Here is a 57,671-nt window from a genome sequence, read left to right on the forward strand (position 1 = left end):
AGCACCGGTAGCACCTTGCGGTCCTTGATCACCCTGAGGTCCTTGAGCACCCGTAGCACCTTGCGGTCCTTGATCACCCTGAGGTCCTTGAGCGCCAGTAGCACCTTGCGGTCCTTGGTCGCCTTGAGGTCCTTGAGCACCCGTAGCACCTTGCGGCCCTTGATCGCCTTGAGGTCCTTGAGCGCCAGTAGCCCCTTGCGGTCCTTGGTCTCCTTGAGGTCCTTGAGCGCCAGTAGCCCCTTGCGGTCCTTGGTCGCCTTGAGGTCCTTGAGCGCCAGTAGCCCCTTGCGGCCCTTGATCGCCTTGAGGTCCTTGAGCACCGGTAACACCTTGCGGTCCTTGATCACCCTGAGGCCCTTGAGCACCGGTAGCACCTTGCGGTCCTTGATCACCCTGAGGTCCTTGAGCGCCAGTAGCACCTTGCGGTCCTTGATCGCCCTGAGGTCCTTGAGCGCCAGTTACACCTTGCGGTCCTTGGTCGCCTTGAGGTCCTTGAGCACCGGTAGCCCCTTGCGGTCCTTGATCACCAGTAGCCCCTTGCGGTCCTTGATCACCCTGAGGTCCTTGAGCACCGGTAGCCCCTTGCGGTCCTTGATCACCAGTAGCACCTTGCGGCCCTTGGTCGCCTTGAGGTCCTTGAGCGCCAGTAGCCCCTTGAGGTCCTTGATCACCCTGAGGTCCTTGAGCGCCAGTAGCCCCTTGCGGTCCTTGATCGCCTTGAGGTCCTTGAGCACCAGTAGCCCCTTGCGGCCCTTGGTCACCCTGAGGCCCTTGATCGCCGGTAGCCCCTTGCGGTCCTTGATCGCCTTGAGGTCCTTGATCGCCAGTAGCACCTTGAGGTCCTTGTTCGCCCTGAGGTCCTTGATCGCCAGTAGCCCCTTGCGGCCCTTGGTCGCCTTGAGGTCCTTGAGCACCGGTATCACCTTGAGGTCCTTGGTCACCCTGAGGTCCTTGGTCACCTTGAGGTCCTTGGTCTCCTTGAGGTCCTTGAGGTCCTTGAGGCCCTTGATCGCCTTGAGGTCCTTGAGGCCCTTGATCGCCTTGAGGTCCTTGAGGTCCTTGTTCGCCCTGAGGTCCTTGAGGTCCTTGGTCTCCTTGAGGTCCTTGGTCTCCTTGAGGTCCTTGATCGCCTTGAGGTCCTTGAGGTCCTTGTTCGCCCTGAGGTCCTTGAGGTCCTTGGTCGCCTTGAGGTCCTTGGTCACCCTGAGGTCCTTGGATGCCCTGAGGCCCTTGAGGTCCTTGATCGCCTTGAGGTCCTTGGATACCCTGAGGCCCTTGAGATCCTTGTTCGCCCTGAGATCCTTGAACGCCTTGAGGTCCTTGAGGCCCTTGAACGCCTTGAGGTCCTTGAACGCCTTGAGGCCCTTGGAAGCCTTGAACGCCGCGAGGTCCTTGAGCGCCTTGAGCACCTTGAGGTCCTTGAGGCCCTTGGAAGCCTTGAACGCCGCGAGGTCCTTGAGCACCTTGAGCACCTTGAGGCCCTTGAGTGCCTTGAGGTCCTTGGAAGCCTTGAACGCCACGAGGTCCTTGAGGCCCTTGAGGTCCTTGAGCACCTTGAGCGCCGCGAGGTCCTTGAGTGCCTTGAGGTCCTTGGAAGCCTTGAGGTCCGCGCTGTCCTTGAGGCCCTTGAGGTCCTTGAGCACCTTGAGTGCCGCGAGGTCCTTGAGTGCCTTGAGGTCCTTGAACACCTTGAAGCCCGCGCTGTCCTTGAGGCCCTTGAGGTCCCTGAGGTCCTTGAGTTCCCTGCGTACCACGAGGTCCTTGAGGTCCTTGAGGTCCTCCTCCCTGAGGTCCTTGAGGCCCTTGAGGTCCTGTTGGCCCAACTGCTCCATCTGTCCGTGCAGCCTCCAAATGAGTAAAGTTGGACTCGGCTATCACAGTAACCGTTCCGGCGTTGGGTTGAAGAAATACCCCCAAGCTGTCACCCGGAGCGAAATTCATTTGAGCGGTGAAGTTTACTGTGAAAGGCAGGTCCGGATGATCCGTATCTCGGATGAATATCATTCCGGATTGGTTAGGTCCTGCCAATGCGAGTGCAACGTATTCCACGGAAGGGTCCGGCAAGAGCAGAAGGCTGACGCTAATAGTATACACGCCGCCCTGGCTGGAGACGAAGGTTGAAGTCGCTGGGTTATACTCACCGTTCAAATCATACTCAACGGTTGGAAAGGCTACGTTAAAAGGTCCGGATATTGTAATAATTTGGTTCGCCAATGCTCGAGCTCTAAATGCGGATTCGGCCAACTGGATATCACCTCCATATACTAATGTAGCTCCACTCTCAAAAAAACTTAAGATCGCGAAGCCTTTAATATAGTATGTGATAATTCGCAGCGAGCCTCGGCTCTTGCAGAGGTGAAATCGTATATTTTGAAATAGCCGTAAAAGCCTCTTTTGCCGCATAACCTATTTTTAACAAGAAAAATACGCTGGCGTGAGTGCTGCACGAAACTTACCGCGTTCTCAGGGATTCGTCGCCGACGGCCCGGTAATCACCGTATGTTTTTCGGCGCGAAGGGATCAGCCTCGGGGAAGCGCTCGGTCGCGATGTCGGGCGAAACATCTGCGCCAAAGAAGCCCGGGGAGGAGATCGTGCTGTTCCTCGACGGGGACATGGTCGTTTCGGCGGAGTTGATTTCGCAAGCTTCGCAGATGGTCTGAGGGAAGAGGTGAAGCAGGCTCTGAGGCTTCGATGTCGGCTACGGGAAGGGGCTATTGCCGCAATCCCTTGGCTTCCTGGAAGTAAGCGGCAAGGCATTCGATCGATGCTTTCGCCAAGTTTCGTGTTGATCACGACTTCGCCCGTTCACCGCAAAAAAGCCGTCTGCCAAGCGGCAGCCGGCTCTTCTAATCGTAATTGGGGGACAGTCGATTCATTGTTCGGGAACAGTCTGCTTGGTCCCGATATACAGCGTATCTTTCTCGGACAAACCGTACAGGTTTACTTCCTCCACACCGTATTTTTCCGCCAAATTAAATAAAACGACATGAAACCCGGCCGCTTCCAATCGTTCAACGAATCCTTTGCGATTATAAATGCGTACATGATCGTCTTGGCCGAAGTGTTCTTTTCTTGCTTGAGGCGAGGTCACCGCCGGGTCTTCCAGAATTTCCTCGAAGTTTGAAGCGATCGGCACTTGCAGAATGCTCCAGCCGTCCGGTTTCAATACGCGGTAGATTTCTGCCATCGCTTTGTGATCTTCGGTGATATGTTCTAATACATGGCTACAAATAACGGCATCGAATGTTCCGTCAGCGTAAGGCATGGCCGTTAAATCTACCCGCTCCATTTCCGCATCCTGAGGCATTAAATCGCCGCATATATAGGAAATGTTCGGATGCCTTTTTAACCATTTTCTTAAATTTTTCTCGGGTGCAATGTGCAGTAATTTTTGCGGCCTCACGAGCAGATCCGTTTCCCGTTCAATATAGAATTTATACAATCTTTCCCTGTCGAAAGAGGAGCACACGGGACACATGGCGGTCTGCTTGTTCCACATTTCATACTGGCACTTGGGAAAATCGTAAATATCCGGCCACGGGCGAAAGCGTACAATCGTATTATTGCAATAAGGACAATAGTAAGGACCTTGGTGTTTGAGATGGTCAACCAAATGATTTTTCTCCCTTCCTATTTCTTATCAAGCCGTTTTTTGATGACGGCCGGCACCCCCGCAGCCATAGTAAAGTCGGGGATATCGCCTTTGACAAAGGCTCCGCCGCCAATCATAGACCAGCAGCCGATGCGGCATTTCTCCCGAACCGAGGAGCCGATGCCGATGTAGGCTCCTTCGCCTACGGCCACGTTGCCCGCCAGATTCACACCCGGGGCGATGGTGACATAATCGTCAATGACCGTATCATGACTGATGTTGGCGCTTCGATTGATGATCACATGGCATCCGATCTGGATATTATCGGTAAGGATGGCCCCTTCGCAAATCATGCTGCCTTGCCCGACGATATTTCTCGTCGACAAACGGACACGCGGATGGACCAGCGGGTCTGCGATGAGGAATCCCGACCGGATGGTATCGTAAGCGAACCGCTTCTTTAACGCCGGGTCCCCGACCCCGGCACATAAGATCTCGACCTCATGCCGCATCGCTTCGATATCGTCAAGCGTTCCCAATACGGAAACTCCATTCACCAGTTGGCCCTTCATTTCTGGCCGTTCGTCCAGAAACCCCAGCACCTGCACACCCAGCTCGTCGCAAAGCCAGTTGACCTCGCGGGCGTGTCCGCCCGATCCCCAGATGACGATCTTTCTCATATGGCACCATTCTCCTCGGTAATGCTTCCAAGCACGTTCGCAATTCGCCCAACGGTGGCCTCATTCATTTCCTCCCAGAGCGGCAGACTGACAATATGTTCTGCAATCCGTTCCGTCACCCGAAGATCGGAGTGGGGGCAGCTTTGAAACTGCTTCTGCTGATGGCATGCCGGGGAGAAGTAAGTTCGGGCTTCAATCGAATGGGAGGCTAACCGCCGGATGACTTCCCGGTTGCCGAGAGAGTCCGGGCTCAGCAGAGAGAAAAATTGCAGGGGCACCTGGCCTTGCATCTTTTGGGCTAACCATCCGCGCTGCAATAAATCCTTCTGCTGCAGTTTACGGCGATAATAGTCAATGATCGTTTTTCTTCGCTCCTGTACTGCCTGGAACCCTTCGAGAGTAGCCAAGGCGATAGCGGCCGTATATTCGGATATTTTGCTGTTTAAGCCTAACATCACAGATTCCCTTGAGCTGGAGAAACCGAAGTTTCCGGCCCGGCGGATTCGCTGAATGAGATTCTGGTCCGCGCTATACACTAGCCCGCCTTCTCCGACGCCAAACGTTTTGGTCGCGTGAAAGCTGAACACCACGGCTCCACCGAAGCCTTTGCCGAATTGTGCAGCATCTTCCGCAACAGTCGTTCCAAAGCTGGCAGCCGCATCGATGACGACCGGAATTCCTTCCTGCAGCAGTTTATCGTATATGGATAAATCGATAGCCGAACCGAAAGTGGCGTAAGGAACGACGACCGCGATCTGCTCGCCCAGCCGCTCGACCGTCTCCTCCAATTGCGCTCTGTTCATTTGCCAATCGTCCGGTTCAATATCCAGAAAATATGGCTCAAGCCCGCACCACTCGGCGGCTAGAGGGGTCGCTGCAAAAGTAAAGCTGGGCATCACCGCATATTTGCCCCGGGGCCGCTTGCTTTGCGAAATCGCCAGCATCAGCCCGATTGTAGCGTTATGCACCGTCACGGCTGCGCCGATGCCACCGAACATTTGGGCAATCACACGCGTTTCAAACAGATGATTTAAGGGTCCGTAATTGGAGTAAATCCGGCTTGCTTCTATGTTTTCAAAATAAGAAAGCAACCGCTCCTTTTTGACTAAGTTCGGTCGCAAGAACGGAATTTCATACATGAGGCAACCTCTTCTCACTGGAATCCATTTTCCAATCCATGTGTACACCTTATAGTATGAACCCCACGAATGGGTGGAACGGCGAATAACTGGCTCTCCGATTTTCGCAGTGCTTCATTCTATCGTATTCAAGATCGTATCGATCCGCTGAATGTCCGCTGCAAATTGCGGGTATCCCTGCACGCGTTTGCGGTAAGCGAGAAGGGCGGTTTTGTACAACTCCTCCGTTTCGAGAAAACCCTCTTCTCTGGAGGCGATCGTGATATCGAGCCATTCACTGAACGCTTTAAAGCCAAGCGTGCTGTTGTTTTGGTTAGCATGTAACCGAAAGTAGCTGAGCGCTTCCGGAATATAAACCGCTTTTCCTTTGGACAACAGTGATAACCAGGCAGCCATATCGTTGATCAGCGAATATTGCTTCCCGCGGTATACTCCGAACGGTTCGGGAAGGTCCGCCTTTTTAAATAAAACGGTCGTCGGCTCGCCGATCACATTTAAGCAGCGGGTTAACGCGATGTTCCCCAGCATTTTTCCATCCATCACTCTCGTCTCTTCGTAGAGTCTGACCGTTGCGGCGATGGGCGCAAGAAAGCTCCCCGATTCATTGATGGTTTGCCGGTAGGAGGTGACCAGCGTGATGTTTTCGAATTCGTGAAAAAAACGGAGCATTTTGGCGATCTTCTCTTTATGAAATACGTCGTCATCCATCAGGTAATTGATATATTCCCCCGAGGCCAGATCGAAGCATTTGTGCCAGTTTTCAAGAAAAAGGTTTTTCTCGTTTTTGTGATATTTGATTTGGGGATAAGACGGCAGATAAGCGGCTTCCAGCATTTGTTGCACTTCGTTATTAGAGCTGTCGTCACAGATGACGATTTCGATATTCGGGTAGGTTTGTTCGAGTACGCTGTCAATGGCGATTTTTAGCGTATGGGGCCGGTTATAAGCGGGAATGACGACACTAACCAACGCATGCTCCAAGATAACTCCACCTTTCTAAAAAAAGAGTTCTGTCCCGCAATGGACGATAGAATCGTTACCTCCCAGAGTATGCGTTCTTAAGCGAAATGTGCGTTCATACAAGGCTTTTAGGCGGACAAATATTAGAACGGCGGAATACACTGCGTATGTGTAAAAAGAGAATAGATCGGCACTTGGCTCTAGCTTGTGTTCGACATCTGGGAAAGGGGAATCAACTTGTCGTCGGACTTCACTCCTTTATTGACGGTTCATCTGTTTGTGACAGACAAGATTTCGAAGAATAAATTGAAAGAACCGATCTTGAGGTTGGCAGAAAACCACATCACCGTGAAAATGTATGGGCCTGATGCTCCATTAGTCGATGCCGGCCCCCGGAAGCCACGCGTCTATGTTTCCATAGGAGATGAATGGAATGCTTTTACAACTCTAAAATCGCTGCCTGTTCAGGAAAAAAAACGTTGGCTGCACTTCCATTCGCCTGACGAACTCGAATCGTATAAATTGTTCTATTGCTGGCTCAGTGGGACGGATCCTCTCCCTGAAAACAAAGCCGTTCCTCCTAACCGTTTTTCTTCCGATACGCCTCTGATATCCGTATTCACGGCCAGCTACAGGTCAAAAGAAAGAATTCAACGTCCTTATCGATCGCTATTAAATCAGACTTACCCGAACTGGGAATGGGTCATTGTGGACGATTCCGGAGATAACGAGGAAACTTACAAGAATGACTTGCTTCCTTTGAAAGATCCTCGCGTGCGCAGATATCGCCAGGATTCCCGCAATGGCTATATTGGAGCGCTCAAAAGGTATGCCGCAGGTCTTTGTACAGGGGAAATCTTAGTCGAGGTGGATCATGATGATGAGCTGATGCCCGATTGCCTGGAGAAGATTGTTCGGGCATTTCAGCAAAATCCCGAATGCGGCTTGGTTTACGGGGATTGCACCGAGGTGTACGCAGAGAACCTTCATGCGCATTGGTACGGCTGGGATTGCGGTTTTGGATACAGTGTATTTTATCGGGTCTGGCTGCATGCAATGAACCGCTGGCAAAATGCGCACAGACATACGACAATCAACGGCAATACGGTCCGTCATTTAGTCGGGTTGCCGAATCATCCTCGCGCATGGTCCCGGGATTGTTATCATCTGGTCGGGGGCCATCGCGATGAGTTGCTGGTGGCCGACGATTACGACATGCTGATTCGGACGTTTCTTTGTACCAAGTTTGCGGCCGTTCCCGATTTACTCTATATCCAATATCGGAACGAAAGGGGAAACAACACCACTTTTCTAAGAAATAAGCAGATCCAGATTTTGGTTAGAGAACTGGAACGAGTTTACCACGATAGAATTCATTCGAGGCTGACCGAGCTGGAACTGCCGGAGCGTCTGCCGTACAGCCGTATATGGGAGACCTCCGTACACGATCCCGCCCGCAAAACGGCTCACGTCATTCATGAAGACACTACCCGAGTTTCGATATTGTTCCCGATTCCATACTCTCATCCGGAAACGGAGCATACTCAATTAAGGAAGACCCTCCAAATGGGTATGGGGTCGGGCTTTAAGAACACCCAGGTTATCGTTGTGGGCCGTATCCCCAAGGAAGTGGAGTTTTTCGCTTCCCAAGCGCCTGCGGGGGCGATCCGCTGGTGGCCGATGGAACCGGACGATTCATTGGAGACTTGCATCCAGTATGCGAAGTACTGTGCATCCTGTAAAGAGAAAGTGGTTGTGATGCCTTAAAAGACCGGGCAGCATAAAGCGGGGAAGGAGCAGTTTGCAGAATAGAAGAGGTGATATCATGACCAAAATATCCGTGCTGATGCCCGTCTTTAATGCGCACTTTTTGGACGAACATCAGGATGTCGCCGTTTGCTTTTCGTTATAAAAAACGGGAGCGGTGGGTGCAGCAACCACCGCTTTATTATTGTCAAGCCCTCGGCTCGCTCCAACGCCAGAGCATTCCCGTGTGGACAAGCCGTACATCAGCAGGTCCCGTACAGCACAACGGTTTTTGCTACTTTATTTGACACTCTCGTTATTCGATCATTGTATTCAGTTTCATTCAAAACTTATTGATCCGTGAGTAGGGAGAAAAATCAGTATGAGTTTGTCCAAACTGGAATGTTTATAGTTTACATAATAAATATTATGTATACTTTATTGTGGCAAGCAAGCTGCCGATCAAATATGGTATAATAGCAGGAAACCCAAACCGCGGGAGGGCGGAGGCCATGTTTGTCGTCACGGCGGAAGAAATGAGAAGGATCGATCTGCATACGATTCAAACGGTCGGCATCCCGGCGCTTGTGCTGATGGAGAATGCAGGCCGGGCCGTGGCGGAAGAAGGCATGGAGCTGTTCGACGGCCGCAGTGGGGCTTTGGCCGTTCTCGCAGGGAAGGGCAATAACGGCGGGGATGGGCTTGTAGCCGCCAGACATTTGATCGAAGCGGGTTACGACGTTAAAATCATATATGCCGAATCCCCGGAATCGTTCCGTGGGGAAGCGGCGATTCAGCGGGACATCGCGTCCCGGTTAGGAATACCTTACGAAGTATACGATTCGTCGCCAATCGATTGGAGAGGCTATAGCGGCATCATTGATGCGCTGCTCGGGACCGGCAGCCGCGGGGCGCCGAGAGAGGCGTATGCCGCTTTGATCGGATCAGCGAATCTTTCCGGACTGCCTATCCTCTCCGTTGACTTGCCGAGTGGCTTGGACGCGGATACCGGGCAAGTCTCCGATCCTTGCATCCGGGCGACCCGTACCGTTGCGCTGGCTTTTACGAAGTGCGGCTTGGAGCAGTATCCGGGCGCAGAGCTTGCCGGCGAGGTGAAGGTGCGTTATATCGGCATCCCTCAGAAGGCGGCTGCTGAAGCGAATGTCTGCACGTTCCGGATCGAAGAGCCGTTCCTGTCACGGCAGCTCCGGTTTGAGGATTACCGGCTGCGGCGGGCCGATTCGCATAAAGGCACCTACGGCCACGTGCTCGTTGCCGCAGGCAGCCGATCCATGAGCGGGGCAGGACTGCTGTCCGCCAGAGCCGCGCTTCGCGGCGGAAGCGGCTTGGTTACGTGGGCCCTGCCGGATCGGCTGGCCGAGCCGATGTTCGGCCAGATGCCAGAGGCCATGCTTGCGGGGCTGGCGGATGAGCAGAGAGGAGACTGGAGCGCCGTCCGGGCGGAAGCTCTGGCACAGCTCGCTGTCGGAAAAGACGCGCTGCTCTTCGGTCCGGGCGTCGGACGATGGGCACAGGACACGGCCTTCTTGCGTACGCTATGGGAGGGAACCGATTGTCCCCTCGTACTTGATGCGGATGCGCTTAATATACTGGCCGCTGCGGGAGATGCCGTAGCTTGGCCGAAGCGCGGCGCACCGGTTGTGCTGACGCCGCACCCGGGGGAAATGGCGCGCTTGATCGGCTCCACCGTACCGGCTGTCCAGCGGGATCGCATTGAGACGGCCCGCCGTTATGCGGCGCGCACCGGCGTAACGCTTGTCCTGAAGGGGGCGCGGACGGTGATTGCCGATCCCGAAGGGAACGTTTATGTCAACCCAACCGGCAATGCAGGAATGGCCACCGGAGGAGCCGGGGATGTGCTGGCGGGAATCATCGCTAGCTTGTTGGCCCAAGGCTGGCGCGGTTCCGAGGCGGCAGCGCTAGGGTCATATCTTCATGGCGCCGCCGGAGACCGGGCGGCCGCCAGCCGCGAGCTTCCCGCATCGCTGACAGCCGGGGATATTATTGACCATTTGTGACAATTATGAACGTTTACAATTCATTCGATTGATTATATGTGTCATTAATATTTAATGACGTTTATTATAAATTTCGACACGTTTATGTTCTTTTGTCATAACACGCCTCACAAAAATCATTCGGCTGCCGAATACTATAATTATGACGTTTGAAGGAGGTTTCCATGGAGAAATCCATCAATCAACGTTACGTGCTAACCGAGCCGATTCTTCCGATGTTAAGCGGAATGCTATACAGTGGGAAAGATTTGCCTTTGCGAAGAGACGTCGTTTTTTTCGTCGTGGAAAGCACGGACGAAGCCGCCAAAGAGGCGTATATCCGCAAGCTGCGCGAGGTTGCGCCGCTTAGCGACAATCGTTTTTTACATATCCTCGATGTTGGGATGGAGCCGAATTATATTTTTGCCGTGCTGAAGACGTTCGACGGCAAGCCGTTTATCCAAGAGCTGAAGGGGCATCGTTTTACCCCGGAGGAAGCGGTCTCCAAAGTGCTTGAGCTTGGAAAAGGCCTGATGGATGCGCTTGAGGAAGGGATATCCGGCTGTTCCGTACATGCGGCGAACCTGTGGCTCAACGATGACGGCCAGCTCAAGATCATTAATTATTGGGAAAAAGGGACACACACGCAACGCGGCGCTCAAGGTCTCGGCTGCCTGCTGTACCAGATCCTGACCCATTCCGAATCGATCCCGGTTTCGTTCGATACGATAGAGCACAGTCTTCGCGAGGCGCTTACGGCGATTCCGCGCGTAGAACAGGAGCTGCTGATTTCCACGCTGCGCCGGGTGTGGAACGATCAGGAAACGCTAGCTTCGTTTATGCTCGTGCTGCAGAGCTTGCGGCAGGACACGGCCATCAGGCAGGAGGTGTCCATGCCGGTATCGGATAGACAGGTCCGGGAAAAGACAGAACCGGAGAGAGCGTACGAAGAGGAAGATCCGGTTGAAGAGGAGGAGGCTCCGCCCCGGAGAAGCTTGGGACGGGCAGGCCGTAAGCTTCTGGTCGGAACGGCAATTGCCTGCTTGGGAGGGGCCGCAGCTTTCGTATGGCTGGGGAAGGATCAAGAGGAGCCTTCGGGCAAAGGAGCCTCGCCGGCCCAAACCGAGCATCACGCTCCCTTGCAGCCGTCGCATCAGACGTACGACATACCAGCCGGGCCTGAAGTTGCAAATGACCCAAATCAGAAAAAAGCGGAAGACGAAATCGTGATCGTGCCTAATTTGATCGGACTACAGAACGATACGGCCGGCAAGCAGGCCATCGCGGCCGGACTGCATTTCAAATTTGACATCGTGGCCAACGAACGCGAGGAAGGCACGGTGTTCAAGCAGGAGCCGGCCGCCCATACTCAAGTCCCCAAAGGCACCGAGATCAAATATTGGGTAAGCAAAGGAAAGCAGCAATAAACAAGCCGGCCCCGAGCGATACGGGGACCGGCTTACAGGCGTTATTCCGAAGGCTTGTCGATCGCTTCGGCCATCGTTTTATCGGTCAGGTGGGCATAGATCTGTGTTGTTTCCGGCGACGCGTGCCCCAATTGCTCCTGCGTTTTGTACAAGTCGTTGCGCAGGTAATAGTCGGTCGCGAACGAGTGGCGCAGCTTATGCACGGACAAGTAAGGCTTGCCGAACCGTTTGGCGTATTTGATCACCATCTCCTGTATGGCGCGCTTGGTCATGCGCTCGCCTTCTTTTTTGCCGTTGGCGACGGCAAGGAAGAGGGCTTTTTCCCGTTTGGGCGCTTTGTATGCCAGCTGGCGCTGCTCCAAATACGCGGACAAGCAGTCCACGGCTTCCTGCCGGAAATAAACCGGCGTCTTGAACGTATCGTCGTTTTTACCTTTGCGGTATACATATGTCAGCTTTTTCTTCAAGTCGATGTCTTCGACATTGAGATTAAAAACCTCGGATACGCGGAGGCCCGAATTCAGGATCAGGCTGATGATGCAGACGTCGCGGACCTTGTTGAGCTCGTAGGAGTAGAGCGCCTGCTTGTTTTTGGCGACATCAACCGGATAGCCGGTTTGTACGTACTCGATAAATTCCGCAATTTCCGATTCCTGCAGCAGCTTCCCTTCCAGCTTGGCCGCGGTATCCTTCGGCTTATGCGTGCGCTTGATTTCGACTTTGGCCATCACGTTGCGCTTTAACAGCGGATAGAAGTTCTCGTCCTCGGCAATTTGGCTTAAATAATGGAATAGCGAACGCAGCGAAGACAGCTTGCGGGCGATTGTCGTCTTGCCGTTCGAATTTTCTTTGCGCGTGGCGAGGAACATTTTGAAATTGTCAATGCTGTCCATATGCAGCCGTTCCAAGTCGACGAGCGGCACGTCCTTTACTGTTGGCGCGGACGATAGCCCTTCCGCAAGCAGCCATGAAAAAAAGGTATCGTAGTCCCGTACATATTCGAGCAGCGAGGAAGGAGAGAGGTCGGGCAGCTTGTAATTGATGAATTTCTCCACATACCATGGCATGGAGGGCAATTTTTTCTCCAGCTCGCTTCGGTCTTTGATTTTGATAATATTCATGCGAACCGCCTCCATACGAATAAATAGTTTACATAATAAATGTTATGTAATGTAGCGGACTTGCTGAGTAAGCGGCCAATGATGTAATAGAAGTGCACAAGGGAGGGGGCCGCTTCCAGTCGCTGTTCTCCCCGCAAATTTGAAAGTTGAGTCAGAGATGCTCAGTTCGATTACTTGGTGGGGACCCCAGCGGGTAATTTCCGCAGACCAAGGCGAACGTGATCGCTCTTCAGAGGATATCGCCTCCGCTTGTATTTCTGTTCTTGTTAAATGACCGCTTTCCGCGTATATTGTTTACATAATAATAATTATGTAAACTTTTTTTGTTCGATATCATGAAACTGTCCGGTTCCTTAAATCTAATTATGGAAGAGCATTAACTGGTCTGTCAATTGTTATTGGGAATCCATGCGATCAATTGCCGATGCCAAAAAACGCCGACTGCTTGAATCATAGCAGCGGCGTTTCCGGCTTGCCAGGCTGATTAAGCGGGCAGGGGAGTCGGAGTCGGTTTGGCGTAGCCTTTTTGATACTGCTTGTCGATCTGCTCGCGGATGTCTTTGGCCGATTGGCCCTGCTGCTGCCATTGCGCGGATTTAACGGCAATTTCCAGACATACGCCGCAGCGGGTGGCGTGATCGTCCCACACAACCGAACCGTCGGAGGCGGTTTCTTTAATGAAGCAGTTCATGTTGCTTTGATGCCCTGCGCTTTCGCCGCAGCCGCAATAACAGGGGATATTGCGCAGCAAATCCTTCGTCTGGGCCGCGACCAAATACGCTTTCTTCATCTGCTCCGGCTGCTTGTCCAAGAAGGAGGGCAGCGTGCTCAGCGAAGCCGTCTTTTCTTGCAAATCGCCGCTCGGCGTTTGATGCGGGCCATGAGACTCCGCCGCCGGCTTGCTGCCTCCGCAAGCACTCAGCATCAGCAGAAGGGCGGTTGAAGCCAGAACTACCGTTGCACGTCGAAACAATGGATTCACCTCGTCGCATTCGCTTTATTCGATCAGATTATACCATACCCTCGTATACCATGACAAAAGCAGCTTGGCCCCGGTCGACTTGTTTCGCCGCAATCATCGACACCGGCAGGATCGGTTGACGAAGAGCAAGGTCTTGCGGCCTAGACGCCCTCCACTTACGTGATCCTTTGCGCAAACTTTCCTCTCAACCTGGAAAATGAAATGGATTGTATCCCATAATAGTGGAAATTTATCCCTCCCCACCTCTGTACCGATATGCCATAATGAAAAGGAATGAGCCTAAAGTACCTTATATGCCAAGAGGAGGGAATTCATGTGTTCAATACGATCGTCCAAATTTTGTGCCAAATTAAGGAGGACAACCCGTCGCTGCGGGAAAGGCTTACGCTCGAAACGGATTTGAACAACGATGTCGGGCTGGATTCGCTGCAAATGCTCAACTTTATGGTCAAGATAGAGGAAGAGCTAAAGATCGAGATCGATTACGATGAATTCGATTATGTCCATCTTCGCTCCATAGGCACGTTTATCGACTTCTTAAACCGGTGTGCTCCGGTCGAGGGCGCATACGAGCATGCTGTCGAGTAAAGCCGCCGTCGCTTTGCGCAAAACGGTCATGGGCACGTTTGACCCGGAAACGCGCTGGAGAGATGCTCTGTTGTCGATGCTGCCCCGAATTCCCGATCCGGAAAGGGACCGGATCGTTCTTTGCATGGATGAATTGCTTTTCCCGCTATGCGGGCCTGACGATATATTGGTTACCCGCTGCCGGATCGATGACGCGCTGCTGGACTATTTCGATAAGTTGGGCGTCTCGTTCCACCACCGCAGCATTGTGGACTTGACTTCGCCGGAGGCCGAAGTAGCGCTGCGCACGGAGCATTTCGCGTCGTGCATCTTTCAGCTCGCTTCCCGGGATGGAATCCCCGGCACCGAAGCGGACAAGCCGTATATGCTTGTGCCGTATGCGGTAACGGAGGAGGCGCATGAGTACGCGGGGAAAGGAATTTTTGCCAACTCGCTTCCGGATTTGGCAGTGGTGAAGCGCGTAAATTCCAAGCTGTACCACCATCGGCTGCTGGAGGACATGGGACTGCACACGTACGGGATGCCGGCCATGAGTACGGAGGAAGTGGAGCAATACGGTACCGAGCTGCTGCATAATGGCGCTTTTCTGATCAAGGACCCCTTCGGCGTTTCCGGCAAAGGCAACTTGCTGATCGAAAGTCCGTCGCTGCTGAAGCGGATCGTTTCGTACCTGCGGAAGCAAGAAGAAGCCGGTTCCCAGACGCTCTTTTTGCTCGAACCGCTATTGCCCAAGGCGGCCGACTTCTCCAGCCAATGGCTGCTTGAGCCGGACGGTTCCCGGCAGCTGATTTCCGTCCAGCGGATGATGAACCGCCAGCAAAATTACGGGGGCTCCATTACGGCGGAAGCCGCCTTTGTGAACTCCCTCGAACAAAAAGGGTATTTTCGCATGCTCGAGGCCGCCCTGCACGAGCTGTATCTGGACGGCTATTTTGGATACGTTTGCTTCGACTCGATGATGTTGGAGGACGGAGAGCTTGTCCCAATCGTCGAGATTAACGCCCGGATGTCAATGGGACTCATCAATGCCCATCTGGACCGGCTGCTTGCAGGCTGGAATCTCAAGGGCTGGCTTACGTATCTGTCCGTCGCCTTGCCGGAGCAATTCCGTTTTGAACTACTGCTTCAAGCGCTGGAAGATGAGCAGCTGTTGTTTACCCCGCTGCGGCAAAGCGGCATCATGCCGCTTTCCTCAGGTACGTTAACCGTGAACGGCAGCCCGTGGGGACGGTCGTCGGGGAAGCCGAAGGGCCGGTTGTATGTGTCGGTGATCGGACAGACGGAGGAGATCCGGGAAGAAACGCTAGAGCGGCTGAAGCAAGTGCTGCACGACCTCTCGGTTACAGTATTCCATTAACGGAAGGGCAGGGGGCTGTCCATGACCAAAGACGCGATCACGCTGTTGGCCTCGGGCAATTCGCTCGGCGCCTATATTCCTGCCATTCATCTGCGGGAATACCTTGCGCGCCAACATATACGGGCGGAAGTGCAGGTGCTTGAAACGCTTTATCGCGAGGAGACCCGCAGCAAAATCAACGGGTATAAAAAAGCGTTTCACAACAATTTTTCCGTCGCCTTGACCGGGCATAGGATGGCCAAAGACATCAGCCCAAATCTCGACGATTCGGCGGTCCGCCGGCTGCACTCGCATTGGCGGCAAACGGGCTGCGCGACGTTCATCGCTTTTACGGGGTTTTGGCTGCCTATTCTGGAAGCCTACAAGGAAATCGCCGGGTTTCCGGTCCATATCGAATGGATTCATATGGATGCTTGTGACACCCCTTCGTATAAGGTTTATAAGTATTCCTACCACCAGTACTGCAATGTGCAGTTTTACGATCCCGAGCTGGAAAGCCCCGGTTATTTGATCACGCCGCCGGACGCAGAGGCCGCATCTTTCGAGGCACGGAACGACCGGTTTCTTATTCATGGCGGCGGCTGGGGGATCGGCACCTACTGGGACAAAATCGAGCGGCTGCGGCGCGGCGGCTGCAGGCTGGATATCATTGCGTATGACGAGAGCGAAGTGCAGGAAGACGACGGGGAAACCCGCTATTTTATGGTGGATCCCGAGTGGAGTCCGTGGATTAAGGATGCCGGGGGAATACATACCTATCCTCCGATGCTGGAGCTCGTGAGACGGAAGGGGACGGTCGAACGGCGCAGACTGCCGGACTACGCTGCTTATTTGGAGCTCGTTCGCCTAAGCCGGGCAATTATCAGCAAGCCGGGAGGCGCTACTTTGAACGATTCGCTGGTGTATGCTACGCCGCTGCTGCTGCTTGAGCCGTTCGGATATCACGAGGAAAGCAACGCCGCCTTTTGGAAGCGATGCGGATTCGGCATCGGCTATGACGATTGGGAGGAGGACGGATTTCCGGCCGCGTCTTTGCAGGCCTGCCACGAACGGCTGCGAAAGCAGCGTATTACAGCCTGCCGCTATGGGAGGGAATTTGATACGGCCCCCAAAGAGCGTTACGTCTAATCCACCAGCCTTGCCAAAAGATCAGGAGGACGCCATGGAACGGATCCGGGTGAGCGGACTGCACAAAAGCTACGATTATTACACGAAGGAAGCGGGTCTCCGGCATTCCTTGAAAAATTTGTTTTCCCGCAAAACGTTGACGAAGGAAGCGGTCAAGTCGATTTCGTTCGAGATCGCCTCTGGGGAATGCGTCGGCTTCATCGGGCCGAACGGAGCCGGGAAGACGACGACGCTGAAGATGCTTTCCGGGATTCTGCATCCGACCGGCGGGGAAGCGTCGGTGTTCGGTCATACGCCATGGGAGCGCAAGAACGAATTCAAGCGCATCTTTTCGCTGGTTATGGGGCAAAAAAATCAGCTGTGGGTCGATTTGCCCGCCATCGAATCGATCTACCTGAACAAATGCATTTACCAGATTCCGGACGACGCCTACGAGCGGATGCTTGCCGAGCTGTCGGAGATGCTGGATGTTAAGCACTTGCTGCAGGTCCAAGTGCGGCGGCTGTCGCTCGGCGAACGGATGAAGATGGAGCTGATCGCCGCGCTGATCCACAGCCCCAAGCTGTTGTTTCTGGACGAGCCGACAATCGGCCTCGATCTGATCTCGCAGAAGAAGATCCGGGAGTTTCTGACCTATTACAATGAGCAATTCAAGGCAACCTTAATTTTGACCAGCCATTATATGAAAGATATCGAGGACGTCTGCAAGCGCACGATCGTCATTAACGAAGGCCGGATTTTGTATGACGGCGATTTTAAGAAAATCAACGAGCTGTTCAACGAAGTCAAGGTGCTGAACGTTCAGTTTTCCGAGCCGGTGCCGGAAGAAAGCCTGAGGCCGCTCGGCTGCGTCACGAAGCGCGACTCGTATCACGCGGTAATCGAGCTGCCGAAGGAGCATTTGAAGCCGGTATCCCGGATGCTGCTCGACCGGTTTCCGGTTGTCGATTTCACGGTGGCGGACCTCCCGCTTGAAGAAAGCATTGCCAAGCTGTACGGCAAAGAAGTAGCCACCGGATGACCCCGCAGGCGAAAACAACCGCTTCTACTTAAAAATGGCAGGGGGGAGTTAATGTTATGAATCGGCATCAATTGCCGCTGCAGCCGCCGCCGATCAAAGGCTTCTTGCGCTGGGCGTATACGTTATCGATTACGCACAATTACGAGGAGACGCTGCCTTGGTACTATACCAATTTCATCCAAATGTCGTGCACAAAACATTTTCTGGAGAAACGGCGGACGTTTTTTTTCGATTTTTACCGGGGCAAGCCGAACGAGTTGAATTTCAGCAATCCGTTTCTGCTGACCTGCGCCGTCAATTATGAGCTGTTGTCGGGCTATCGGCCGGATGAGCTTCTCGAGTTTATGATCGGGCGCATAAAGCAAGGCTACTATGCGATCGTCTTCATCGACGAATCGAAAATTACGGCCAGCCCTGCCTATGATGGAGATGCTTTTCCCCATCATCTGATGCTCTCCGGATACGACTTGAAGGAACGAACATTCGATGTGTCGATGTTCGACTTCAATCAGGTGTACCGGACGATCAAAATCCCGTTCGAGGAATTTATTAGCGCCTGCGAATCGATGAGGCGGCTTATCGAAAGCGGACTTGAAGCGGATCACCATACGTTTTTTTACCGGTTCAACGGGGAGCATCCTTTTGCATTCGATCCGGTGGCGGTCGCGGATCAGCTGCGCGATTATTTGAACAGCGAGACTCATTTGAACCGGATCAACTATAACCCGGACGGCGAAGTATTCGGTCTGGAGACATACGAGTATCTCCAGCTGTATTTCAAGGCCGCTGCGGAGCGGCATCCCTCGTTGGTGTGGCCCAATGCCATAAGGCATCTGCATTTGCTCTGGGAGCACAAAAAGGTGATGGCGGACCGAATCCGGTACTTTACGCAGCAAGGCATCATCGAGCGGGACGACGAGCTGCAGCAGTCGTTCGAAGAGCTCGCGAACAAGTCCAAGCTGCTGCGTGACCAGCTGGCCATCGCGGAAATGAAAGGCGATGACCGCATTTATGCGAAGATGCCCGCCAAGCTGGAGGCGATTAAGGAAAAAGAGCCTGAGCTGCTGGAGCGGCTGTTGAAGCGCGTGGAGGCGGGCCAGCCGGTAGGAACATAGCCAGAAAAAGGAAACAGCTGCTTGCGGGCGGCTGTTTTTTCATGCGCCGGTTTGAAGCTTTAAAATACATTTTCATGGTTGAACCGATCGCCGCTTCGACCTATACTATATCGTAACGATATGTCGATACGATATAAAAAGAGGAGGTTCACGATGTACGACTTGTTCGTTTTAGGGGAGTTGATGATAGGAGACACTCACGGCTATCAGCTTCAAGAAAGACTGAAGCGCGCCGTTGGTCCGGTCCGGCAGATCAGCTCGGGAACGCTGTATCCGCTCCTTTCCCGGTTGGTGGAGCATGGGTGGATCAGCCTCCGGCTTGAGGAGCAGGAGGGCGGGAGAGCGCGAAAAATTTACAAGCTGACGGAGGCCGGAAGAGAACGTTTTTTTGAACTGATGGACAGCCCGCTGGATTACACGGCGGAGACGGAGCTGATGTTTCATTTTAAGATGTCCAATTTTCCATTTGTCACAAAAGAAGTCCGACTGGCGTCTTTAGAACAGTACCTGAATTACCTTCAGCACAACTTGAAATATGTCGATTCCGTAGCCCGCATGATCTCCAGCAAGAAGATGGACGAGCGGAAACGTGCGCAAGTGCTGCGAATGCTCGATCACCGGAAGCATGTCGGGCTGGCGGATGCGGAGTGGGTATCGAAGGAACTGGAGCGCTTGAAAGCAGCCGAGGAGTAGACGGCATCATGCATGTAGCTTAGAATTTGACAACATCAAGGAGGAAACAAAAGATGGAACGACTATGGACCAAGCCGTTCATTCAGCTGACGGCAGGCATGCTGTTTCTGTTCACGGGCTTTTATTTGCTGCTGCCAACGATGCCGCTGTTCATCAAGCAATTAGGCGGCAGCGAGTCGCAGGTCGGATTTGTCGTCGGGGTATTCACGTTGTCTGCGGTTATTTTTCGCCCGATTGTAGGAGGCTTGCTCGACCGGTACGGCCGCAGGCCGTTTATCGTCTGGGGACTGCTGCTCTTCGTCGTGGCGATGTATTTGTACAGCTGGGCAGGCGGTATCGTCGTTTTGCTTGCGCTGCGGATCGTGCACGGCATGAGCTGGGCGCTGTCTACAACGGCCGTCGGGACGGCCATTACGGATGTGATTCCGCCAGCCCGGCGCGGGGAAGGGATGGGCTGGTACGGGATGGCAATGACCGTAGCTATGGCTATCGGTCCGATGCTTGGCATATGGATGCTGCAAAAGCTTTCGTTCCACGGTCTGTTCCTGTACGCTACCGGCTTTGCGGCTATGGCTCTGCTTCTGGCTCTTGGAACCAAAATGCCGTTTCAGCCGAAAGCGGTCACCGGGCGCATTCAATTGGTGGAAAAGTCGGTATTGTCCGTGACGGTGGCGATTTTCTTTCTGGCCGTTCCTTATGGAGGCATTACGACCTTCTTGCCGCTTTTCGCCGAATCAATCAAGGTGAATCCGGGTACTTTTTTTCTGGTCTACGCCGTGGCGCTGACGCTGATTCGCCCCATCGCCGGTAAGCTCTCCGACCGGTACGGCGAGTCGTTTATCATTATCCCGGCGCTTGGGACGACGATGGCGGCGCTGCTCGTATTGAGCTTCGCCAGCGGGCTGACCGGCGTGATCGTCGCGGCCGTATTGTACGGGATCGGATTCGGTTCCGCGCAGCCGGCGCTGCAAGCGGCGACCCTGCGTCTGGCGCCAGCGGACCGCAAAGGGGTGGCCAACGCTTCGTTCTTTACCGCGTTTGACCTGGGCATCGGGCTTGGGGCGATCGCCCTCGGTTGGGTTTCCCAGCATACGGGGTACCAGGCCTTGTTTACGGTTAGCGCCGTATCGGTGGCGGTTTCGTTGATCCTGTTTGCCGTCTTCGTAAGACAGCTGCTGCGCGCCGAGGTGCCGCAAAATTAATTCCAAACATGGGAAGTGGGGGGAATGGAAATGGATGTAAGTATTTACTTGCAGCGTATCGAAGTGGCAGAGCCCGTTCAACAGACCTTGGAAAGCTTGACGCAGCTGCAGAAGCGGCACGTGACCCGAATTCCTTTTGAAAATTTGGATATTCTGCGCGGCATTCCGATCGCGCTTCAGACGGGCGATCTCTTCGAGAAACTTGTCAACCGGCGGAGGGGAGGCGTCTGCTATGAGTTAAACGGACTGTTCAGCGAGCTGCTGCGCCGGACCGGATTCGAGACCCATATGGTTGCCGCAACCGTCTATCGTGGAGAAGGCCAATGGGGGACGGAAGGCTCACATGCGACCAATCTCGTTCGTTTGGAGGGGCGTCCCTATTTGGTGGACGTCGGCTTTGGCGGCAATTCCCCGCGACGTCCTGTCCCCATAACCGGGGAGGAGATTCAGGACGCGGACGGCTTTTACCGGATCAGACCGTACCCTGAGCTGCAGAACAGTTATGTTTTAGAGAAAAAGGAGGATCGGGACTGGACCATCTTGTACAGGTTTGATCTGGAGCCTAAGCAGCTCGAAGATTTTGCCGAGGTATGCGACGTGACGCAATACGCCCCGGAATCGCCGTTCAACAAAGTTTATTTCTTGATGAAAGTGACGGAGGAAGGCCGGATGACGCTGTTTGATCATTCCTTGACCGTGGTCGACGGCCCGAATAAAACGAAAGAGACCATCGAAGCCGGCCGCATCGATGACATTTTGGACCGGTTTCTCGCTACCTAAGTCCGGCGCACCGTTGCAGCCGTTCCCGAGCATGACATATAATAACGACAGACTTACGAGAACAAGGCAGAGGAGCGTACATACGTATGAACAAATCGATTCCATTGCATAAACACGGATTTTCCGCCAGCCGGATCGTGCTCGGCTGCATGGGGCTTGGCGGAAGCTGGGACCGGGAGCCGTATACGGCGGAGCATGTCAAGCAGGCGCACGAAGCGGTGGAGGCGGCGCTCTCCGCGGGCATCAATATGTTCGATCACGCAAATATTTACACCAAAGGCAAGGCCGAGCAAGTGTTCGGTCAAGTGTTGAAGGAGCGTCCCGACCTGCGAGAGCGGATCATGATTCAATCGAAATGCGGCATCCGCTTCGAGGAAGAGGGAGTTCCGGGGCGGTACGATTTCTCGAAGGAGCACATTGAAGCGAGTGTCGACGGGATTTTAAGCCGGCTCGGCATCGACACACTGGATATTTTGCTGCTGCACCGGCCCGATCCGCTGATGGAACCGGAAGAGGTGGCGGAAGCGTTCCGGCGGCTGCACGAAAAAGGCAAAGTGAAAGCGTTCGGAGTCTCGAACATGAGTGCGGCGCAAATCCGCTTCCTGCAGTCCGCGATCCGGCAGCCGCTGATCGCGAATCAGCTGGAAATGAGCCTGCTCAAGCTGGACTGGCTGGATGCTGGCGTGCATCTGAACCAGCCGCAGGGCACCGGCGTCTCGTTCCCGGAAGGGACGATGGAATTTTGCCAGATGGAGCATATCCAGATCCAGGCATGGAGCCCGCTCGCACGGGGCCTGTTCACGGGCGGCGACTTGTCCGGACAGCCTGAATCCGTTCGGGCCACCGCAGCCTTGGTCAGCCGTATGGCCGAGCAGAAGGACGTATCGCCCGAAGCGATCGTGCTGGCATTTCTGCTGCGCCATCCCGCAGGGATCCAGCCGGTGATCGGCACCGTGCGTCCCGACCGCATCCGGGCTTGCGGCGAAGCGGAGCGGGTGACGCTGACGCGGGAAGAGTGGTACACGCTCTATGTCACCTCCCGGGGCCGCAGCATGCCTTAAGCTCCTCGTTCTGAGGGAAACCCGGCTTTCAATTGCCGGTGAACGCTGACTCGTTTCGTGTTAAGGTCAATATGAACATGTTCAGAAAGTGTGAGATGAACCTGTGACAACGGATAGGGTGCAATCCATCTATTATAACCATGCGTCTGATGCATTACGACGTGAGATTGCTATCATTTTACATCGGGTTTGGCCGGATGTTTGTCCAATGCCGGGTGCAACGATTCCGGAAGCTCACGATAAAGAACATCATGCACGCTCATTTTATTCCTGCATCGATGGAAAGCTGGTCAGCTATGCAGGTGTGGTGCATAAGACGATTAAGCACGATGGACAAACATTCAATATTGCCGGACTTAGCTGCGTGGCTACAGATCCCGAGTATCATGGTCAAGGGTTAGGTTTACGTACAGTCGCTGCCGCCACTCAATGGATTGAAAAACAAAGCGACATCGATTTTGGCATATTCACTTGTAAACCATCTTTATCTTATTTCTATAATCGTGCTGGCGCTTGGCCTATTGTGCCAGATGTGGTACTCATTGGCAGTCGGGATGAGGGTGCTTTATCTAGCGAGTCCTTGGACGTTGTCGTTTTGATGCGTCTGTTTTCAGAGAAAGCTAAAGCGAATGAATCACAATTGCGTCATACCACGATTAATCTTGATTTTCCAGTTGGCCAGTTTCTATAGTAGCAAGCAAGAAAGCCATGCTATAAAGAACCCGGACCCAACCGGAGAAGAGCTGAACAAGTGTAGAGCCAGCGCAAAAACGGCCCGAGGCGCATTATGCTGCCTTCGGGCCGTTTTTATTGCCAATCAGCGTATGTGGCGGGATATACCGTTGTACCGACGGGTGCCGCGCTTCCAACGCAGACGTATGAGCGTTTCGATAAAGATAAGATTCGGAATCCAGCACAGCCAAGCTACGATTTGATAGGCCGGAACAAAGCTGCCATGATTGAGCGCGATCAGCAGCGGGAGCCATAGTCTAAGCGTCACGGCTGCGAACGTGAGCGCAAAGCTCCGCAGCATCCATTCCTTGTGCGCCTGAACGTCGTTGATCGATATTTTATGGACCGCCATAAACGTGGCAGCGATCCACAGCACGTCGAGCAAGAAAAAGCCGAGTCCCGAGACCCATCCGCCCGTTGCATGCCAAGCCAGAAAAAGATTGACGAGACCGCTTATCGTAATGGAAAGCACATAAACATAGCCAAGCAGCAGGTGGCGGCGGCGCCGCTTCATGCCCGAAGGCTTCAGGAACAGCTGGATCGGACCGATTACCAGCGCGAGCAAAGCCGTAGCGATATGGATATACAGAAAATAAATCCACGGCTCCAGGTGAAAATCGGGACTTCTCAGCTTTTTCTTGATGAAATCGGTGGTCAGAGGATTGTTCAAGCCGTACTGATAGACGGCATAAGCTCCAATCGCCAACGCCAAGACGATCACAAGCGCTCTTACGCTGCTCTTGCCCATCAGAAATACCTCCTCATTAGACGATTGATCCGTCTCCTTCCGCTTGCCCCACGTTTACATGTTCTCCGTGCTGCTGTCCAGAGAGCGCTTCGCCGCTTTGGCATCCGGCGCCACTTTGTTCGTTCCCATGACAACGTCCATGACCGGGTTGGATACGCCGTACCATGCGTGCTCATCCAAATAGTGATGCAGCAAATGCTTCTTTTTCAACCATTTGCCCCAAGGCGTGAGAGGCACGATAGGGCGGTGGGAAACAAAATGCTTCCATTGGTAGTACATCTGGCAGAGAACCGTCCCGAAGACGACCGACAAAGCCAGATGAAGCTCTCCCGTCAGTGCCCAAAAAAGCAGCAGCAGCAAGGGATACGTAACGACCTCGTACCAGACGGAACCGAACAAATACCGGTCGTCGTTCGGATGCTGATGATGCGCCACGTGCCCTTCATAAGCCTTCGGAAGCAGGGCGGGGAGTTCATGCATGATATACCGATGCACGACGTATTCAATCAGTCCGAACAGCACGATTCCGCCCGCAATGGCGAGCCATGTCAGCGAAGAACCGTAAGTGATACCTACCCCCGTTCCGCTCAGCACAATCAGGATCATCAGGAACACGATTAACCGGAATTGCAAAAACTCTAGAACATACTTCAATCGTCATACACCTCATCCGTCGAAAGCGCCTTTTGAAAGCGAGCCCGCATAAAAGGCATCTCTTTGTAGTATATATACAAACCTTTAGACGGCCCCGGACGGAGAAGCCCTTCAAATCGGATACAAATTCATGGAAAAAAGGGGAAGACGTATTTTCGATTAAACGGGAGAGGGGATGGAGAAAGGATAGAGATGGCCGTTCAGGCAAAAGGAGGTTTTCCCGGTCTCCTCGGATACGACGATGATTAACGCATCGGTCCGCTCCGACAGTCCGATGGCGGCGCGGTGACGGGTTCCCAGCTTTTGATTGGGGAAGGTGCGTTCGGTCAGAGGGAGGATGTTGGCGGCCGAGACGATCTGATTGGAGCGTATAAATACGGCCCCGTCATGCAGCGGGCTGCCCGGAACGAAGATGGACTCCAGTAAGGAACTGGTAATTTCTGCGGACAGAAGGATCCCGGGGGTGATCCACGAATCGATGCTGTCTTCCCGCTGGATGACGATAAGGGCACCTTGACGTTTGAGACTCAGATGGTTCACCGAACGGGAAATCTCTTTATACTTGCTCGTATAGGGCGACAGAAAGCAGTTCAAATAATAGGTCGAAGCAAGCGCTCCCGTCTTGGAGAACCACTTGGAAATGTGTTCGATCTCGTTAAGCAGGCACGTATTGACCTCGTCCAGGCTGGAGACGACTTGTCCGATGCTGTGAAGGATATCGGTTAATTGTTCCTTGAGATCCTTTTTTAAAGGAGAAAAGTCACATTCCAAATGCTCCATCTGCGAATCCCATCCTTTCCATGGTTTAGCTTAACCGATCCAAAAAGCGATTATTCGAGGCTTGTTCTTGCGAGGAGGAGGGATAGGAAACAACAACGAAAAAAAGCAGCCCCGAAGTCATCCGGGAATGACTTGCGGGACTGCCCATCGTATTATTTCTGGTTCGTATCCGCGTAAACGGCCATCGCATCGCGCATAAATTTCGCCAAGCCGTCTCCGAAGCGGTCGATGTTTTTAGTAAAACGCTCATCATCGACATACATTTGCCCCAAGCATTTGAAGGCTTCGAGCGAGTAAGAGCCCATTTGGTTCAATAGATCGTACCATTCTTTAATGGCCGCCTGCGCCTCCGCGGAATCCGGCGAGCCGCTGCGAAGTTCGGCAAGCTTGGCGTAGATCCCATTCATCGTTTGGGCCATCGCTTCCTGTTCGTCTTTCGACATGGAGCCGACTTTGGCGTTGGCCTTGTCGACCGCTTCATCGCCCCAGCGTTCGCGGGCTTCTTGTTCATAAGGATTACGGCTAAAGTCAAAGCCTTCGAATTTTTCTTTCGTCGTCATCTGAATTTCTCCTCTCGTATGTCGCATCGTTTTATCGATCGTGGCTATCATTTTGTCGAGTTTGCTGCGTTTGTCGAGCAGCATGTTCCGGTGCAGCTCCAGCGCTTCCAGACGGTCAAAGGAAGGGCTGTGAATGATTTCTTTGATTTTCGTTAAAGGGAAGTCAAGTTCTCTGAAAAATAAGATCTGCTGCAGCATTTCGAGATTTTCGTCGGAGTACAAGCGATAACCGGCTTCCGTCGTCCCATCCGGGGTCAACAGCCCAATCGCATCGTAATGATGAAGTGTGCGCACACTGATGCCGACTAAATCCGCAACCTCTTTTACCTTCACCGAAATCTTGCGACCTCCTTTCAACAATCACTATAGAGTATAACGTAACGTTAGAGTCAACAACAAAATCCAACCCTTAAAAAAAAAACACTTCCGATGAGAGAAGTGTCTTTGTGGCGACCCGCTTCCTATATCAAATTACCTGTACATGTTCCGGGACATTCTTTCCATCCGTTGATCCTGCTTGCGCTCGTGAACGACCAGACAGGCATGAATGGCGCCAGGCAGCCAGAAGAAGAGCGTCAGAATGAAGTTAAGAAGGGCCTGTATCGGTTTTCCGCAAAATAGAACGGCGACAGGAGGGAGCAGTATAGCTAGAAGATACATCCGAAAAACCTCCTTTAGGTTAGTTATACTTTTATACGAGATTAGGTATGAAAAGTTTCCGGAAAGCGACAGTGCAATTTTTGCACGGAACGGACGACAATAGTTGTTCTGTTTATGGCGCAAAGGCTAATTGTATAATAAGAGCGTCAGATAACATACTAGATTTGAAAGATAGACTGACGGAAGGGGGGATGGGCGATTCTGGACCAAAGGCGCGCCGGCATGCTCGCCATGCTGCAGGAAACCGGAGATTACGTGTCCGTCCGCGAAATCATGAAGAAATTCGATATCTCCAAGCGGACGGTCTACTACGATCTGCAAGCCGTCAACGAGTGGCTCTCGGGCCACGAACTCGCTCCTGTCGAATATGTTCGCGGCCGGGGGTACCTGCTGCCGGAGGAAAGCCGCTCCCGCATCCCTTCCATGGCGCATGAAGTTGAGAAGGACGATTATTACTTGTCCCCGCGGGAACGGAAAGCCTGGGTGGCGATTCAGTTGCTCACCCGCAGGGAACCGCTGTTTATGCAAGAGATCACGGACTTTTTATTGGTCAGCCGCGGAACCGGGTTGAACGAGCTGAAGCAGGTGAAGAAAGAGCTTGCCGCTTTTCAGCTTGAGGTCGTGTTCGATAAAAAGAACGGTTACAGCGTCGAAGGGAGAGAGGCCGACCAGCGCAAGGCGTTGTCGTACTATATGTCCCAAGTGCTCCATCACGTCAGCTGGAAAAGCTTCGTCTCGCAGTTCCAAGGGCTGGTCAATGCCAACGTGGTTCACCGCAAGCTTCCGTTCTTCCAAGAGGAACAGCTCGCGGAAGTGTACGAGCTCGTCACCCGCTGCGAGAAAACGCTCGGGCTGGAATTCACCGACGATATGGTGTTTAGTCTCACCACCAGATTGCTCGTTTACGCGAACCGGCTTCAGCAGGGACACCGCATTACACTCGACGCCGACGAAAAAGAGGCCTTGAAGCAAACGCCGGAATACGCGGGGGCCGTCCAACTGGCGGTTGAGCTCGGACGAATGTTTGACCTCGAATTTCCGGAAGATGAGATCTGTTACTTGGCCCTCCAACTGTTGGGGGCGCGGGTGAATCGGGCCAGCGGCGGGGAGGTGTTGGCCGATCCTGGCAAGGATGGCGACGCCGACGAAACCGTCCTGCTGTTAAAGCGGTTGATCCGGCAGATGATCGATTTGTTCGAGCGGCATGCATGCATTTTTTTTCAGCACCGCGACGAGCTGGAGCAGCGGCTGCTGATCCATTTGAAGCCGGCCTATTACCGGATCAAATTCGGGCTGGAGATCGACAATCCGCTCGCGGAAGCGATGAAATCGAAATACGGGGAAATATTCGAGATTTCCAGAAAATGCGTAAAACCACTAGAAGAGCATTTGGGGAAACCGGTCGACGACAATGAGGTTGCCTACTTGGCGATGCATTTCGGAGGCTGGATGCGCCGGGAAAACGCCATGCCCGTCCGGCGAAAAAAAGCAGCAATCGTATGCGTCAACGGCATTTCTGCCGCGCGCATGCTAAGAATCCAGCTGGAGCAGCTGTTTCCGGCACTGGATATCGAAGCCATCATGTCGCTTCGGGATTATGAATCGTTTCCGGCGGAATCGGTAGATCTGCTGTTCTCGACCGTTCCTCTGCAGGATAGCCCGGCGCCGGCGTTTACGGTGCATCCCATTTTATCGGATGCCGATAAAGCGCACCTGCTTCATCAGGTGAACCGGGTATCGGGGCAGATGGATGCGCCGCAGGGCCGCTCCGCGCAGGCGATTCTGGAGATGGTGCGGAAGTACGCCCGGATCTCGGACGAAGAAGGCCTGCTGCGGGAGCTCCAGCGCTACTTGTCCGCCGGACGCTCTCCGGGGCCGGAAGAAGAGAAGCCATCGCTCGCCGGCTTGCTGCCGCCGGAGCACTTGGTGTTACGGAATGAGGCGGCCGATTGGAAGGCCTCCATTGAGCTGGCAGCCGAGCCGCTGCTGCGCAGAGGCTTCATCGAACAGCGGTACGTGAAAGCAATGATCGCCAAAGTCGACAGCTACGGACCGTATATCGTCGTCAGTCCGGGGGTGGCTATCGCTCACGCGAAGCCGGAGGAGGGTGTCCTGCGGCTCGGCATGAGTCTGCTGAAGCTGGAGCGCGCCGTCCCGTTCGGCCCGGAGGCCCGTCATCAGATCCGGCTCGTGCTGGTGCTCGCCAGCGCGGACGGCGAATCGCATTTGCGGGCGCTATCCCAGCTGACGATGCTGCTGCGGGAGGAAGAAGTGAAGGATATCCTTCTCGAGGCACTGAAGCACACGTCATAGCAAGGAATTGTAGCAGGGAGGAGAGAAACGGATGAAATTTTTGGAAAGGGAACTGATCGATCTCGAGGTGGAGGTGCAATCGGCGGAGGAAGCGATTCGGGCCGCAGGCTCGCTGCTCGTCAGCGGGGGAGCAGCCGACGCCTCCTACGTCGAGGCGATGGTGCAGGCGTACCGCGACAAGGGGCCGTACTTTGTGCTCGCCCCGCACATTGCCTTGCCGCACGCGAAAGCCGAGGACGGCGTCCATGAGGCGTCCGTCGCTTTCGTCCGGTTGAAACAGCCGGTCGTGTTCGGCCATCAAACGAACGATCCGGTGGATCTGGTTTTCGCGCTCGGTTCGGCCTCCAATGCCGACCATATCGCCTTGCTGCGCAGGCTGACGCTGATTTTGAACGACCCGAACCATGTACAGTGTTTCAGGGAAGCCAGAAGCCCGGAAGACATCGAAAACATTATCTTAAGGAGGAACGAAGCATGAAAATTTTATGCGTATGCGGTTTAGGTCAAGGAACGAGTCTTATTTTGCGGATGAACGTGGAAAGCGTGCTGAGGGAATTGGGGGTAAGCGCCGATGTGGAGCATACGGACGTTTCTTCGGCCTCCGGCATGGCCGCCGATCATATCATCACCAGCAACGAGCTGGCGCAAAGCCTGCAGGGGCACTCTGCCAATATCGTCATTGTGAACAACTATTTCGATCTGAACGAAATTAAAGAGAAGTTGAAAGACACCATCTAATCCTTAAAGGGGGATTTTACATGGAAGTCATTTTTTGGATTGCGACCAACGTCTTCGGTACGCCTGCCATTTTGCTCGGTTTCATCGTACTGGCCGGTCTCCTGCTTCAGAAAAAGACGACAAGCCAGGTGATCAGCGGGACGTTCAAGGCCGTTATCGGCTTCCTTATCATCGGGGCGGGAGCGGGCGTTATCGTCAATGCGCTCAACGTGTTCGAGCCGATGTGGAAGGAAGTGTTCGGGCTGCAAGCCGAATCGCTCGGCCAATTTATGGGGCAGCAGACGTTCAACTCCAAATTCGGAAGCGCGGTCACGCTGGCGATGTTCATCGGCTTTTTGATCAACGTCCTGCTCGCGCGGTTTACGAAGTTTAAATTCATTTACTTGACCGGTCACATGATGTTCTGGACATCGACCGTATTCGCAGGCATCGTGGTCCATTCGGCAGGCAACGTTTCTTTCGGCAAGCTGGTCTTGTTCTTATCCATTATTCTCGGTCTGTATTGGACGCTGCAACCTGCGCTCACCCAGCCGTTCGTCCGCAAAATTACGGGCAACGACAACATCGCCCTCGGGCATACGTCGGCATCGGTTGCGCTGCTTGGCGCGCTGCTCGGCAAGTGGTTCGGGAACAAAGAGAACGACGCGGAAAAAATCAAAGTGCCGAAGGGCTTCGAGTTTCTGCGCGACTCCAACGTCATTACGGCGCTCAGCATGGGGCTGCTGTTCCTGATCGGCGCGATCGTCGTCGTCATGAAAGATACGCCGGGCGCGAAAGAGCTGGTCGCCAAAGCGGGCGAGCAGAACTTCATCATCTACGCGATGCTTCAATCGCTCACGTTTGCCGGCGGGATTGCAATCGTTCTCATGGGCGTGCGCATGTTCATTGGCGAGCTGGTACCGGCGTTTAACGGGATCGCCACCAAGATCGTTCCCGGCGCGAAGCCTGCGCTCGATTGCCCGGTTGCGTTCCCTTATGCGCCGAACGCCGTTATTCTCGGGTTTATGGGAGCCTTTGTCGGGGCTCTGATCTGGCTCATCGTTCTCGGCAACACGGTCGCTTACATCTTCGTGCCGACGATGATCGTGCTGTTCTTCCACGGCGCTACGGCAGGCGTCTTCGGGAACGCGACCGGGGGAGCGCGCGGTGCGGTGCTCGCCGGCTTTGTCACCGCAACCGTCGTCGCTTGGGGCCAGTACGCGATGGTCAAATTTTTCATCGCTTCGACGATTCCGGATACGGCCATGTGGGCGGCAGACTCCGACATGTTTATTATCGGACCGATCATCAGCCTGCTTGCGAAGCTGCTGTTTTAACCAAAATCGCCATTCGGCCCCGGCCGGTTCGCCCGCCGCGGCGCGATAAGGAGGTCACAGAGAGATGAGTTTCGTTCGGACTTTGTGTGGAGATATCCCTAAGGAACAGCTAGGCTTTACGTATTCCCACGAGCATATCGTTTGCCGTCCGGCCTTCTGGGCGGAGCGGGGAGAAGACGACCTGCTGCTGGATGACAAGGAAAAATCGAAGCTGGACGTGCTGGACTTCAAACGCCACGGCGGACAAACGATCATCGACGCCACAGCCGTCGATTACGGACGCGACGTTGATGCGGTTTACGCCATCATGGAGGAAACCGGCGTTCAGATCGTCGGCACGGCCGGCTTCAACAAAAGCTTTCTGTGGAACGCGAAAGTGAAGGAAGAGCTGAAGCCGATCATCGGCAATTACAATACGTATTACGAGTGGATCGATGCGAAAAGCATCAACGAGCTGGCGGATTTCGTCATCCGCGAAGTGGAGGAAGGGCTGGAAGGAACGCCGTTCAAGGGCGGTCAAGTGAAATTCGGCACCGGCTACAACCGGATTACGCCGCTGGAGGAGAAGACGCTGCGGGCCGTCGCCCGGGCGCACCACGAGACGAAAGCGCCGGTCCACTCCCATACGGAGGTCGGCACGATGGGCCTGGAGCAGATCGAGCTGCTGCGGAGCGAGAACGTGAATCTGGCGTACGTCAGCTTCGGCCACATGGACCGGAATCCCGATCCGTATTACCACGAGCAAATGGCGAATACCGGCGCCTATCTGTGCTTCGACGGCATCGCCAAAATCAAATATGCGCCAGAGAGCACGCGGATTCATCTCCTGCTGGAGCTGGTGCGCAAAGGTCACGAGGACCAAATTCTGATCAGCGGCGATACGGCCCGGAAAACGTACTACAAGCACTACGATTACGGGCTCGGCTTGGAATATATCATCGCCCAATGGGTGCCGCGCTTTATCGACGAGGCGAACAAGGCCGGGTTCGACGGGGATAAGCTGGTGGAAAAGTTTTTTGTGACGAATCCGGCGAACTGCTTCGCCTTTAAACGGTGAGGAGGGGCGCTCATGCAGCTTCAATACGAAAATTCGTTTGACGTCAAGGAGAAAATCATCCGGGCGCAGGCTGCGATTCTGCCAATCGGCGCTGTAGAAGCGCACGGGCCCCATCTTCCGCTCGGGACGGACAATCTGCTGGCGGAGCGGCTGGCCGCCAAGCTGGCCGAACGGACCGGCAGCTTCGTTCTGCCGACATTGCCTTACGGCCAGGTATGGAGCCTGCGCAATTTTCCGGGCAGCATCAACGTGTCCAACGAGGCGCTGATCGCCTTGCTGTGCGATATCGGCGAAAGCTTGTTCCGGCAAGGCTTCCGCATCTTCGTCATGCTGAACGGCCATCTCGGCAACGCGACGGCCTTGAAGGAAGCGGCCCGCAAGCTGGCGGAACGGGTGCCCGAGCTGAAGGTTTATTACTTCTTTTATCCCGGTGTCAAAGACATTACGGCGCAGGTCCGCGAGTCTTCCAGCAACCATGCTTCATATTTTCACGCTTGCGAGATTGAAACCTCGTATATGTTGTACATGGCCGGCGAGCATGTCGACATGAGCCGGGCGATCTGCGACATCCCGGATATCGGCGTGGAGGCCGATTGTACGCCAACGCCGTGGGAGACGTTCACCTCGTCCGCCGTTCTCGGCGACGCGACGCTGGCCACTTCGGAGAAAGGGCGGGCTATCCTGGAGGCGAGTCTCGACGTCATGGCCCGTATCGTGAACGATGCCAAGCGGTGGCAGCAACCCACACCCTAAAGAAAAGCAGGTGAAGGCAGCTATGATCCAAACGTACTTCAATCATATCCGGCACATGTTGAACCAGGTAGAAACGACCGAAACGGACGCGATGCGGCAGGCCGCGGAGCGGACGGCCGACTGCATCATCAGCGGAGGCGTCGTTCATTTGTTCGGATGCGGCCACTCGCATATTTTGACGGAGGAAGTGTTCTACCGCGCAGGCGGTCTGGTCCCGATCCGGCCGATCTTCGTGGAGCCGCTCATGCTGCATGAAGGGGCGGTCCGCTCCTCGGAGCTGGAAAGACAGAACGGACTGGCCCGCACGTTTATGGAGGAGCAGGACATCCGTCCTGGCGAGGTCGCGTTCGTGCTGTCAACCTCCGGGCGCAATCCGGTTCCGGTCGACGTCGTGCTGGCGGCGAAGGAAAAGGGCGCATTTACGATCGGCATCACCTCGCTGGAGTATTCGCAGAGCCAGCCTTCGCGGCATACGAGCGGCAAGCATCTGTACGATGCCGTGGATTTGGTCCTTAACAATTATGCGGTTAAAGGCGATGCGGTGTTGAACCATCCGGACGTTCCGATTCCGTTCACCCCGACGTCCACGGTAATCGGAGCCGCGCTGCTCAATGCCGTGCTGGCTTCGGCCATTGAACGGATGGCGGAGCGAGGCTTCCAGCCGCCGGTCTTCCTAAGCGGCAATATCGACGGGGCCGACCGCCATAATGCTGCCTTGATCGAACGGTATAAGGAACGCATCCCGCTTTTGAACTAATTGATATCCTATTAAATATATAAAAATTATAGGTTAGGAGGCATGCTGCATGGTGACGAAAGAGATAATCATACGAAACGAACAGGGCTTTCATGTCCGGCCGGCCCAGCTGTTCGTAGACAAGGCTAACGAATTTCGCTCGGACCTCAAGGTGCGCAGCGAGAGCGGCGAAGAAGCCGACGGAAAAAGCATGCTGGACCTGATGACCCTTGGGCTGGAGAAAGGTGCCCGCGTTACTTTGGAAGTCAGTGGCCCGGACGAGCAGGAATGCTTGCAGGCATTGGCCGAGCTGATCGAAAGCAAGTTCGGTGAATCGTGATGAGGGAGCAGCGGATTTCAGGCATCGGCGTGTCGGAAGGCGTGCAGATCGGAAGCGCGCTGCGGTATTCGCCGGGAGCGGCGGCAGGCATGGAGCCGGAACTCGAAAGCATCGGTCCGGATGAGGTGGCGGCGGAAACGGCAAGGCTGCGCCAGGCGAAGGGGGCCTGCGCGTCGGAGCTGCAAGCTATGGTGGAGCGGACGAAGCTGACGCTCGGGGATGACAAGGCCGGAATTATTGCGGGCCAGCTGCGGTTTCTCGACGATCCCAAGTTTTATCCGGCGATGGAACAGAAGGTCGCGGAGCTGTATGTATCGGCGGCCCGGGCGGTCCGGGAGGTCACCGAATTTTACGCGGCGCGGCTGGAAAGCATGGCAAACGAATATATGCGGGAGCGCGCGGCGGATATCCGGGACATCGGGGGCCGCTTGCTGTCCAGCCTGCGCGGAGGGGCTGCGGTCCGGCTCTCGGAGCTTCGCGAGCCCGTGATTCTAGTCGCCGACGATCTGGCGCCGTCGGATACGGTGCAGCTCGATCCGCGCGTCGTGCTGGCCTTCGTCACGCGGGTCGGCGGGAAGACGTCGCATACGGCGATTTTGGCCCGGTCGCTGGGCATCCCCGCGGTCGTCGGGGCGGGCGACGCATTGGACGCCGTCCGGGACGGCGAGACATTGGTCGTCGACGGGAGCGCAGGCCTGTGCGTCCGCAACCCGGAGGACACTTACCTCCGGGAGGCGGCGGAGCTGCAGGAGCAGGAGCGTGCGCTTCGGGACGAGCTTGAGGCGTTCCGCTCCCGCCCGGCGGTAACCGCAGACGGCCGGCGGGTGGAGCTGGCCGCCAATATCGGCACCGTTCCGGAGGCTGAGGCGGCTGCGGAAGCCGGCGCGGACGGCATCGGGCTGTACCGGACGGAGTTTCTGTTCATGGGCGCGTCGCGGCTTCCGGATGAAGAAGCGCAATATGCCGCATACCGGCGCGTCGCGGAAGCGATGGCGGGCCGTCCCGTGATCATCCGTACGCTTGACATCGGCGGAGATAAGGAGCTTCCGGCGCTTGAGCTGCCCAAAGAGACAAACCCGTTTCTCGGCTACCGCGCCATTCGGATCGGCCTCGATCGTCCCGAGCTGCTGAGAACGCAGCTGCGGGCGATTTTGCGGGCCAGTGCGCATGGCAGCGTCAAGATCATGTTTCCGATGATCTCCAGTATGGACGAATGGAGAAAGGCGAGAGGTGCAGCGCACGAGGCGATGGAGGAGCTGCGCCGCGAAGGCGTCGATTTCGACCGGAACGTCGAGCTGGGCATCATGGTCGAGGTTCCGTCCACGGCGGTGATGGCCGACAGCTTTGCGCGCGAGGTAGATTTCTTCAGCATCGGGACGAACGATCTCGTCCAGTACACACTGGCCGTCGACCGGATGAACGAGAAGGTCGCGGAGCTGTACGATTATTTCCACCCGGCGGTGCTGGAGCTGATTCGCCGGGTGATCGAAGCGGCCCACCGGCACGGCAAGTGGACGGGGATGTGCGGCGGCATGGCCGGCGACCCGCTGGCGGCGCCTCTCCTGCTCGGGCTCGGTCTCGACGAGTGGAGCATGGAAACGGGAGCGCTGCCGAAGGTGAAACGCGCGCTCGCCCAACTGAACGCCGAGACGTGCCGGGAGCGGGCGCCGCAGTGGCTGCAGCTTGCAACCGCTGCCGAAGTACGCCGTGAGCTGGAGCGCTTCCGGGCGGAGCTGTAGGACTGAGCGCCAGCTTATTGTGAAAGCTGTTGAAGGATTATTTTGAGGACGTATCCCGAGCTGCAAGAAAGCGCGGGATACGTCTTCTTTTTTATTTTGGCAGAATGCAACATGTGACGAGTTTTTTTGGATTGACAATCCGCAGTAGAGCAATATAAGATATCAAATAGTAATAATTACGAAGTAATAACGTTAATGACCTTCCAAGCTTGCTGCCATGACATGGTTTCTGCGGGCGCGCTTAAGAAGTACGCTTTAACAACTATCATAATCGTAATTATTACTTATATCCCGTCGGTACTGACAGCTCAGAAAGTGGTGAACATGATAGCTTATTTTTTGCGGCGGGTGCTGCATATGATTCCGGTATTCATCGGCGTTACTTGCATAACCTTTGCGCTTATGAATTTGACTCCGGGCGATCCTGCGGAAATTATGCTGCGCGGAGCGTCAGGGGTGCAGCCTACGCAAGAAGCGATCGACGCGGCGAGGGAAACCATGGGGTTGAACGACCCCGTATACAAGCAGTACGCGGCCTGGCTATGGCGGGTGTTGCATCTGGACCTTGGTCGTTCGTACAGCAGCAATCTCCCGGTTTGGCAGGAGTTGACGGATAGGCTTCCGGCAACGCTGCTGCTCGGGATGTGGGCGCTTGTAGCGATGTTGGCCATCTCGCTTCCCCTAGGAATCGGTGCGGCGCTGTATCCGCATTCGTGGGCGGACCGTTTGGCAGGAGTCATCGCGATGCTGGGCATTTCGATGCCCGGCTACTGGCTCGGCCTGCTGCTTGTTTATTACGGCTCGGTCAAGCTTAAGCTGTTTCCGGTCATGGGCATGGACGGGTTCCGAAGTGTGGTGCTGCCTGCGCTCACGCTGGGAGTCGGGATGGCGGGCAACTATATCCGGGTGATCCGCTCCGGTCTGCTGGAAGTGCTCGGTACCAGTTATATCAAGGCGGCGCGGGCCAAAGGCTTGCAGGAATGTCTCGTCATCGGACGGCATGCTGTCGTCAATGCCCTGCTTCCGGTGATGACGATGCTCGGCATCAATATCGGGGGGCTGCTCGGCGGATCGGTGATCGTCGAGACGATATTTTCTTGGCCGGGTATCGGCAAATTTGCCGTCGATGCGATATTTAAAAAAGATTTTATTGTTATTCAGGGGTACGTGCTGCTGATGGCCGTCTTCGTCGTAAGCGTCAATCTGGTCGTCGATTTGGGCTACCGGATGATCGACCCGAGAATCCGGCTGCGTTGAGCAGTACCGCGCGAAGAGCCGTCATATGCAAAAAGAAAGGAGATCATCCGGCATGAAACGGGGGCGAAAAATTCCGGGCAATGCCGCGTTTTGGACCGGCGGACTGATCGTGATCGGTTTTATCGCGGTCGGCATCTTTGCGCCGTACATCGCGCCCTGGGATCCGCTGAAGGTGAATCTGGACATGAAGCTGACCGGACCTTCGCCGGATTACCCTTTCGGCACGGATCAAATGGGGCGGGATATCCTATCCCGTCTGATGTATGGAACGCGCACTTCGCTGTTTTATTCCGTTGCCGTGCTGGGCATGATGCTTGCGGTCTCCGTACCGGTCGGCATCGTTGCCGGTTACGTCGGCGGCAAAGTCGATCATCTCATCATGCGGTTTATCGATATTCTGCTCGCTTTTCCAAGTCTGATTCTGTCCTTGGCGATTACAGGTATGCTCGGGCCCGGCTTGCTTAACCTGCTGCTGGCGTTCGCTTCCGTCTGGTGGACGAGCTACGCGCGCATTATACGCGGGATGGTGCTGCAGATCAAGGAAAAGGACTACATAACGGCGGCGCGGGCCGGCGGCGCGACGCACTTGCAGATTGTGCTGCGCCATGTGTTGCCTCATGCGGTCAGTCCGATTATCGTGCTCGCTTCGGTAGAGATCGGGACGATTATTTTATCCGTGTCCGGTCTCTCGTTCCTCGGTCTCGGCGCACAGCCGCCCACGCCTGAATGGGGCGTGATGCTGAGCGATTCGCGGCCGTACATGCAGACCGATCCGCAGTTGATGCTTTTTCCGGGACTGACCGTGATGATCGTCGTACTCGGCTTCAATCTGGTCGGGGAGGGGCTGCGCAAAATGCTGCGCGGCACGGGATAAGTCAGCACACGGCATCAACAATACATGAGCAAGGGGGAATCGCGATGTCGGTAATGACGCAAGAGGCAGCACCGCGGGTCGAACGGAGCCATATGCAGGAAGCGGCAGAAATTCCGGCGATACTGCGAATCCATCGGCTGAGCGTGTCGTTTCACGCATCGGAACGCCATGCCTCCGGGCCTGTTGTGCGTGCCGTGGACGAGGTCAGCCTGGAGGTAAAGGAAGGGCGGATCGTCGCGCTCGTCGGGGAAAGCGGCAGCGGCAAAAGCACGCTGGCCCAAGCCGTGCCCGGCCTGCTCGACCCTCGCCGGCATACCGCGGAGGGGGAGATTTGGCTGGACGGCACGGACCTCCGCCGGCTGTCCGCAAGGGAACTGCGCCGGTACAGAGGCAGCGCGGTGGCGATGATTTTTCAGGACCCGGCGAATGCGCTGAATCCGGTTCTGACGATCGGCAGGCAGCTAATCGAAACCATCCGGCGGCACCTGAAAGTGCAAGGAGCTGAGGCCAAGAAGCTGGCCGTCGACCAACTGCGCCGGGCAGGGCTGCCTAAGCCGGAGACGCTGCTGCGCAAGTTTCCTTTCCAGTTGTCCGGGGGCATGTGCCAGCGCGTGATGATCGCTATCGCCCTTGTCTCCGGAGCTAAGCTCTTGATCGCCGATGAGCCGACGACCGCGCTCGATGTCACGGTTCAAGCGCAAATATTGCATGAGCTTGACCGGCTTAGGAGGGAGAGCGGCATGGGCATTTTGCTCATCACTCACGACTTGGGCGTCGTGGCCGAAATCGCCGACGAGGTTTATGTCATGAAAGGCGGGCGGATCGTCGAATCGGGCCATGTGTTCGAAATATTTGCCCGTCCGCGGCATGCTTACACCAGAGAATTGCTCGAATGCAGGTAAACGGGCGGAGCTTGGAAGGGGACAGGAGCGTTGTGAGGCTGATCGAGACGGAAGGACTGACGAAGGTATATAAACGGGAAGGGCGATGGTTTCCGTCGGCCAACGATGCTACGCCCGCCGTGGACCGGGTCAGTCTGCATGTGGACAAGGGGGAGACGCTCGGGCTCGTAGGCGAAAGCGGCAGCGGCAAGAGTACGCTTGCCCGTCTGCTGCTCGGTCTCGAAACGGCGACCGAAGGCCGTCTGCTGTTCGGCGGGGAAGATGTAACCCGATGGGGATTCAAACGGCTGCGGACGATTCGCGGCAGGATGCAGATGGTGTTCCAGAACAGCTACTCCTCGTTCGATCCGCTGTTTACGGTGGAACGAATAGTCGGCGAGCCGCTAAGCAATTACCGAGGCATGGCAGCGAACGAACGCAGACGCGTCGTACTGGAAAGTCTGGACATGGTCGGGCTGGGGGCGGCCTATGCGAAGCGGTACCCTCACGAATTAAGCGGCGGGCAGCTGCAGCGGGTAAACATCGCACGGGCGCTTGTCCTTCAACCGGAGCTGCTGATCTGCGACGAGCCGTTTTCGAGCCTCGATTTCAAGCTTCGCCGGCAGATGCTGGTGCTCCTTGAGGAACTGAAGATACGTCTCGGACTGTCGTATCTGTATATTACTCACGATTTATCGTCCGTATCCCGCTTCTGCGACCGGGTAACCGTTATGTATAGGGGGCAAATCGTGGAGACGCTCCCGGCAGCCCGTATCGCCGAAGAGGCGCTGCATCCGTATACCCGTGCGCTGTTGGACGCGGTTCCGGTGCAAGATCCGAGGCTCAGGCGGAGCAGGACAGGGAGGCCGTTCGGCGAACCGGCAATGCCGCAGGGAGAGGGCGTTACGCAGGGCTGTCGGTTTTGCAGCCGTTGTCCGGCGGCGATGCCGGTCTGCACTACGGTCGAGCCCGCACTCGAACGAAAGCGGCCGTTTCACGAGGCTGCCTGCCATCTCTATGTGAATCAAATCGTTAAAGAATAGGGGCAACGAAGATGAAACAGAACAGCGCAGGCCGCAACAAACGATTTTTTGCAATACAAGCCGTTTTAATCTTTTTATGCGTTCTGCTGGTGCTCGTTACCGGCTGCTCGGCCGGAGATAAAGGCGGCACAAGCCAGACGGCTGAGGGAAGAGGAAGCGCCGGGACGCCGGGCGATAAACAGGTGGTCGTCGCCATCGCTTCCGATCCAGGGATCGACCAGCTCGATGCCGGGACTTACAAAGGCTCGATTCAGGTGCATCCGATGATCTACGATTCCTTGGTTGAATACGGCGAGAAAGGCGAAATTTTGCCTTCGTTAGCCGAATCGTGGACCATATCTCCCGACGGCAAGGAATATACGTTCAAGCTGCGCAAAGACGTCAAATTTTCCGACGGCACCGAATTTAATGCGGCGGCGGTCAAGTTCTCGTTCGAGCGTTGGTACAAGGACCCGGCCAATTCCTCCATCAATGTGGCGAAGGCGCTGCAGGAAATTGCGGTCGTTGATGCCCACACGGTCAAGATGACATTTAGCCAGGCGTTTTATCCGTTTCTGACCGAGCTGACGTATGCCAGACCGGTACGCATCCTTTCTCCTTCGGCTGTTGAGCCGGCAGGAGATGTCAAAGGCAAGTTCGTCAAGCCCATCGGCACCGGCGCGTGGAAGGTCGAAAGCTATACGAAGGATCAGCAGGCCGTGCTGGTACGAAACCCCAATTACTGGGGAAAAGCACCGTTGCTGAACAAAATCGTGCTGAAGGTCGTCAACGATCCGCAATCCCGCCTGCTGGCGCTGCAAAACGGCTCGGTCGACATTTCCGGCGGGCAGATGGGCAAAATTGCGCCTGAAAGTATTCAGGTCGCTCAAAAATCCGACTCATTAACCGTACAATCCGCTCCCGGCTCGAATTCGCATTTTGTCGTCTTTAATGGCTCCAACCCGTTCCTGCAGGATGTGAACGTCCGCAAGGCGATCAATCTGGCTGTCAATAAAAAAAGCATTGTCGACAAGCTGATGGGCGGCATGGGCAAGGAAGCGCAAGGCTTGTTCCCGGCTACCGTGCCTTATGTGACCGTAGAGAATATCCGATGGTACGGCTATGAGCCGGAGCAAGCGAAGCAATTGCTTAAAGAAGCGGGCTTTGCGGATACGAACGGCGACGGCATCGTCGAGAAAAACGGCAAGCCGCTCGAATTGAATTTTGTGCTGCAGCAAACCGAGTTCCCGGAATGGAAATCAATCGCCGAGTTTGTCCAGTCCCAGCTTAAGGAAATCGGCATCGGCGTCAGCCTGAAGGTGCTGGAAGCGAATGCCTATTACGATGCGCTATGGAAGAACAAGCAGTACGATATGCTCATTTACCGCACGTATGCGGATTCCCAGAACCCGCACTATTTCCTGCTGTCGCTATTCCATCGGACGGGGAGTGCTCCGGCCGTCGCTTGGGCAGATCCGCAATTGGAAGCTTTGATCGACGAAGCGATGGGAGCGACGGGTGCCAAAGCAAGACAGGATAAGTATGATGCGCTATTCGGCCGGATGTTCCAGCAAGCGATGGTTCTGCCGGTTTATTATCCGGATGACATTTTTGTCGTCAATAACAGGGTCAAAGGTTTTAAGCTTGGGCAGACCGCTTACTTACCGGTCGTTTGGAACGAGCTGGATGTCAAGTAACTATAAATTATTGATAAACTTCTAGGAGAGACGCTATGTTGAAAGACATTTCCAAGTACTGGACGTCCAGCTCCGACGGCTACGATAAAGCAGTCAAGGCGCAGTTCCGCAGCCGACGGACCGTATCCATGTGGACATCGCTGTTGAACGAAGGGTTGGGCGGCAGGGAGGGGCAAACCGTCCTGGATATGGGGACCGGACCCGGATTTTTTTCGATCCTGCTCTCTAAAATGGGCCATCGCGTTACGGCTGTCGACGCCTCGCAGGGGATGATCGAGACGGCATCGCGCAATTTTAAGGCGTCTGGCGTTGACGTGAAAGCCTATTTGGGCGACGCGGCCCGTCTCCATGCCGAAAAGGACAACGCCTTCGATGCGGTCGTATGCCGCGATGTCGTCTGGACGCTGCCCGACCCGTACGGAGCCTATGCGGAATGGTACCGCGTCCTAAAGCCGGGCGGCACGCTAATCGTATTCGACGGCAATTATTTGTACCGGGAGGAGCCGGAGAAACCGGCGCCCTTCAACAAGCTGTGGTACGCCCTCGGATGGACGCTTATCCTCCTTACGGAGCTGAGAGTGAGAAGCCGGTCCGATCGGGAGAAGGAGCTGCTGGGCAAACTGCCGTTCGTCCAGGTCCTGCGTCCGGAGGCGGATCAAGAGGCTTTGCAGCGAGCCGGATTTCGTATTCAGGAAATTCGCCGTGATTTTACGTCCGGCTACAAGATGACAATGCAGCATTTGAAATACGGCTATCAAAGCGAAAGACGTTTTATGATCATAGCAAAGAAGGAGCAACGGGATGACCATTCAAAATGAAGTCGAAACGTATTGGAACGGCGAAGCGGAGCTGTATAGCGACAGCATCCAAAAGGAACTGAACGGTCCTGAAAAGCAGGCCTGGCTTGATTTGATTCTGGAATACGCTCCGCCGAAGGAGCGTCTCGATGTGCTGGATATCGGCTGCGGGCCTGGTTTTTTCACGATTATTTTGTCGCAGGCCGGCCACCACGTTCTGGGCATCGACTGCACGGAAAATATGCTGACATGCGCGCGCCGCAATGCCGAGCAGGCAGGGGTGGAGCCGCAGTTCCGCAAAATGGACTCGCACAAGCTGGAGCTGAAGCCCAATAGCTTGGACTTGATCGTGTGCCGCAACCTGACATGGACGCTTCATGCGCCGCAGGCGGCTTACGGCGAGTGGCTAAAGGTGCTGCGTCCGGGCGGCCGGTTGCTCGTATTCGATGCCAACTGGAACCGTCATTTGGTTGACGACGAAATGCGGGCGAGGCGGGATGCGGATCTGCGCGAGTATGAAGCGAGAGGCTGGGGCAGTCCGCCCAGACATGTCGATTGGGAGGAATCCGACCGACTCAGCCTGCTGCTGCCGTTAACGAGGGAATGCCGTCCGGCATGGGATCTGCACGCGCTGAAAGCCGAAGGCTACAGCGATGCGTTCAGCGTGGAACATTTGTCGGAGCGAGTGTTGGATGAGAAGCAGCAAGTATTAAGCCGGTCAACGCCGATGTTTATGGTATGCGGGCAGAAGTAATCTAACTCATAGGGACTCAGGCTGTCGAGGCAATTTTGCGACGGCCTTCTTTAGTTTGAGGCGTTTTGGCTTCATGGCATTTTATTTTCTATCGGCGACATCAGCTCATGTAATATTATTTAACAAATCAAGATATGATAGTTGCCGGAATAAAGTGGATTCTGTATAATCGGAACTAGATTTCATACAGAGGGAGCAGAGAATGGAGACGCTAACTATACAAGTCGTGGAGCCGAACCATGAGCATTTGATCGCATTGATTGCCAAACTGGACGATTACTTATATTCGTTGTACCCTGCCGATGAAGTGTTTGGCGTTGATTTGGAAGGGGCTAAGGTTGATGAGGTTGTGTTCGTCCTTGCCTATTGGAACGGTGTGGCTACCGGCTGCGGGGCTTACCGCCCTTTAGATGCACAGGCTGCCGAATTGAAACGGATTTTTGTAGATCCTTCTTTCAGAAATAAAGGGATTGCGTCAAGTATCTTGTCTTTCTTGGAGCAGGAAGCGGCGCGGGCGGGATTTACATCCTTACTCCTCGAAACCGGGCCCATGCAGCCCGAATCGATCGCGCTTTACAAGAAATTCGGATTTATCGATATCGCCCCTTTTGGAGAATATGTGGATTGCCCCAGCAGTATATGTATGGAGAAAAGGCTTCTTTGACCGACACCATTGGGAAACGATACCAGTACGCTTGCCCTTCACTTCTAGAGCAGGCGTTTTTTTTGCTTGGAATTCCTGTCGTGCAACATTTTAGCCTGACGTCGCGTTTAGGAGATTGAGAACAGCAAATATGGAGCGCTGGCTCCATGGGTTGTTATCTTACATAAGGTTCATACAGGAGGTATATGACATCATGAAACCATTCAAAGTACTCGGGGCTGTCCTGGCCGGCGCGCTCCTTGCCACTAACGTCGTGTCCGCCGCTCCAAGCGAGCCATCTACGGTAAAACCGCTGCCGATTTCCGCTCCTACTCCGCAGGATTCCTACGGCGGTCTTAAATTTGTTCTCGTCATCAATGGAAAAGGATTCTCTCCCGAAGAGAACCCGATATACGTCGGCGCCAAAAATCAAATTATGATACCGATTCGCGCTGCCGCCGAAGCGCTTGGCTATAAGCTGACCTGGAAGCAGGAAACGCAGTCGCTGGAAATGATTCAAGGCAACCAATGGCTAACCCTTCAGATCGGACAAGGCCAATACGGCTTTGCCAAAATGCTCGTTCCGCTCGAGGTGGCACCGGAATTAACGAATGAGAAAACGTATGTTCCGTTGTCCTATTTCGAAAAGGTGATGAAGCTTCAAGTGAAGGTGGACGCAACGGGTACGATCAATATCAATTCCAAGAAGCAAGAAAACGGTGAACAGGCGGCTAGCACAACCAAGCAAGGAACGGTTACTAGCATTACCTACCGCGATAAAGGCGGAGAGATCGGCCTTAACGGCTATGGGCACGGCGTCCGACTGAATATTTCCGACGAAACGGAGATCGTATCCGACACGAACCAAAAGCTGACGCTTGCCGATCTGCAGCTCGGCATGTTCATCGAAGCGGAGCACGGTCTGGCGATGGCCATGAGCATGCCGCCGATGACTCATGCGAAAAAGATTATCGTGAAACAAAGCCCTGCCGCGCAACAAACTTTAGGTACGGCAGGCGAGATCGAGGAGGTGACCTCTTCGGCGGAGGGGACAACGCGTCTTACGATTAAAGGGAATAAGCTTAGCGACGGATCGCATGACACGGTAGTCCTGAATGTGACAGGGGAAACACCTGTGATCGGAACGAAGGATAATCAGCCGGTTGCATCAAATCAGCTTAAAAAAGGCGATAAAGTGTATGCCTTCTATGGTCCGATCTTGACCAAGAGCTTACCGCCAATCGGTCAAGCCGTCAAAATCATTGTAGAAAACTAAGTTGATGCTTTAACGAACAACTGCTCAAGCAGGCTCCCCCTTGGGAGCCTATTTTTTTTGACCATCGACAGAGGGCATAATGCAGAGAAGCCGACTCTCTGCTTCGAGAGAACCGGCTTCCGATGCTTACAGCTTTTTACTCACAAGGGCCATACTAACTGCCAATACGAGAAAATATATAGGCATGATGAGTAACGAACCGTTGTGAAGATAGCTCATTCCGCTGGTGATAAGGCTGATCACCACGTAATAACCTAATCCGAAAATGGCGCCCGCGGTACCAAGGACATCGCCATAATTGACGAGCGCCAGACTCAGGCAGTTCGGAATAGCCATACCGATTCCCAACAGGAGGATGAAGATCGAAGCGACCATGAACGCCAATCCTGCTGCGGAAGGGCTTATGCCATAAAGTGCAAGAACGGTGAGACCTACGGCTCCGGCCATCGTAACGAGGGAACCGAGAAAAATAATTTTTTCCGCCGGGACCCGGGTTAGCAATTTCTTCGAAAGCATCGCACCGAGGATGGAGGACAGCGCCACGAAAATTCCCAAAAAACCGAATACGCCCGGATTCATATGAAAAAACTCGATAAAAATGAACGGGGCCTCGGCATAGTAACTAAACAATATGCCGTTTGCCGCTCCGATGAGAAACCCGAATGACCATACTCTTCGGTCAGACACCAAGCGCTTGGCTACTGAAAACGTATGAACCCCGGAGCTCGTGGACACCCTTGTCTCGGGCAGAGAAACCAAGGTGTACGTAAAAATGGCGGCGCTCATCCCGACAAGCGTGAAGAACACGGCTCTAAAGCCGAACGCTTGATCAACCCATCCTCCAATCAACGGCCCGATGGCCGGTGTAAAGGCAAGTGCCGCAGAGATCTGAGCAAACACGGCATGTCGCTTAGCTCCATCGATACTCTCACGTAGTATGGTTTGAGTCACTACCGAACCGGTGCTGGCGCCAAAAGCCTGAATGAACCGGCTTACGAGCAGCCATTCCGCCGAACCGGACAGGTAACATCCCAAGCTGCCCAGAGAATAAACCAAGATTCCCCAAAGCATAGCAGGACGTCGCCCGATGGAATCCGAAAGCCTTCCCCAGCAAAAAACGCCAGCGGCGAAACCGAGGAAATAAATGCTGAGTGTCAGCTGGATCGCATTGTCGGTTGTATGCAGGCTTTTCGCGATATCCGGTAATGAAGGTGTATAGATTGTTTCGCTAATTTGCGGAAAACCAACAAGAATGATTAACAGCCATAATGATGGTGTTGAGATTTTTCTTTGCACAGCCAATCCCCCTATAATTCGAAAATCTCAATGAGCCGGCAAAGAAATTACGGGATCGGGGGTTTGCATTTACTCAATCTGGAAAAGGATAGCATGATTTTTCACCTTTATTCTTTTATAGGGGGGAGATCTATAGTGCATTCTAGCAGGATTTGGGAAGTCTGTCGACACCTGCGGTGCATTTTTGCAATATGACCATATTGTAAAAACTGAAAGGAGTATTTTTCCATGCCCAAAAAAGTCGATCTTACGGAGAGGAAAAACCAGATCGCATCCGCTGCTTGGCGTGTGATATTAAAGCATGGGTTGGATAAAGCATCGATCCAACAAATCGCAGATGAAGCAAGCATTTCGGCCGGAATGATCCAGCATCATTTTTCGTCAAAAGATCTATTAATTTATTATTCCATGAAGCTGGTGTTGGATCGGGTACATGAGAGAGCCATGACTCGTACGAAAGCTTTTCAGGGTTCGGATGAAGAAGCGGTCAGAAGACTGATGAAATTTCTCGTTCCCGTCAATCAGGAGGAGTTATCGGAGCGAAGGGTGTGGGTTGCGTTTCTAGGCCAGTCCTTCAGCAATCCGGAGCTTCTTGAATTGCAGCAGCAGATGAATCATTATACAAGGTATATCATGGGGATGATTGTCGATCTTATGGGGGAGCTTGGTTACCTTCAGCCAGACTGTAATCGGGAATTGGAAGCGGAGATTGTTTATTGCTTTATCGAAGGGCTGATCATTCATGTGCTTCAAAGCCCGGAACAGTACCCGGAAGAAACGGTGGATCAGCTCATCGACTATTACTTAACGAGAAAAAGAGGGGATCAAGCGGATGGATAAATTTATGCTCATTATCCTGGCAGTCGTTATTGTGCTGATCATTCGGCAGCTCATCCCCAAAAAGGTCGATCTGGACATGAAAGAGACGGACATCGGGCAAACAGGCTTAAAGAAGCTCAAAGAAATCGATATCAACCATGTAGCCGAGCATACGCTGCTTCATTGTCTCAATCGTATGGGGGAAGCTGGTTTGCGAGTAAATGCTACATCGCTACGTTTTGGCGCTTATCTGGCCGATCCTCAAAAACTTGCTTACACCAAGGGTTATTCCGGCTTTGGGGGAATCCCCGGCTATATTCAGCTGATGATCTATCCCAACGATTATAACATCCCGAGAATCCCGGCGATTGTTGCCCACGAGCTTCATCATAATATTCGTTTTTCTTATTTTGACTGGGATCACGGCAACGTAAGCGTAGGGGATTACATCATCATTGAAGGGCTGGCGGATTCTTTTGCCAGTACGCTGTACGGTGAGAATAGGCTGGGTTCCTGGGCGACATCGTACGATGTAGAAGACTTGCTTTATTCCATCGAGGTCATTCGTCAAGCGTTAGAGGTCAAGGGATTTGCAGAAGTGAGCAGCTATATGTTCGGCGATGAGATCGCAAGGGAACAAGGTTATCCGCCCGTCGTGCTTTCCTATGCCGCCGGGTACGCGGTTGGCTACTATACCGTGCAGCAATTTTTGAAAAACTCAGGGGTCTCCATTTATGAGGCAACGCGAATGACTACAGCAGAGATTATTGACGGCAGCCGAGTTTTTTGAGTAGATTCCGCGCATTTGCTTATAGGGGAACAATATCTTAAATTTTTCTGCAAGTCCTTCCAAGGACTTGCTTTTTTGGCGTGAACATAGGAAAGTTAATAGGTTAGTATTGATAAGTTCATGCTGCGGAGGGATGGCAAGTTGCGGAAGCTTTTCAAAAACAACGCAGGCCAGATGCGGCTCGGGTGGGATTTGTTCTTATCCTTGCTCTTGTTCGTGGGTTTGCAATTCGCGATTGTACTCATACTGTCGGTCAAATGGGGCGGCAAGTCACTCGTTTCATCTGTTCGACCGGAACTGATTACACCGCTGGGGGGAATTGCAGCCACGCTTCTAATCTGGATGCTCCTGAAAAAACGAAGCTTACGGGACCTGGGTATGCGCTTGACGTTGGCGGGAGTTCGTGAGTTCGGTGTCGGCATTGTACTGGGCTTCGGTTTCATGTCGATCATCGCGGGGATTCTGGTGGCGGCCGGTGCGGTTACGCTTCGGATCAATCCTTCCTGGAGCGCATCCAGCCTGATCTGGAGTCTGATTATGTTTATATGGGTCGGTTTCTCGGAGGAAATGTTTTTCCGAGGATACATCATGAAAACGATGGAAGCTTTAAAATACCGGCTGCCCTTTGCTTATATGCTGTCGGCGATGTTGTTCGCTTTGATTCATCTTGGAAATAACGACGTATCGGCCTTGGCGGTTTTCAATATTTTTCTGATCGGACTGTTATTTTCTTATATGTTCACGATAACGGGCAGCTTATGGATGCCGATCGGCTATCATCTTGCTTGGAACTACGCGCAGGGCAGCCTTTATGGACTAGCCGTCAGCGGGAACGATGTGAATGGGGTATTCGTGGCTTCGTTTCAAAAGCATTTAGGATGGCTGACCGGTGGGGACTTCGGGCCGGAAGCGGGGCTGCTGGACACGGGAATGAGTGTTCTCTGTTTTATGGTGTTGTATGCGTGGAATAGAAAACGGCAGCGGCGTATGACTAAATATCAAATTCGCGCATAGTTCTTTACAATGCGGCCTGCCTCCAACATGGAGGAGAGGCTGCATTTTTTTGTTTGAAAAATTGGGAAAGGAAGTGATTGAATTAATCCGCCAATTTGATATGATGATGAAGGATATATCTTCCACATTCAGCTGGATATTTTAGAAGAAAGGGATGATAAAGGAAATATAGAGCTATTTTTTGTAAGCGTTTCACCTGATCAAAAGGAGAGTGAGCTCGTAGATGATGAACTTAAAGAAAAGGAATTGTTTGCTGATTGCTTTACTCATGCTTGTTTCCGTAATCGTAATGTCCTTTTTCCCGTCAGTCAGCCAAGCGGCTTATTTACCCAAAAACAGTGAAAAATCCAACGGCGCTTCGAACATTGCGCTCATCTACACAGGCTACTATAACCCGGACGATTATGATGGCATGAAGGTGGGGACTATGACAAGGACCGGTTCCTGCCCTATGTAGGTTATCTGAATGACAAAGGCGTTGCAGAAGACTATTTTTTTGACACCTTTCTTATGCTCACGGCCTACTCTCCATACAAAGGGAGCTTGGGACGTTATTACGATTGGGCAGCCGGCAGCCGGCCCGGTACCCTGCAGGATTGGAAATGGGCGATGGATCGGGTATTCGAGAAGGGCATACAGCTGGATGGTCTTGAGGCGGCGGTGGAGCAGGTAAGCGGCGATTTGAAAGATCCGGGCAAGAGAGTCAATGTGTATCTCACCTTGCCGTTCCCCGATCCACAAAGCAAAGATTTCGGCGATTTCGATGGAGACGGAACCGTTAAAAATCTGGAAAGCCTGGATACGCGAAAAGCATTGATCCGTTGGTATGTCGATACGATGACGGCGCGCTTCGAACAGCAGAAATATAAGCATTTGAGGCTGAGCGGGTTCTATTGGCTTCAGAAAGACTTGGATACGACCGTAGCCGGCGAGCAGGAAAGTGTAAAGTATGCTTCGGAATATTTGCGGGAACGAGGTCTGCGTCTGGGCTGGACCCCGTGGTTCGGCGCGAGGGAGAAGGGCAATGGACAGCGGCTCGGATTTGATTTTTCCGCGATTCAACCGGACCATTATTCCGATGAAAGCTCGACAATGGCTCGTGTAGAGGAGACCGCGGATATTGCTTACGCTAATGAAGCAGGCGTAGAAGTAGAATTCGATCAGCGCATGATTGACCTTCCAAGGTATCGTCAGGCCTTTTACAATTACCTGATTACAGGCGTTAAGAAGCAATTTATGAACGATGCGCTGATTGCCTATTATCAAGATGTTTACGCTCTGTATGATCTCTACCATTCCGAGTTTCCGGCGGCTAAACAAATGTACAAGGACATATACAAGTTTGCCAAAGGAACATTTATAGCTCCAACGGGGAACTTTGCGGGGCGTGTGGTTGATGGTGACGGAAACGGTATAGCCGGTGCTACGTTAACCGATCGGGGAGGAACCGTCGTAACGACAGATGTGTACGGAAAATTTGAAATAAAGGAATTATATGCGACGCAAAATGCATTCGTCGTGGAGAAACCGGGAATGCAAGGGCGAGAGGTGAAGGTTGACATTCGCGACCGGCAAACCGTCTATCGTGACATTGCTCTACAGAACGCAGGGGAAGGTCCGGACAAAGCTGTGCCCGATTATGCGATAACGCTTCCATCCAAACTGGCGACGATGGATATCGGCGCGGTATGGTCACCGGGTATCATCGACCGGAATGATATAGCGCAGAAGCGGGCGGAGGCCGTGTTCACCAGCTCGGACCCCGGCGTCATAGAAGTATTGCCGGAAGGCAAGATTCGATCCGTACAAGCGGGTACCGCTGTGCTCCGTGCACAGGTGGGGCCTTTTGAAGCAGAATCTGTAGCGGTCGAGGTCGCCCCGTGGACATCTCATCGGTTAAAGGGGACGGAAGCGCCTCTCCAAATCAATAAGGGATTCGATAGCCCGGTTCTTCGCGATCCGCTGCAGGGAGGTACCCAATATGTCGTGAAGGAAGGCAGCACCGTCAAGATTGCGCACAAATACAATAGCGGAAATGATCTGTGGATGGTGTTTGATCATGCCGGTGCCAACAAGCTGTATGGAATGAAAGAATGGCGCCTCAGCCCGAATGTGAACAAGGATGCCAGTCCTGACTTGGCCCGTTCTTCCGTTATGCTGTGGCCGGATGTGTCCGATTGGGTCGGTCCGTATATTGTAGGCGCCAATCAGAACGGCAATGGCAACGGACAGGATTTTACCGGTGGCAACCACAATTACGACGGCGGCGAGAACAGCTCTGCGACAGGCAGAACCGTACAATATAACGTATGGGTTGACGGGAAGGAGCCTAAGGACGGAAAGGTCATTTCCGGCAAAAAGGTGAAGGTCGAGGTTGTCAATCGGATCCAAGGCTTTAACACGAAGGAGCAGGACGGCAGCGGGCGCGAGATCCTGCAAGAAACGGTCACGTATGAGGTTGAGGGCGGTAAAGTACAAGTCCATACTGAGATTCAGCCTTTGGAAGACATCACCTTGTATCGCTATTATGGCTTGCAATCCGTCAATGGCGCATGGAATCACGAAATTCGTTATTATGCAGGAGAGACGGAGGTCGCAAGAGGCGAAGCAGGCAAGTATAGCGACTCCGGCATGAAATCCGAGCATCCTGACGTAGACAAGTACTGGCTTAGCTCGGCTGTACAAGACGGAAGTCAGCATCAGCTTCTTGTATCGCTCGATCGCCATTACGGACTTGGACAATTGCAATATCTCGCTGATGATCAGCCGGTAGCATTTACGCAAGCTTATGGCAAGTCTTATTTCTTGCAAGTGTTTAATAAGTCGGCCGTGTTGAAGAAGGGGGCCAAGGTTGCTTGGCGCGGACAATATCACTTCTTCTCCACGCCGGTCCAGGAAAGAACGATTAAGCTGCTGAGCAACTTCGGAAATGGTTATGCGGTTCCCGAAGAGGAGGCTTCCTATCAGTGGGAGGTTATTGGCGATGCGGCCCAGAAGGTGAGCGAATCCGGAAGTCGTATTCGGATTAAGGGAGTAAAAGAAGGCACGGCAACGATCAAAGCAATAATCACCTATAATGGCAAGCCGCAGACGCTTGAATCGACCGTTCAGGTAGGGGACAATCGCCAGGTGGATACTTCCGAGCTGCAGCAATTGCTTGACGAAGCGAAGATGCTCCTGCAGCAAACCGGTAACGAATACCGTAAGGAAAAGGGACATCTGGCCGAGGCTTCGATTCATATCATGAGAAAGCTGAAGCAAGAAGGCTTCACGCAGGCGAATGTGGATGAAGCAACCGCCCAGCTAAAGGAAGCCATTGCGATCTTCAAGAAGGCGACACAGACTACGGCCCCGTAAGAAGGAGAGACTAGTTTACGCGTTGGCATGAAGTATGCATAACAAAAATTAACTTTGTGCATAGTAAAGGCGAACGTATGCTAAGAAGGAGGCATCTTAAGGATGACAGAAAACGACAAAGAGCAAGCGTCCGAGGCGAACCGGTTGAATTTTTATGACCAGACGGATGATGTGGTGAATGAAGTACCCGCAACGACGGATGTAAACGAAGCCGTCGAGGCGATCACCGCACATATCAATAAATATGATGTACCCGATGAGTTAGAGAAAAAATAGCGAATAGTCCAAGCGCGCACAGGATAACCTGCTGCGTGCTTTTTTTAGGCATGATGCTGCAGATCTTGAAGCAAGAATGCGAAAATTGTGGCCAAATCTATAGCCAATATGCATGTCAACATTTCCTTAACAAAAATCGTGTAAGTGTGATAAATATCACATTTACGTAAATGCTAAGGATGGTTTGAATTGGAACGCGAGGAGTTGTATTCATGAATCGCATGAACCCAAGGTTGGATTCCATGATCATCGGGCTAGACGTGGGCTCGACTACGGTAAAAGCGACCGTGGTTGACCCACGCACGAAGGAGATCGTTTGGGCGGACTATCAGCGGCATCACACGAAGCAGGCGGAAAAAGCGCTGGACTTTCTGGTCGCGATCGGAAACGAGTTTCCGGATGTCAGGCCTGAAAATATCCGCGTTTTTGCTACGGGCTCGGGGAGCAGTCCCATCGCTCCGCATATCGGGGCCAAATTCGTGCAGGAAGTCAATGCGGTTACGATGGCGGTGGAGCATCTTCATCCCGATGTAGGAAGTGTGATCGAACTCGGAGGACAAGACGCCAAGATCATCATTTTCAAGGAGAATACGGAGACCGGCAACAAACAGGCGTTGACGTCGATGAATGACAAGTGCGCGTCCGGTACCGGCGCGACCATCGATAAGTGCATGATCAAGGTCGGTATGCCGATGGACGAAGTGGGCAAGCTGCATTTCGACGACAGCAAGCTGCATCATGTCGCAGCCAAATGCGGCGTATTCGCCGAAACGGATATCGTCAACCTCGTCAAAAGCGGGATTCCTTCACCGGAAATCATGTGCTCCTTGGCGGATGCCATCGTCATGCAGAATCTTTCCGTGCTGACCCGCGGGAATACACTTCGGCACCGTGTGCTGCTGTTGGGGGGACCGAACACGTATTTGCCTTTCCTGCAGGAATGCTGGAGGCTTAGAATTCCGCAAACCTGGCGGGAACGGGGGTACGAGTACCCGAAAGACGTGTCTGTCGAGGAATTGATATTTGTTCCCGACAATTCCCAGTATTATGCGGCTTACGGTGCTGTGCTGTACGGCATGCATGAGCCGGCCGAAGTGGGCCTGTATACGGGGCTGGAAGGGCTTAAGGAGTTTATTGCCCACGGCCGGAAGGCTAAGCTCGGCGAAAAAGCCGGTCCTCCTCTCGCAGCGGGCCGGAGCGAATTGGAACAATTCCGCGAGCAATACCGGATTCCTAAATTTTCCCCGGTCGCATTTAGCCCGCAGCAGAAGGTGCGCGCCGCCATCGGTCTTGACGGCGGGTCCACCTCGTCCAAAGCGGTCCTTGTCGATGAAGAGGGTACCATTTTGCTAAAGGAATACCAGCTGTCCAAAGGCAACCCGCTGGAAGATACCAAAGAAATGCTGATGCGCATCCGCGACAAAGTGCGGGCTCAGGGGGCCGAGCTAGAGGTTATCGGGTTCGGCGCGACCGGTTACGCCGCGGACGTACTGGAAAAAACGCTGCAGGCGGATGTCAACATTGTGGAAACGGTTGCCCATATGATGAGCGCCGTTCATCAGTTCGGGGACATCGACGTGATTTGCGATATCGGCGGCCAAGATATCAAAGTGCTGTTTCTCAAAAACGGGGATATCCGTAACTTCAAGCTGTCCAACCAATGCTCCGCCGGAAACGGGATGCTGCTGCAAGCGATGGCGGATCAGTTCGGTATTCCGGTCCAGGAATATGCCGATACGGCTTTCAGCGCGGAGCTGAGCCCGAAATTTTCGTATGGCTGCGCGGTATTTTTGGATGCGGACCGGGTCAACTTTCAGAAAGAGGGATATTCCAAGGAAGAATTGCTGGCCGGTTTGGCCATGGTTTTGCCGAAAAACGTATGGCAGTACGTTGTTCAAGTTCCGCGCATGTCCGAATTGGGGCGGAAATTCGTCCTGCAGGGGGGGACGCAGTATAACTTGGCCGCCGTCAAGGCACAGGTCGACTATATTCAGCAGCGGGTTCCCGATGCCGAAGTGTATGTGCATCCCCATCCCGGGGAAGCGGGCGCGATCGGGGCGGCCATGGAGACGCTGCGCGTCGTGAAACGGCGGGGGTATTCTACATTTCTCGGGCTCGACGCGGCCATTAATCTGCGCTATGTGTCGCGAAACGACGAGTCTACACGTTGCCATTTTTGCCCCAACCAATGCAGCCGCACCTTTATTGACTCCGAGACGCCGGACGGAAAAACCGCCCGTTATATTTCCGGTTTCAGTTGCGAAAAAGGAACGGTGGAGGACAAGGAGGCCGTCGTCAAGCTGACCCGGGATCGGCAAGAGTTGAAGAAGCATTACCCCAATCTGGTGGACTATGAGGCGCGCCGCATGTACCAGCATTTCTACGATGCGGAGCCGCTGCCCGAAGCCGGGACGCAGGTGGAAGACGTCCGTCTGAAACGAAGCTTGCTCGGGCTTGGCGGCATGCGCAGAACGTCTTACCGGAGGCAGTTTCACCGTTCTTCCGCCGAAGCCGCGGGAAGGCGAAGCCAAATCCGCATCGGCATTCCGAAGGTGCTGAACATTTGGTCGACCGCGCCGTTTTGGCGGACTTATTTCGAAACGCTGGGTATCGACCAGCGGAACATCGTGTTCAGCGACAATACGAGCGAGGAAATGTGGCAGGAAGGCGGCAAATACGGATCGATCGATCCATGCTACCCTTCCAAAGTGGCCCAAGCTCATGTGCACAACCTGCTGTTCAAGCACCATGCGAAAGCGCCGCTCGACTACATTGTGTTCCCGTGCATCACTCACATTCCGACTCACCTGCAAAATGTAATGGACTCCGCCAGCTGCCCGATCGTAGCCGGAGCCCCGAATGTCATCAAGGCTGCGTTTACCAAAGAGGTGAACTTTTTTGAAACGAGAGGGGTCGTCTATCTGGACCCGGCCGTAACCTTCACCGAACCGAACATGATGAAGAAGCAGCTGTATGAGGCGTTTGCGGAGTATTTGCAGATGACCGAGGATGAAAGCGACTTTGCCGCCGAACAGGGCTTGAGGGCGATGGAACTGTTCGATGAAGAAATGCAGGAAAAGGGCAAATCCATCCTGGAGCAGGTCGAGCGGGAAAACCGTCTCGCCATTCTAATGATCGGCCGGCCGTACCATTCCGATCCCGGTCTGAATCATGGCGTGCTGGAGGAATTTCAGGTGCTCGGATATCCCATTTTGTCCATGCGTTCGATTCCGAAAGACGAGGCTTGGCTGAGTCGGTTCTTCAAGGAAGATCTACAGAGCGGAAGAGTGAACTACGCGCTTGAGGTAACGGATGTGTGGCCGGAAAACTTCAGTTCCAACAGCGTGCAAAAGGTGTGGGCCGCTAAATTCGCCGCGCGTCATCCGAACGTGGCGGTGCTCGATCTATCCAGCTTCAAATGCGGGCATGATGCGCCTACCTACGGGTTGATCGACTCCATTATTTCGGCGGCGGGCACGCCGTTCTCCGCCTTGCACGATATCGACGCCAACAAACCGAGCGGTTCGATCAAAATCCGCGTCAAGACTTACGCCCACAGTCTGGGACTTCATGAGGAGCGGCTGCAGGACTTGGCCCGTAAAAAAGCGGAACTTGTGGCGCGATTGGAGCAAAAACGCGCCGAGCTGATGGGCATGAAGCAAGACGATCAAGCAGAGGTTATTTGAGACTAACGACTAAATGAAGGAGTGAATCCGATCATGGCGAACGCGGGCAAAAAGAAAAAGACCGAAAATCAATTGTCCCTTGAGGAGAAGCTGCTGCAATTTCAAAAGGAACAGGAAAAAGCGTTGGGGTTGGATCAGGCAAACCGGCACCAGTGGTTCGATCCCGTTCCGCGCCAGTTTTTGGCCAAAGACAAATCAGCGACGACGCTGCTGTTCGGCGGGCTGACGATGGCGCACGATTATTTGGTGGAAGGGGCGCTCAAGGGGCTCGGGTATACCGTCAAGCATATGGAATGTCCGGATAACGAGTCTTTGCGGTTTGGAAAAGAATTCGGCAACCGCGGCCAGTGCAATCCGACGTACTTTACGGTCGGCAATCTGATCAAATATTTGCACCACCTGCGCGATGTAGAAGGAAAGTCGAAGGAGGAAATCGTTCGCAATTACCTGTTCATTACGAGCGGTTCTTGCGGCCCGTGCCGGTTCGGCACCTACGTGACGGAGTACCGGAAAGCTTTGCGCGATGCCGGGTTTGACGGCTTTCGGGTTCTCCTGTTCCAGCAGACGGACGGGCTGAAGCAGGCGACAGGCGGGGAATCGGCGCTCAAGCTGGATACGTCGTTTTTTCTCAGCTTTCTGAAAGCCGTGCTGCTGGGAGATATCTTAAACGCACTCGCTTACCGCATTCGCCCATACGAGGTAGAACCCGGTTCGACCGATGCCGCCCTGGAACGGTGCAAGCGGCTTATTTATGAAGCTCTGAGCGGGCGCAAACGGCTGCGGCCGGCGCTCGTCACAAGCCGCCGGGTGCTGGAAACGATCCAGGTGGACCGCACCCGGGTCAAACCGAAAGTGAGCATTATCGGGGAATTTTGGGCGATGACCACCGAGGGGGACGGCAACTACCAGCTGCAGCGCTTTTTGGAGAGCGAGGGAGCCGAGGTGGAAGTGCAGTCGATGGCGGCCTGGATTCTGTACCTGATTTGGGAGGGACGCTACGATACCGTCAGGCGTATGCATCTGCGCGGGGCCGATTCCGGCAAATACGGTTTGCAGGGGAAAAATCCGTTCTTGCGCTTGCGCATGCTTGGGCTGGCGGACCGCGTTCTCCGTGTAATGTTCCAATCTTACGCAAGGGCGCTCGGCTTGTATGATTACCATTTGCCCAACATGGAGGAGATTGCCCGCGTTGCCCATGAGCACTATAACAACCATCTGCGGGGCGGGGAGGGCCATATGGAAGTAGGCAAGCTGATTCTGAACGTCGCGAAGCGGAAAGTCAACATGACGATCTCCGTCAAGCCGTTCGGGTGCATGCCGTCCTCCGGCGTGTCGGACGGGGTCCAGTCGCTGATTACCGAGAAGTATCCCGATGCGATCTTCCTGCCTATCGAAACGACGGGTGACGGTGCGGTCAACGTATACAGCCGCATCCAAATGATGCTGTTCAAAGCCAAGCAAGCGGCACAGAAAGAGTTTGACGAAGCATTATCGA

At 54.0% G+C, this 57,671-nt stretch carries 53 protein-coding genes (1 of these 53 running past the window's edge); 39 read left to right on the forward strand and 14 right to left on the reverse strand.

Features of this window, described 5'->3' with window-relative positions; all coding sequences use genetic code 11:
• From NI000_RS26095 to NI000_RS26120, 6 genes are all read right to left on the reverse strand, one after another.
• On the reverse strand, positions 1 to 392 hold a 392-nt coding region (locus NI000_RS26095), incomplete at its 3' end, for a hypothetical protein (protein WP_253414302.1).
• A gap of 66 nt (positions 393 to 458) precedes the next feature.
• Positions 459 to 1,832, reverse strand: coding sequence for a hypothetical protein (locus NI000_RS26100; protein ID WP_253414303.1), 1,374 nt, complete (start codon positions 1,830 to 1,832; stop codon positions 459 to 461).
• Between the two features lie 1,041 nt (positions 1,833 to 2,873).
• Entirely contained in the window at positions 2,874 to 3,500 is a 627-nt protein-coding gene (locus tag NI000_RS36810) for a methyltransferase domain-containing protein (RefSeq protein WP_309247935.1), read from the reverse strand.
• A 131-nt stretch (positions 3,501 to 3,631) separates the two neighbouring features.
• The gene (locus tag NI000_RS26110; protein ID WP_253414304.1) at positions 3,632 to 4,273 is read right to left on the reverse strand and encodes an acetyltransferase; all 642 of its coding nucleotides are present in this window, start codon (positions 4,271 to 4,273) and stop codon (positions 3,632 to 3,634) included.
• Entirely contained in the window at positions 4,270 to 5,412 is a 1,143-nt protein-coding gene (locus NI000_RS26115; RefSeq protein WP_253414305.1) for a DegT/DnrJ/EryC1/StrS family aminotransferase, read from the reverse strand. Before NI000_RS26115 ends, NI000_RS26110 begins: the two co-directional genes overlap by 4 nt.
• Before the next feature lie 114 nt (positions 5,413 to 5,526).
• The gene (locus NI000_RS26120; RefSeq protein WP_253414306.1) at positions 5,527 to 6,393 is read right to left on the reverse strand and encodes a glycosyltransferase family 2 protein; all 867 of its coding nucleotides are present in this window, start codon (positions 6,391 to 6,393) and stop codon (positions 5,527 to 5,529) included.
• Positions 6,394 to 6,609: 216 nt separating this feature from the next.
• On the opposite strand from NI000_RS26120, the gene NI000_RS26125 reads away from it, so the two are divergent.
• The 3 genes from NI000_RS26125 (at position 6,610) to NI000_RS26135 (ending at position 11,563) form a co-directional block, all read left to right on the forward strand.
• A complete protein-coding gene (locus NI000_RS26125; protein ID WP_253414388.1) occupies positions 6,610 to 8,139 on the forward strand; it encodes a glycosyltransferase in 1,530 nt (509 codons plus the stop codon).
• A gap of 491 nt (positions 8,140 to 8,630) precedes the next feature.
• Positions 8,631 to 10,157, forward strand: a complete 1,527-nt coding sequence (locus NI000_RS26130) for an NAD(P)H-hydrate dehydratase (protein ID WP_253414307.1) — start codon at positions 8,631 to 8,633, stop codon at positions 10,155 to 10,157.
• Between the two features lie 164 nt (positions 10,158 to 10,321).
• Positions 10,322 to 11,563: a PASTA domain-containing protein gene (locus NI000_RS26135; protein WP_253414308.1), complete on the forward strand. Its 1,242-nt coding sequence runs from the start codon at positions 10,322 to 10,324 to the stop codon at positions 11,561 to 11,563.
• A gap of 41 nt (positions 11,564 to 11,604) precedes the next feature.
• On the opposite strand, the gene xerS is transcribed toward NI000_RS26135, so the two are convergent.
• Positions 11,605 to 12,684: a tyrosine recombinase XerS gene (xerS, locus tag NI000_RS26140; RefSeq protein ID WP_253414309.1), complete on the reverse strand. Its 1,080-nt coding sequence runs from the start codon at positions 12,682 to 12,684 to the stop codon at positions 11,605 to 11,607.
• A 484-nt stretch (positions 12,685 to 13,168) separates the two neighbouring features.
• Entirely contained in the window at positions 13,169 to 13,609 is a 441-nt protein-coding gene (locus NI000_RS26145) for a PCYCGC motif-containing (lipo)protein (protein ID WP_301292708.1), read from the reverse strand.
• A 372-nt stretch (positions 13,610 to 13,981) separates the two neighbouring features.
• Between NI000_RS26145 and NI000_RS26150 the strand changes: the two genes are divergently transcribed.
• The 10 genes from NI000_RS26150 to NI000_RS26195 all read left to right on the forward strand — a co-directional run bounded on the left by NI000_RS26150 (position 13,982) and on the right by NI000_RS26195 (position 23,302).
• Positions 13,982 to 14,254, forward strand: a complete 273-nt coding sequence (locus tag NI000_RS26150) for an acyl carrier protein (protein ID WP_253414311.1) — start codon at positions 13,982 to 13,984, stop codon at positions 14,252 to 14,254.
• On the forward strand, positions 14,241 to 15,611 hold the full coding sequence (locus tag NI000_RS26155; protein ID WP_253414312.1) for a hypothetical protein: 1,371 nt from the start codon (positions 14,241 to 14,243) through the stop codon (positions 15,609 to 15,611). Before NI000_RS26150 ends, NI000_RS26155 begins: the two co-directional genes overlap by 14 nt.
• Before the next feature lie 21 nt (positions 15,612 to 15,632).
• Positions 15,633 to 16,739 (forward strand): hypothetical protein, encoded by a 1,107-nt coding sequence (locus NI000_RS26160; protein ID WP_253414313.1) that lies wholly within the window; start codon positions 15,633 to 15,635, stop codon positions 16,737 to 16,739.
• A gap of 34 nt (positions 16,740 to 16,773) precedes the next feature.
• Positions 16,774 to 17,760, forward strand: a complete 987-nt coding sequence (locus tag NI000_RS26165; RefSeq protein ID WP_216792907.1) for an ABC transporter ATP-binding protein — start codon at positions 16,774 to 16,776, stop codon at positions 17,758 to 17,760.
• Between the two features lie 56 nt (positions 17,761 to 17,816).
• Positions 17,817 to 18,875: a hypothetical protein gene (locus NI000_RS26170; protein ID WP_253414314.1), complete on the forward strand. Its 1,059-nt coding sequence runs from the start codon at positions 17,817 to 17,819 to the stop codon at positions 18,873 to 18,875.
• A gap of 153 nt (positions 18,876 to 19,028) precedes the next feature.
• Complete coding sequence (locus NI000_RS26175; RefSeq protein WP_253414315.1) at positions 19,029 to 19,568, forward strand: PadR family transcriptional regulator; 540 nt, start codon at positions 19,029 to 19,031, stop codon at positions 19,566 to 19,568.
• Positions 19,569 to 19,621: 53 nt separating this feature from the next.
• On the forward strand, positions 19,622 to 20,770 hold the full coding sequence (locus NI000_RS26180) for an MFS transporter (protein WP_253414316.1): 1,149 nt from the start codon (positions 19,622 to 19,624) through the stop codon (positions 20,768 to 20,770).
• A gap of 30 nt (positions 20,771 to 20,800) precedes the next feature.
• Positions 20,801 to 21,550 (forward strand): arylamine N-acetyltransferase family protein, encoded by a 750-nt coding sequence (locus NI000_RS26185; protein WP_253414317.1) that lies wholly within the window; start codon positions 20,801 to 20,803, stop codon positions 21,548 to 21,550.
• An 86-nt stretch (positions 21,551 to 21,636) separates the two neighbouring features.
• Positions 21,637 to 22,611, forward strand: coding sequence for an aldo/keto reductase (locus tag NI000_RS26190; RefSeq protein ID WP_253414318.1), 975 nt, complete (start codon positions 21,637 to 21,639; stop codon positions 22,609 to 22,611).
• A gap of 103 nt (positions 22,612 to 22,714) precedes the next feature.
• Positions 22,715 to 23,302 (forward strand): GNAT family N-acetyltransferase, encoded by a 588-nt coding sequence (locus NI000_RS26195; RefSeq protein WP_253414319.1) that lies wholly within the window; start codon positions 22,715 to 22,717, stop codon positions 23,300 to 23,302.
• Between the two features lie 126 nt (positions 23,303 to 23,428).
• Here the strand turns inward: NI000_RS26195 and NI000_RS26200 are convergent, their stop codons facing one another.
• From NI000_RS26200 to NI000_RS26220, 5 genes are all read right to left on the reverse strand, one after another.
• A complete protein-coding gene (locus tag NI000_RS26200; protein ID WP_253414320.1) occupies positions 23,429 to 24,091 on the reverse strand; it encodes a DUF2306 domain-containing protein in 663 nt (220 codons plus the stop codon).
• Positions 24,092 to 24,145: 54 nt separating this feature from the next.
• Positions 24,146 to 24,745 (reverse strand): sterol desaturase family protein, encoded by a 600-nt coding sequence (locus NI000_RS26205; protein ID WP_253414321.1) that lies wholly within the window; start codon positions 24,743 to 24,745, stop codon positions 24,146 to 24,148.
• Positions 24,746 to 24,904: 159 nt separating this feature from the next.
• Positions 24,905 to 25,525, reverse strand: coding sequence for a sporulation-specific diadenylate cyclase CdaS (gene cdaS, locus NI000_RS26210; RefSeq protein WP_253414322.1), 621 nt, complete (start codon positions 25,523 to 25,525; stop codon positions 24,905 to 24,907).
• 152 nt (positions 25,526 to 25,677) lie between these two features.
• On the reverse strand, positions 25,678 to 26,424 hold the full coding sequence (locus NI000_RS26215; protein ID WP_253414389.1) for a MerR family transcriptional regulator: 747 nt from the start codon (positions 26,422 to 26,424) through the stop codon (positions 25,678 to 25,680).
• A 132-nt stretch (positions 26,425 to 26,556) separates the two neighbouring features.
• Positions 26,557 to 26,745 (reverse strand): YqaE/Pmp3 family membrane protein, encoded by a 189-nt coding sequence (locus tag NI000_RS26220; RefSeq protein ID WP_010500852.1) that lies wholly within the window; start codon positions 26,743 to 26,745, stop codon positions 26,557 to 26,559.
• A gap of 222 nt (positions 26,746 to 26,967) precedes the next feature.
• Here NI000_RS26220 and NI000_RS26225 point away from each other — a divergent pair, with 222 nt between their 5' ends.
• The 18 genes from NI000_RS26225 (at position 26,968) to NI000_RS26310 (ending at position 44,938) form a co-directional block, all read left to right on the forward strand.
• Positions 26,968 to 29,058, forward strand: a complete 2,091-nt coding sequence (locus NI000_RS26225) for a BglG family transcription antiterminator (protein ID WP_253414323.1) — start codon at positions 26,968 to 26,970, stop codon at positions 29,056 to 29,058.
• A 31-nt stretch (positions 29,059 to 29,089) separates the two neighbouring features.
• Positions 29,090 to 29,536, forward strand: a complete 447-nt coding sequence (locus tag NI000_RS26230; protein WP_253414324.1) for a PTS sugar transporter subunit IIA — start codon at positions 29,090 to 29,092, stop codon at positions 29,534 to 29,536.
• Positions 29,533 to 29,796 (forward strand): PTS sugar transporter subunit IIB, encoded by a 264-nt coding sequence (locus NI000_RS26235; protein ID WP_253414325.1) that lies wholly within the window; start codon positions 29,533 to 29,535, stop codon positions 29,794 to 29,796. Before NI000_RS26230 ends, NI000_RS26235 begins: the two co-directional genes overlap by 4 nt.
• Before the next feature lie 20 nt (positions 29,797 to 29,816).
• Positions 29,817 to 31,112, forward strand: coding sequence for a PTS ascorbate transporter subunit IIC (locus NI000_RS26240; protein WP_253414326.1), 1,296 nt, complete (start codon positions 29,817 to 29,819; stop codon positions 31,110 to 31,112).
• A gap of 64 nt (positions 31,113 to 31,176) precedes the next feature.
• Positions 31,177 to 32,169 carry a phosphotriesterase family protein gene (locus NI000_RS26245; RefSeq protein WP_253414327.1) on the forward strand — a complete coding sequence of 331 codons (993 nt, stop codon included), beginning with the start codon at positions 31,177 to 31,179 and terminating at the stop codon, positions 32,167 to 32,169.
• Positions 32,170 to 32,181: 12 nt separating this feature from the next.
• The gene (locus tag NI000_RS26250) at positions 32,182 to 32,922 is read left to right on the forward strand and encodes a creatininase family protein (protein ID WP_253414328.1); all 741 of its coding nucleotides are present in this window, start codon (positions 32,182 to 32,184) and stop codon (positions 32,920 to 32,922) included.
• Between the two features lie 22 nt (positions 32,923 to 32,944).
• Positions 32,945 to 33,679: an SIS domain-containing protein gene (locus NI000_RS26255; protein ID WP_253414329.1), complete on the forward strand. Its 735-nt coding sequence runs from the start codon at positions 32,945 to 32,947 to the stop codon at positions 33,677 to 33,679.
• 49 nt (positions 33,680 to 33,728) lie between these two features.
• Positions 33,729 to 33,998 (forward strand): HPr family phosphocarrier protein, encoded by a 270-nt coding sequence (locus tag NI000_RS26260; RefSeq protein ID WP_253414330.1) that lies wholly within the window; start codon positions 33,729 to 33,731, stop codon positions 33,996 to 33,998.
• A complete protein-coding gene (ptsP, locus tag NI000_RS26265; protein ID WP_253414331.1) occupies positions 33,998 to 35,737 on the forward strand; it encodes a phosphoenolpyruvate--protein phosphotransferase in 1,740 nt (579 codons plus the stop codon). Before NI000_RS26260 ends, ptsP begins: the two co-directional genes overlap by 1 nt.
• 324 nt (positions 35,738 to 36,061) lie before the next feature.
• Entirely contained in the window at positions 36,062 to 36,994 is a 933-nt protein-coding gene (gene nikB / locus NI000_RS26270) for a nickel ABC transporter permease (protein ID WP_253414332.1), read from the forward strand.
• Between the two features lie 52 nt (positions 36,995 to 37,046).
• On the forward strand, positions 37,047 to 37,868 hold the full coding sequence (nikC, locus tag NI000_RS26275) for a nickel transporter permease (RefSeq protein WP_253414333.1): 822 nt from the start codon (positions 37,047 to 37,049) through the stop codon (positions 37,866 to 37,868).
• Positions 37,869 to 37,912: 44 nt separating this feature from the next.
• Positions 37,913 to 38,770 (forward strand): ABC transporter ATP-binding protein, encoded by an 858-nt coding sequence (locus NI000_RS26280; protein ID WP_253414334.1) that lies wholly within the window; start codon positions 37,913 to 37,915, stop codon positions 38,768 to 38,770.
• Positions 38,771 to 38,802: 32 nt separating this feature from the next.
• Positions 38,803 to 39,792 carry an ABC transporter ATP-binding protein gene (locus tag NI000_RS26285; protein WP_309247933.1) on the forward strand — a complete coding sequence of 330 codons (990 nt, stop codon included), beginning with the start codon at positions 38,803 to 38,805 and terminating at the stop codon, positions 39,790 to 39,792.
• Between the two features lie 11 nt (positions 39,793 to 39,803).
• Positions 39,804 to 41,468 carry a nickel ABC transporter substrate-binding protein gene (locus tag NI000_RS26290; RefSeq protein ID WP_253414336.1) on the forward strand — a complete coding sequence of 555 codons (1,665 nt, stop codon included), beginning with the start codon at positions 39,804 to 39,806 and terminating at the stop codon, positions 41,466 to 41,468.
• Between the two features lie 35 nt (positions 41,469 to 41,503).
• Positions 41,504 to 42,286 carry a class I SAM-dependent methyltransferase gene (locus NI000_RS26295; RefSeq protein WP_253414337.1) on the forward strand — a complete coding sequence of 261 codons (783 nt, stop codon included), beginning with the start codon at positions 41,504 to 41,506 and terminating at the stop codon, positions 42,284 to 42,286.
• Positions 42,270 to 43,019, forward strand: coding sequence for a class I SAM-dependent methyltransferase (locus NI000_RS26300; protein ID WP_253414338.1), 750 nt, complete (start codon positions 42,270 to 42,272; stop codon positions 43,017 to 43,019). The genes NI000_RS26295 and NI000_RS26300 overlap by 17 nt, the downstream gene beginning before the upstream one ends.
• Positions 43,020 to 43,266: 247 nt before the next feature.
• Entirely contained in the window at positions 43,267 to 43,683 is a 417-nt protein-coding gene (locus NI000_RS26305) for a GNAT family N-acetyltransferase (protein ID WP_253414339.1), read from the forward strand.
• Between the two features lie 193 nt (positions 43,684 to 43,876).
• The gene (locus tag NI000_RS26310) at positions 43,877 to 44,938 is read left to right on the forward strand and encodes a copper amine oxidase N-terminal domain-containing protein (RefSeq protein ID WP_253414340.1); all 1,062 of its coding nucleotides are present in this window, start codon (positions 43,877 to 43,879) and stop codon (positions 44,936 to 44,938) included.
• Positions 44,939 to 45,064: 126 nt separating this feature from the next.
• On the opposite strand, the gene NI000_RS26315 is transcribed toward NI000_RS26310, so the two are convergent.
• Positions 45,065 to 46,234, reverse strand: a complete 1,170-nt coding sequence (locus NI000_RS26315; protein ID WP_253414341.1) for a multidrug effflux MFS transporter — start codon at positions 46,232 to 46,234, stop codon at positions 45,065 to 45,067.
• Positions 46,235 to 46,462: 228 nt separating this feature from the next.
• On the opposite strand from NI000_RS26315, the gene NI000_RS26320 reads away from it, so the two are divergent.
• The 8 genes from NI000_RS26320 to NI000_RS26355 all read left to right on the forward strand — a co-directional run.
• Positions 46,463 to 47,074 (forward strand): TetR/AcrR family transcriptional regulator, encoded by a 612-nt coding sequence (locus NI000_RS26320; RefSeq protein ID WP_253414342.1) that lies wholly within the window; start codon positions 46,463 to 46,465, stop codon positions 47,072 to 47,074.
• A complete protein-coding gene (locus tag NI000_RS26325) occupies positions 47,067 to 47,843 on the forward strand; it encodes a DUF2268 domain-containing protein (protein ID WP_253414343.1) in 777 nt (258 codons plus the stop codon). Before NI000_RS26320 ends, NI000_RS26325 begins: the two co-directional genes overlap by 8 nt.
• Before the next feature lie 141 nt (positions 47,844 to 47,984).
• On the forward strand, positions 47,985 to 48,857 hold the full coding sequence (locus NI000_RS26330) for a CPBP family intramembrane glutamic endopeptidase (protein ID WP_253414344.1): 873 nt from the start codon (positions 47,985 to 47,987) through the stop codon (positions 48,855 to 48,857).
• A gap of 223 nt (positions 48,858 to 49,080) precedes the next feature.
• Complete coding sequence (locus NI000_RS26335; RefSeq protein WP_253414345.1) at positions 49,081 to 49,314, forward strand: hypothetical protein; 234 nt, start codon at positions 49,081 to 49,083, stop codon at positions 49,312 to 49,314.
• Between the two features lie 5 nt (positions 49,315 to 49,319).
• Positions 49,320 to 52,214, forward strand: coding sequence for a DUF4855 domain-containing protein (locus NI000_RS26340; RefSeq protein ID WP_253414390.1), 2,895 nt, complete (start codon positions 49,320 to 49,322; stop codon positions 52,212 to 52,214).
• Positions 52,215 to 52,316: 102 nt separating this feature from the next.
• Positions 52,317 to 52,490 carry a hypothetical protein gene (locus tag NI000_RS26345; RefSeq protein WP_253414346.1) on the forward strand — a complete coding sequence of 58 codons (174 nt, stop codon included), beginning with the start codon at positions 52,317 to 52,319 and terminating at the stop codon, positions 52,488 to 52,490.
• Between the two features lie 212 nt (positions 52,491 to 52,702).
• Positions 52,703 to 56,176 carry a BadF/BadG/BcrA/BcrD ATPase family protein gene (locus NI000_RS26350; protein ID WP_253414347.1) on the forward strand — a complete coding sequence of 1,158 codons (3,474 nt, stop codon included), beginning with the start codon at positions 52,703 to 52,705 and terminating at the stop codon, positions 56,174 to 56,176.
• Between the two features lie 33 nt (positions 56,177 to 56,209).
• Positions 56,210 to 57,671, forward strand: the 5' portion of a protein-coding gene (locus NI000_RS26355) for a 2-hydroxyglutaryl-CoA dehydratase (RefSeq protein WP_253414348.1). Its footprint extends 179 nt past the window's final position; only the first 1,462 of its 1,641 coding nucleotides appear in the window; it begins with the start codon at positions 56,210 to 56,212; its stop codon lies beyond the right edge, outside the window.

This window comes from Paenibacillus tyrphae (assembly GCF_024158745.1).
GTDB lineage: Bacteria > Bacillota > Bacilli > Paenibacillales > NBRC-103111 > Paenibacillus_G > Paenibacillus_G tyrfis_A.

What these genes read in the sequence shown, in the direction of transcription:
- NI000_RS26100 (WP_253414303.1), bottom strand. Translation starts at nt 1,832, where the DNA reads ATGGAGCAGTTGGGCCAACAGGACCTCAAGGGCCTCAAGGACCTCAGG.
- NI000_RS36810 (WP_309247935.1), bottom strand. Translation starts at nt 3,500, where the DNA reads ATGTGGAACAAGCAGACCGCCATGTGTCCCGTGTGCTCCTCTTTCGAC.
- NI000_RS26110 (WP_253414304.1), bottom strand. Translation starts at nt 4,273, where the DNA reads ATGAGAAAGATCGTCATCTGGGGATCGGGCGGACACGCCCGCGAGGTC.
- NI000_RS26115 (WP_253414305.1), bottom strand. Translation starts at nt 5,412, where the DNA reads ATGTATGAAATTCCGTTCTTGCGACCGAACTTAGTCAAAAAGGAGCGG.
- NI000_RS26130 (WP_253414307.1), top strand. Translation starts at nt 8,631, where the DNA reads ATGTTTGTCGTCACGGCGGAAGAAATGAGAAGGATCGATCTGCATACG.
- NI000_RS26135 (WP_253414308.1), top strand. Translation starts at nt 10,322, where the DNA reads ATGGAGAAATCCATCAATCAACGTTACGTGCTAACCGAGCCGATTCTT.
- xerS (WP_253414309.1), bottom strand. Translation starts at nt 12,684, where the DNA reads ATGAATATTATCAAAATCAAAGACCGAAGCGAGCTGGAGAAAAAATTG.
- NI000_RS26145 (WP_301292708.1), bottom strand. Translation starts at nt 13,609, where the DNA reads ATGCTGAGTGCTTGCGGAGGCAGCAAGCCGGCGGCGGAGTCTCATGGC.
- NI000_RS26155 (WP_253414312.1), top strand. Translation starts at nt 14,241, where the DNA reads ATGCTGTCGAGTAAAGCCGCCGTCGCTTTGCGCAAAACGGTCATGGGC.
- NI000_RS26160 (WP_253414313.1), top strand. Translation starts at nt 15,633, where the DNA reads ATGACCAAAGACGCGATCACGCTGTTGGCCTCGGGCAATTCGCTCGGC.
- NI000_RS26165 (WP_216792907.1), top strand. Translation starts at nt 16,774, where the DNA reads ATGGAACGGATCCGGGTGAGCGGACTGCACAAAAGCTACGATTATTAC.
- NI000_RS26170 (WP_253414314.1), top strand. Translation starts at nt 17,817, where the DNA reads ATGAATCGGCATCAATTGCCGCTGCAGCCGCCGCCGATCAAAGGCTTC.
- NI000_RS26175 (WP_253414315.1), top strand. Translation starts at nt 19,029, where the DNA reads ATGTACGACTTGTTCGTTTTAGGGGAGTTGATGATAGGAGACACTCAC.
- NI000_RS26180 (WP_253414316.1), top strand. Translation starts at nt 19,622, where the DNA reads ATGGAACGACTATGGACCAAGCCGTTCATTCAGCTGACGGCAGGCATG.
- NI000_RS26185 (WP_253414317.1), top strand. Translation starts at nt 20,801, where the DNA reads ATGGATGTAAGTATTTACTTGCAGCGTATCGAAGTGGCAGAGCCCGTT.
- NI000_RS26190 (WP_253414318.1), top strand. Translation starts at nt 21,637, where the DNA reads ATGAACAAATCGATTCCATTGCATAAACACGGATTTTCCGCCAGCCGG.
- NI000_RS26200 (WP_253414320.1), bottom strand. Translation starts at nt 24,091, where the DNA reads ATGGGCAAGAGCAGCGTAAGAGCGCTTGTGATCGTCTTGGCGTTGGCG.
- cdaS (WP_253414322.1), bottom strand. Translation starts at nt 25,525, where the DNA reads ATGGAGCATTTGGAATGTGACTTTTCTCCTTTAAAAAAGGATCTCAAG.
- NI000_RS26220 (WP_010500852.1), bottom strand. Translation starts at nt 26,745, where the DNA reads ATGTATCTTCTAGCTATACTGCTCCCTCCTGTCGCCGTTCTATTTTGC.
- NI000_RS26225 (WP_253414323.1), top strand. Translation starts at nt 26,968, where the DNA reads ATGCTCGCCATGCTGCAGGAAACCGGAGATTACGTGTCCGTCCGCGAA.
- NI000_RS26230 (WP_253414324.1), top strand. Translation starts at nt 29,090, where the DNA reads ATGAAATTTTTGGAAAGGGAACTGATCGATCTCGAGGTGGAGGTGCAA.
- NI000_RS26235 (WP_253414325.1), top strand. Translation starts at nt 29,533, where the DNA reads ATGAAAATTTTATGCGTATGCGGTTTAGGTCAAGGAACGAGTCTTATT.
- NI000_RS26240 (WP_253414326.1), top strand. Translation starts at nt 29,817, where the DNA reads ATGGAAGTCATTTTTTGGATTGCGACCAACGTCTTCGGTACGCCTGCC.
- NI000_RS26245 (WP_253414327.1), top strand. Translation starts at nt 31,177, where the DNA reads ATGAGTTTCGTTCGGACTTTGTGTGGAGATATCCCTAAGGAACAGCTA.
- NI000_RS26250 (WP_253414328.1), top strand. Translation starts at nt 32,182, where the DNA reads ATGCAGCTTCAATACGAAAATTCGTTTGACGTCAAGGAGAAAATCATC.
- NI000_RS26255 (WP_253414329.1), top strand. Translation starts at nt 32,945, where the DNA reads ATGATCCAAACGTACTTCAATCATATCCGGCACATGTTGAACCAGGTA.
- NI000_RS26260 (WP_253414330.1), top strand. Translation starts at nt 33,729, where the DNA reads ATGGTGACGAAAGAGATAATCATACGAAACGAACAGGGCTTTCATGTC.
- ptsP (WP_253414331.1), top strand. Translation starts at nt 33,998, where the DNA reads ATGAGGGAGCAGCGGATTTCAGGCATCGGCGTGTCGGAAGGCGTGCAG.
- nikB (WP_253414332.1), top strand. Translation starts at nt 36,062, where the DNA reads ATGATAGCTTATTTTTTGCGGCGGGTGCTGCATATGATTCCGGTATTC.
- nikC (WP_253414333.1), top strand. Translation starts at nt 37,047, where the DNA reads ATGAAACGGGGGCGAAAAATTCCGGGCAATGCCGCGTTTTGGACCGGC.
- NI000_RS26280 (WP_253414334.1), top strand. Translation starts at nt 37,913, where the DNA reads ATGTCGGTAATGACGCAAGAGGCAGCACCGCGGGTCGAACGGAGCCAT.
- NI000_RS26290 (WP_253414336.1), top strand. Translation starts at nt 39,804, where the DNA reads ATGAAACAGAACAGCGCAGGCCGCAACAAACGATTTTTTGCAATACAA.
- NI000_RS26295 (WP_253414337.1), top strand. Translation starts at nt 41,504, where the DNA reads ATGTTGAAAGACATTTCCAAGTACTGGACGTCCAGCTCCGACGGCTAC.
- NI000_RS26300 (WP_253414338.1), top strand. Translation starts at nt 42,270, where the DNA reads ATGACCATTCAAAATGAAGTCGAAACGTATTGGAACGGCGAAGCGGAG.
- NI000_RS26310 (WP_253414340.1), top strand. Translation starts at nt 43,877, where the DNA reads ATGAAACCATTCAAAGTACTCGGGGCTGTCCTGGCCGGCGCGCTCCTT.
- NI000_RS26320 (WP_253414342.1), top strand. Translation starts at nt 46,463, where the DNA reads ATGCCCAAAAAAGTCGATCTTACGGAGAGGAAAAACCAGATCGCATCC.
- NI000_RS26325 (WP_253414343.1), top strand. Translation starts at nt 47,067, where the DNA reads ATGGATAAATTTATGCTCATTATCCTGGCAGTCGTTATTGTGCTGATC.
- NI000_RS26335 (WP_253414345.1), top strand. Translation starts at nt 49,081, where the DNA reads ATGATGAACTTAAAGAAAAGGAATTGTTTGCTGATTGCTTTACTCATG.
- NI000_RS26345 (WP_253414346.1), top strand. Translation starts at nt 52,317, where the DNA reads ATGACAGAAAACGACAAAGAGCAAGCGTCCGAGGCGAACCGGTTGAAT.
- NI000_RS26350 (WP_253414347.1), top strand. Translation starts at nt 52,703, where the DNA reads ATGAATCGCATGAACCCAAGGTTGGATTCCATGATCATCGGGCTAGAC.